At 42.5% G+C, this 57,671-nt stretch carries 53 protein-coding genes and 2 pseudogenes (2 of these 55 running past the window's edge); 15 read left to right on the forward strand and 40 right to left on the reverse strand.

The genetic code is table 11. From position 1 onward, the window contains the following. The 7 genes from C4S61_RS09405 to C4S61_RS09435 all read left to right on the forward strand — a co-directional run. Positions 1–307: the end of an ATP-binding protein gene (locus C4S61_RS09405; RefSeq protein WP_103924542.1), read on the forward strand. It extends 530 nt beyond the left edge of the window; 307 of the gene's 837 nt are visible here — the last part of the coding sequence; its start codon lies beyond the left edge, outside the window; its stop codon occupies positions 305–307. Positions 308–429: 122 nt separating this feature from the next. Beyond that, entirely contained in the window at positions 430–996 is a 567-nt protein-coding gene (locus tag C4S61_RS09410; RefSeq protein WP_103924543.1) for an NfeD family protein, read from the forward strand. A gap of 14 nt (positions 997–1,010) precedes the next feature. Then, complete coding sequence (locus tag C4S61_RS09415) at positions 1,011–2,525, forward strand: flotillin family protein (RefSeq protein WP_103924544.1); 1,515 nt, start codon at positions 1,011–1,013, stop codon at positions 2,523–2,525. Positions 2,526–2,881: 356 nt separating this feature from the next. Next, positions 2,882–4,396 carry a Gfo/Idh/MocA family protein gene (locus tag C4S61_RS09420; protein WP_103924545.1) on the forward strand — a complete coding sequence of 505 codons (1,515 nt, stop codon included), beginning with the start codon at positions 2,882–2,884 and terminating at the stop codon, positions 4,394–4,396. 88 nt (positions 4,397–4,484) lie between these two features. Next, positions 4,485–5,426: a TIM barrel protein gene (locus tag C4S61_RS09425; RefSeq protein ID WP_103924546.1), complete on the forward strand. Its 942-nt coding sequence runs from the start codon at positions 4,485–4,487 to the stop codon at positions 5,424–5,426. Between the two features lie 327 nt (positions 5,427–5,753). Beyond that, a complete protein-coding gene (locus C4S61_RS09430) occupies positions 5,754–7,040 on the forward strand; it encodes a T9SS type A sorting domain-containing protein (protein ID WP_103924547.1) in 1,287 nt (428 codons plus the stop codon). Beyond that, complete coding sequence (locus C4S61_RS09435) at positions 7,033–7,860, forward strand: hypothetical protein (protein ID WP_103924548.1); 828 nt, start codon at positions 7,033–7,035, stop codon at positions 7,858–7,860. The genes C4S61_RS09430 and C4S61_RS09435 overlap by 8 nt, the downstream gene beginning before the upstream one ends. A gap of 147 nt (positions 7,861–8,007) precedes the next feature. Here C4S61_RS09435 and metK read toward each other — a convergent pair whose 3' ends face one another. From metK to bshA, 22 genes and pseudogenes are all read right to left on the reverse strand, one after another. Continuing rightward, positions 8,008–9,261: a methionine adenosyltransferase gene (metK, locus tag C4S61_RS09440; RefSeq protein WP_103924549.1), complete on the reverse strand. Its 1,254-nt coding sequence runs from the start codon at positions 9,259–9,261 to the stop codon at positions 8,008–8,010. A 313-nt stretch (positions 9,262–9,574) separates the two neighbouring features. Then, positions 9,575–10,159, reverse strand: a complete 585-nt coding sequence (locus tag C4S61_RS09445) for a precorrin-2 dehydrogenase/sirohydrochlorin ferrochelatase family protein (RefSeq protein ID WP_103924550.1) — start codon at positions 10,157–10,159, stop codon at positions 9,575–9,577. Between the two features lie 162 nt (positions 10,160–10,321). Beyond that, entirely contained in the window at positions 10,322–11,095 is a 774-nt protein-coding gene (gene cobA / locus C4S61_RS09450; protein WP_103924551.1) for a uroporphyrinogen-III C-methyltransferase, read from the reverse strand. Further along, entirely contained in the window at positions 11,092–13,191 is a 2,100-nt protein-coding gene (locus C4S61_RS09455) for a HEPN domain-containing protein (protein WP_103924552.1), read from the reverse strand. The genes cobA and C4S61_RS09455 overlap by 4 nt, the downstream gene beginning before the upstream one ends. A gap of 360 nt (positions 13,192–13,551) precedes the next feature. Beyond that, entirely contained in the window at positions 13,552–14,811 is a 1,260-nt protein-coding gene (locus C4S61_RS09460; protein WP_103924553.1) for a sulfate adenylyltransferase subunit 1, read from the reverse strand. Positions 14,812–14,892: 81 nt separating this feature from the next. Next, positions 14,893–15,792, reverse strand: coding sequence for a sulfate adenylyltransferase subunit CysD (gene cysD / locus C4S61_RS09465; protein WP_103924554.1), 900 nt, complete (start codon positions 15,790–15,792; stop codon positions 14,893–14,895). Between the two features lie 144 nt (positions 15,793–15,936). Further along, entirely contained in the window at positions 15,937–16,641 is a 705-nt protein-coding gene (locus C4S61_RS09470; RefSeq protein WP_103924555.1) for a phosphoadenylyl-sulfate reductase, read from the reverse strand. After that, on the reverse strand, positions 16,610–16,888 hold the full coding sequence (locus C4S61_RS09475; protein ID WP_103924556.1) for a DUF2061 domain-containing protein: 279 nt from the start codon (positions 16,886–16,888) through the stop codon (positions 16,610–16,612). Before C4S61_RS09475 ends, C4S61_RS09470 begins: the two co-directional genes overlap by 32 nt. Positions 16,889–16,962: 74 nt before the next feature. Next, positions 16,963–17,379, reverse strand: a complete 417-nt coding sequence (locus C4S61_RS09480; protein WP_103924557.1) for an RrF2 family transcriptional regulator — start codon at positions 17,377–17,379, stop codon at positions 16,963–16,965. A 92-nt stretch (positions 17,380–17,471) separates the two neighbouring features. Next, a complete protein-coding gene (locus tag C4S61_RS09485; protein WP_103924558.1) occupies positions 17,472–18,551 on the reverse strand; it encodes a BF3164 family lipoprotein in 1,080 nt (359 codons plus the stop codon). A 17-nt stretch (positions 18,552–18,568) separates the two neighbouring features. Further along, positions 18,569–18,775: a hypothetical protein gene (locus C4S61_RS21665; RefSeq protein ID WP_146064371.1), complete on the reverse strand. Its 207-nt coding sequence runs from the start codon at positions 18,773–18,775 to the stop codon at positions 18,569–18,571. Between the two features lie 327 nt (positions 18,776–19,102). Continuing rightward, a pseudogene (locus C4S61_RS09490) lies at positions 19,103–19,288 on the reverse strand (molecular chaperone HtpG); the annotation flags it as partial. Positions 19,289–19,337: 49 nt separating this feature from the next. Beyond that, positions 19,338–20,495, reverse strand: a complete 1,158-nt coding sequence (locus C4S61_RS09495) for a 6-bladed beta-propeller (protein ID WP_103924560.1) — start codon at positions 20,493–20,495, stop codon at positions 19,338–19,340. 51 nt (positions 20,496–20,546) lie between these two features. Beyond that, positions 20,547–20,750 carry a hypothetical protein gene (locus tag C4S61_RS09500; protein ID WP_103924561.1) on the reverse strand — a complete coding sequence of 68 codons (204 nt, stop codon included), beginning with the start codon at positions 20,748–20,750 and terminating at the stop codon, positions 20,547–20,549. A 341-nt stretch (positions 20,751–21,091) separates the two neighbouring features. Beyond that, positions 21,092–21,328 (reverse strand): annotated as a pseudogene (locus C4S61_RS09505) (molecular chaperone HtpG); the annotation flags it as partial. 202 nt (positions 21,329–21,530) lie between these two features. Beyond that, on the reverse strand, positions 21,531–22,499 hold the full coding sequence (locus C4S61_RS09510; RefSeq protein ID WP_103924562.1) for a hypothetical protein: 969 nt from the start codon (positions 22,497–22,499) through the stop codon (positions 21,531–21,533). Between the two features lie 3 nt (positions 22,500–22,502). Further along, complete coding sequence (locus C4S61_RS21670; protein WP_146064372.1) at positions 22,503–22,685, reverse strand: hypothetical protein; 183 nt, start codon at positions 22,683–22,685, stop codon at positions 22,503–22,505. Positions 22,686–22,853: 168 nt separating this feature from the next. Beyond that, positions 22,854–23,039: a hypothetical protein gene (locus C4S61_RS09515; RefSeq protein ID WP_103924563.1), complete on the reverse strand. Its 186-nt coding sequence runs from the start codon at positions 23,037–23,039 to the stop codon at positions 22,854–22,856. Between the two features lie 327 nt (positions 23,040–23,366). Next, the gene (htpG, locus tag C4S61_RS09520; RefSeq protein ID WP_103924564.1) at positions 23,367–25,253 is read right to left on the reverse strand and encodes a molecular chaperone HtpG; all 1,887 of its coding nucleotides are present in this window, start codon (positions 25,251–25,253) and stop codon (positions 23,367–23,369) included. A 219-nt stretch (positions 25,254–25,472) separates the two neighbouring features. Then, the gene (locus C4S61_RS09525; RefSeq protein ID WP_103924565.1) at positions 25,473–26,306 is read right to left on the reverse strand and encodes an NAD(P)-binding domain-containing protein; all 834 of its coding nucleotides are present in this window, start codon (positions 26,304–26,306) and stop codon (positions 25,473–25,475) included. Positions 26,307–26,581: 275 nt separating this feature from the next. Then, the gene (locus tag C4S61_RS09530) at positions 26,582–27,208 is read right to left on the reverse strand and encodes a sterol desaturase family protein (RefSeq protein WP_103924566.1); all 627 of its coding nucleotides are present in this window, start codon (positions 27,206–27,208) and stop codon (positions 26,582–26,584) included. 120 nt (positions 27,209–27,328) lie between these two features. Next, complete coding sequence (bshA, locus tag C4S61_RS09535; RefSeq protein ID WP_103924567.1) at positions 27,329–28,465, reverse strand: N-acetyl-alpha-D-glucosaminyl L-malate synthase BshA; 1,137 nt, start codon at positions 28,463–28,465, stop codon at positions 27,329–27,331. A gap of 173 nt (positions 28,466–28,638) precedes the next feature. On the opposite strand from bshA, the gene C4S61_RS09540 reads away from it, so the two are divergent. After that, a complete protein-coding gene (locus tag C4S61_RS09540; RefSeq protein ID WP_103924568.1) occupies positions 28,639–29,973 on the forward strand; it encodes a M24 family metallopeptidase in 1,335 nt (444 codons plus the stop codon). A 281-nt stretch (positions 29,974–30,254) separates the two neighbouring features. On the opposite strand, the gene vapC is transcribed toward C4S61_RS09540, so the two are convergent. Beyond that, positions 30,255–30,641, reverse strand: a complete 387-nt coding sequence (gene vapC, locus C4S61_RS09545) for a type II toxin-antitoxin system VapC family toxin (protein ID WP_200820560.1) — start codon at positions 30,639–30,641, stop codon at positions 30,255–30,257. Then, positions 30,634–30,837, reverse strand: coding sequence for a type II toxin-antitoxin system VapB family antitoxin (locus C4S61_RS09550; RefSeq protein ID WP_103924570.1), 204 nt, complete (start codon positions 30,835–30,837; stop codon positions 30,634–30,636). The genes vapC and C4S61_RS09550 overlap by 8 nt, the downstream gene beginning before the upstream one ends. 186 nt (positions 30,838–31,023) lie before the next feature. Here C4S61_RS09550 and C4S61_RS09555 point away from each other — a divergent pair, with 186 nt between their 5' ends. Continuing rightward, the gene (locus tag C4S61_RS09555) at positions 31,024–32,187 is read left to right on the forward strand and encodes an AIR synthase related protein (RefSeq protein ID WP_103924571.1); all 1,164 of its coding nucleotides are present in this window, start codon (positions 31,024–31,026) and stop codon (positions 32,185–32,187) included. Positions 32,188–32,334: 147 nt separating this feature from the next. Next, positions 32,335–33,657, forward strand: a complete 1,323-nt coding sequence (locus C4S61_RS09560; RefSeq protein WP_103924638.1) for a neutral/alkaline non-lysosomal ceramidase N-terminal domain-containing protein — start codon at positions 32,335–32,337, stop codon at positions 33,655–33,657. On the opposite strand, the gene C4S61_RS09565 is transcribed toward C4S61_RS09560, so the two are convergent. Then, a complete protein-coding gene (locus C4S61_RS09565) occupies positions 33,658–34,251 on the reverse strand; it encodes a methyltransferase domain-containing protein (RefSeq protein ID WP_146064373.1) in 594 nt (197 codons plus the stop codon). Between the two features lie 190 nt (positions 34,252–34,441). On the opposite strand from C4S61_RS09565, the gene C4S61_RS09570 reads away from it, so the two are divergent. Then, the gene (locus C4S61_RS09570; protein WP_103924573.1) at positions 34,442–35,800 is read left to right on the forward strand and encodes an acyl-CoA dehydrogenase family protein; all 1,359 of its coding nucleotides are present in this window, start codon (positions 34,442–34,444) and stop codon (positions 35,798–35,800) included. 215 nt (positions 35,801–36,015) lie between these two features. Here C4S61_RS09570 and C4S61_RS09575 read toward each other — a convergent pair whose 3' ends face one another. Beyond that, positions 36,016–36,846 carry a UbiA prenyltransferase family protein gene (locus C4S61_RS09575; RefSeq protein ID WP_103924574.1) on the reverse strand — a complete coding sequence of 277 codons (831 nt, stop codon included), beginning with the start codon at positions 36,844–36,846 and terminating at the stop codon, positions 36,016–36,018. A gap of 153 nt (positions 36,847–36,999) precedes the next feature. Here C4S61_RS09575 and C4S61_RS09580 point away from each other — a divergent pair, with 153 nt between their 5' ends. Beyond that, entirely contained in the window at positions 37,000–37,635 is a 636-nt protein-coding gene (locus tag C4S61_RS09580; RefSeq protein WP_103924575.1) for a GDSL-type esterase/lipase family protein, read from the forward strand. Positions 37,636–37,824: 189 nt separating this feature from the next. Here the strand turns inward: C4S61_RS09580 and C4S61_RS09585 are convergent, their stop codons facing one another. The 11 genes from C4S61_RS09585 to C4S61_RS09635 all read right to left on the reverse strand — a co-directional run bounded on the left by C4S61_RS09585 (position 37,825) and on the right by C4S61_RS09635 (position 47,685). Continuing rightward, positions 37,825–38,988, reverse strand: coding sequence for a baeRF3 domain-containing protein (locus C4S61_RS09585; protein WP_103924576.1), 1,164 nt, complete (start codon positions 38,986–38,988; stop codon positions 37,825–37,827). Between the two features lie 470 nt (positions 38,989–39,458). After that, positions 39,459–40,316, reverse strand: coding sequence for a bifunctional class I SAM-dependent methyltransferase/HIT family protein (locus C4S61_RS09590; RefSeq protein ID WP_103924577.1), 858 nt, complete (start codon positions 40,314–40,316; stop codon positions 39,459–39,461). After that, on the reverse strand, positions 40,286–41,416 hold the full coding sequence (locus C4S61_RS09595; RefSeq protein ID WP_103924578.1) for an HNH endonuclease signature motif containing protein: 1,131 nt from the start codon (positions 41,414–41,416) through the stop codon (positions 40,286–40,288). The genes C4S61_RS09590 and C4S61_RS09595 overlap by 31 nt, the downstream gene beginning before the upstream one ends. Before the next feature lie 200 nt (positions 41,417–41,616). Next, positions 41,617–42,486 (reverse strand): ATP synthase F1 subunit gamma, encoded by an 870-nt coding sequence (gene atpG / locus C4S61_RS09600; RefSeq protein WP_103924579.1) that lies wholly within the window; start codon positions 42,484–42,486, stop codon positions 41,617–41,619. Positions 42,487–42,541: 55 nt separating this feature from the next. Beyond that, on the reverse strand, positions 42,542–44,119 hold the full coding sequence (atpA, locus tag C4S61_RS09605) for a F0F1 ATP synthase subunit alpha (RefSeq protein ID WP_103924580.1): 1,578 nt from the start codon (positions 44,117–44,119) through the stop codon (positions 42,542–42,544). Between the two features lie 22 nt (positions 44,120–44,141). Continuing rightward, complete coding sequence (gene atpH / locus C4S61_RS09610; protein WP_103924581.1) at positions 44,142–44,705, reverse strand: ATP synthase F1 subunit delta; 564 nt, start codon at positions 44,703–44,705, stop codon at positions 44,142–44,144. A 5-nt stretch (positions 44,706–44,710) separates the two neighbouring features. Continuing rightward, positions 44,711–45,205, reverse strand: coding sequence for a F0F1 ATP synthase subunit B (gene atpF, locus C4S61_RS09615; protein ID WP_103924582.1), 495 nt, complete (start codon positions 45,203–45,205; stop codon positions 44,711–44,713). A gap of 82 nt (positions 45,206–45,287) precedes the next feature. Continuing rightward, a complete protein-coding gene (atpE, locus tag C4S61_RS09620; protein ID WP_103924583.1) occupies positions 45,288–45,545 on the reverse strand; it encodes an ATP synthase F0 subunit C in 258 nt (85 codons plus the stop codon). 38 nt (positions 45,546–45,583) lie between these two features. Beyond that, positions 45,584–46,612, reverse strand: coding sequence for a F0F1 ATP synthase subunit A (gene atpB / locus C4S61_RS09625; RefSeq protein WP_103924584.1), 1,029 nt, complete (start codon positions 46,610–46,612; stop codon positions 45,584–45,586). 19 nt (positions 46,613–46,631) lie between these two features. Continuing rightward, complete coding sequence (locus C4S61_RS09630; protein WP_103924585.1) at positions 46,632–47,015, reverse strand: hypothetical protein; 384 nt, start codon at positions 47,013–47,015, stop codon at positions 46,632–46,634. Positions 47,016–47,451: 436 nt separating this feature from the next. Next, positions 47,452–47,685, reverse strand: a complete 234-nt coding sequence (locus C4S61_RS09635; RefSeq protein WP_103924586.1) for an AtpZ/AtpI family protein — start codon at positions 47,683–47,685, stop codon at positions 47,452–47,454. Positions 47,686–47,820: 135 nt separating this feature from the next. Between C4S61_RS09635 and porW the strand changes: the two genes are divergently transcribed. The 3 genes from porW to uvrC all read left to right on the forward strand — a co-directional run bounded on the left by porW (position 47,821) and on the right by uvrC (position 54,629). Further along, positions 47,821–50,442, forward strand: coding sequence for a type IX secretion system periplasmic lipoprotein PorW/SprE (gene porW, locus C4S61_RS09640; protein WP_103924587.1), 2,622 nt, complete (start codon positions 47,821–47,823; stop codon positions 50,440–50,442). Positions 50,443–50,449: 7 nt separating this feature from the next. Continuing rightward, positions 50,450–52,753 carry a penicillin-binding protein 1A gene (locus tag C4S61_RS09645; RefSeq protein ID WP_103924588.1) on the forward strand — a complete coding sequence of 768 codons (2,304 nt, stop codon included), beginning with the start codon at positions 50,450–50,452 and terminating at the stop codon, positions 52,751–52,753. 70 nt (positions 52,754–52,823) lie between these two features. Continuing rightward, on the forward strand, positions 52,824–54,629 hold the full coding sequence (uvrC, locus tag C4S61_RS09650; RefSeq protein WP_103924589.1) for an excinuclease ABC subunit UvrC: 1,806 nt from the start codon (positions 52,824–52,826) through the stop codon (positions 54,627–54,629). 13 nt (positions 54,630–54,642) lie between these two features. Here the strand turns inward: uvrC and porN are convergent, their stop codons facing one another. The 3 genes in view from porN to porL are tightly spaced (at most 36 nt apart) and all read right to left on the reverse strand, a layout consistent with a single transcriptional unit that may run on beyond the window. Further along, positions 54,643–55,458 carry a type IX secretion system ring subunit PorN/GldN gene (gene porN, locus C4S61_RS09655; RefSeq protein ID WP_103924590.1) on the reverse strand — a complete coding sequence of 272 codons (816 nt, stop codon included), beginning with the start codon at positions 55,456–55,458 and terminating at the stop codon, positions 54,643–54,645. A 28-nt stretch (positions 55,459–55,486) separates the two neighbouring features. Next, entirely contained in the window at positions 55,487–57,085 is a 1,599-nt protein-coding gene (gene porM, locus C4S61_RS09660; protein WP_103924591.1) for a type IX secretion system motor protein PorM/GldM, read from the reverse strand. Positions 57,086–57,121: 36 nt separating this feature from the next. Beyond that, positions 57,122–57,671 carry the 3' portion of a type IX secretion system motor protein PorL/GldL gene (gene porL, locus C4S61_RS09665; protein WP_103924592.1) on the reverse strand. The gene runs 233 nt beyond the window's last position, so only the last 550 of its 783 coding nucleotides appear in the window; its start codon lies off the right edge, out of view — the gene reads right to left on this strand; it ends in the stop codon at positions 57,122–57,124.

A 57,671-nucleotide genomic window follows, 5' to 3' on the forward strand; every position in this document is an offset into this window, starting at 1 on the left:
CCACCTTTATCGGCTATATGGCTCGATGTATCAGCAGCATATTTTCTATTATTCCGATCAGTCTCATGAATGTGATTTCGTAGTGATAAGGGAAGGTGAAAATCCATTGCCAATCCAAGTGACTTGGTCCATGGAGCAGCTGCAAACAAAAGACAGAGAAATCAAAGGTCTCCTTAAAACCTGCGCCTACACCGGAGCCAAACGGGGGCTTATCCTTACACTTGATGAATCCGCTACTTGGGAAGCACAAGGCATTCTAATCGAAATGATCCCTGTTTGGAAATGGATGCTAGAAACGAATGACTAAAAGTATATTTGGGATTTTTTTACAGGAATTTTAAAAATTGATTTTCCCGGATTATTGATTTCTGGAAAAAATAAAGATATTGTTCGTTGTAAAACTTAAACCATTTAACAGCTTCACCTCCTATGGAATTTTTAGCCGAAATGGAACCCTCGCTCCGGGCGCTTTGGTATATCGCATTGCCCGTTTCCTTTATTTTCCTGCTGCAGACCATCATGACCTTTATCGGGTCGGATTCCCCGTCTGGCATCAACGCCGACTTTGATGGAAACTTAGAGGGGGTAGATGCTCCAATGCAACTCTTTACCCTAAGAAACCTCATCAATTTTCTATTGGGCTTTAGCTGGACGGGAATCACTTTCTATTATTCCATTCCCAATTATTTCCTTTTGATCATAATCGCCACCTTGGTGGGGATTGGCTTTGTTTGGATTTTCTTTTTCATCATCAAGCAAATCCAAAAACTTGCAGAAGACAACAGCTTCAAGCTGGAACATGCCCTGCAGAAAACCGGTACAGTCTACCTTTCTATTCCGGCTCACAAAAGTGCAGCGGGCAAAATCTCCATCAGCGTCAAAGGCTCTCAAAAAGAACTAAGCGCAATCACCTCCGGTGACCGAATCGAGACCGGCGCGTCGATCAAAGTGATCGGAGTCGAAGGAGGAAACCTCTTAATTGTCGAAAAAATCTAACCTCAACTACTTTTATGGATCCTTTAATTTTAATTCTGGCGGGGGCCTTCGTTGTCTTCGTCACCATCATCGCTTTAGTTTCTCGCTACAAGCGCTGCCCTTCGGACAAAATCCTTGTCGTTTATGGTAAGACCGGCGGCACATCTGCCAAGTGTATCCACGGCGGTGGTGCATTTATCTGGCCAGTCATTCAGGACTATGCTTACCTGGATCTCAAGCCGATCTCGATCGAAGCCAATCTGACCAATGCGCTCTCCCGTCAGAATATCCGGGTGGACGTACCTTGTCGATTCACGATTGCCATTTCCACCGAATCTGACACCATGAATACTGCCGCTGAAAGACTTTTGGGTCTAGTACACGAGCAAATTCAGGAATTGGCCAAAGACATACTTTTCGGACAGCTTCGATTGGTCATTGCCACGATGACCATCGAGGAAATCAACTCGGATCGGGATAAGTTCCTGGAAAATATCTCCAAAAATGTGGATTCCGAATTGAAAAAGATCGGTTTAAAACTCATCAACGTCAACGTCACCGATATCAAGGACGAGTCAGGCTACATCGAAGCTTTGGGTAAAGAAGCTGCCGCAAAAGCAATCAACGAAGCGAAGATCTCGGTTGCCGAACAGGAAAAAATCGGTGAAACCGGTAAAGCCATAGCCGATCGGGAGAAAGACGTGCAAATCGCCGACACTCAACGGGATCGCGATGTGAAAATCGCCATCACCCTGAAAGACCGGGAAGTCAGCATCGCCGAAGCCCAAAAAGACGAAAGCATCGGTAAAGCGGAAGCTCAACGAGACACCCGAGTCAAAACCTCTGAAGCCAATGCCATCGCGATCAAAGGGGAAAACGAAGCCAAGATTTCCATTGCCCAGTCGGATGCATTGCGAAGAGAAAAAGAAGCGGAAGCCTTGAGAATCGCTTTGGCTTCCGAAAAGGTACAGCAAGCGAAAGCTTTGGAAGAAGCCTACCTCGCCGAGCAAAAAGCAGAAACAGCCCGTGCCGAGCGGGAGCGATCCACCCAAAACGCAAACATCGTTGTGCCTGCTGAAATCGCCAAACAACGGGCTATCATCGAAGCACAAGCTGAAGCTGAACGAATCCGTGAACAGGCAAAAGGGGAAGCGGATGCGATCTACGCCAAAATGGAAGCGGAAGCGAAAGGTCTCTTCGAAATCCTGACCAAACAGGCAGAAGGTTATCGCGATGTAGTCGCTGCCGCAGGTGGTGATCCGACCAAAGCCTTCCAGTTGTTGCTCATTGAGAAACTACCTGAGTTGGTGAAAACTCAGGTAGAAGCTGTCAAAAATATCAAAATCGATAAAATAACAGTTTGGGATTCCGGACAAAGCGAAAACGGCAATAACTCCACCGCCAATTTTGTCTCCGGCATGATGAAGACCGTACCGCCCCTCAATGACCTCTTCAATATGGCGGGTCTTAACCTCCCTACTTATCTCAAGGGAGAGGATGAGAAAAAAGAAGCTCCTAAAAAGCCTAAAAAGGAAGAAGGAGGCGAATGATTACGTTGAGGTGGCCAAGACTACCCGATGTAATTCTTCGTGATATTAACTCTTATAGCTTACAGAAATGAAGAGCTAGAAATTCACTTTTAACGTTAGATAGTGGTCAGTTTGAGCGGAGTCGAAAGGTCCTCGACTCCGCTCAGACTGACACATATTTTTATCCCAATTTCAATTTTTTTGATTGCCTATTGGAAAGTTCTAACAGAAAGAAGTCCATTTGGAAAGGACCTACTTTTTCCCAATGTACCAGCTATTTACTTATGAAAATTTTCAGAAAATAGTCTGGAGAAAAATTTTCTTTTGAATAACTCATCCTTTTTGTAAATTATTGACTTTCAATACGATTAACAAAAATGACCCAAACTCCAAAAATCAACAGAAGAGAATTTCTAGGTTCGGCGGCCACCATAGCTGCTTCCATTACCATAGTCCCGTCTCATGTCATTGCCGGTACAGGCCACATCCCACCTTCAGATCAGCTGGCTGTCGCCAATATCGGCTGCGGAACACAGGGATTACGGGAAATGGGAAGTTTACTCCAAAATCCAAAAGTTCGGGTTGTCGCTGTTTGCGATGCCAATAAATTCTCCACCGACTATATCGATTGGTCAGCTAACGGAATCCGAAATGACATCCGTGAAGTATTGGGTGATCCGACCTGGTGGGAAGGCAAACCGGGAATTCCCGGAGGGAGAGATATCGGACAGGAATATGTAGAAAAGTATTACGCCAAGAGCAAACCTTCCGGAAAGTACAAAGGCTGTACGAGCTACGAAGACTATCGGGAGCTTTTCGCAAAAGAGAAGGGAATCGATGCAGTCAAGATCATGACCCCTGATCATACCCATGCTTCAATTGCTTTGGCAGCAATGGATCGCAAAATACAGGTGGTGACGCATAAGCCCATATCAAACCGATTAGTGGAGGGGAGAAAAGTCATTGAAAAAGCCAAAGAAACCGGAATGATCACTCATCTTTTAGCATGGTCCGATCGGCCTGAATATCGTCAGATCAAAGCCTGGATGGATGAAGGACTAATTGGTAATTTACAGGAAATCCACAATTGGTCCTATCGCCCCGTTTGGCAACAATGGACTAAGCGACCCACAGAAGTTCAGCCGATTCCCGATGGGTTCAACTGGGAACTTTGGCTCGGACCGGTACCCGATATGCCCTATCATAAAAACTACACCCACAATGTCTTCCGTGGCTGGTATGAATTCGGCGGTGGTTCGGTGGCTGATATGGGGCATTACAGTTTGTTTCCCCTATTTGAGACACTGGGGATCAATCGATCGCCGATCTCAGCGAGAGCATTTGGCACGACTTCCCGGGAAGAAATTGATCAGGTTTATCAGTGGGTGAAAAACGACGTGGCATTTCCGGCCAGCTGTACCATCAAGTGGAAATTTCCGGAACAGGAATATCTACCGGCTTTCGAGCTTTTCTGGTATGACGGCGGAATGAAGCCTTTCGCTTGCGAAGAATTGGAAATAGACGGAAAAGACACTCCTGAGGAAGGATTGCTCATCGTAGGATCCAAAGGAAAAATCTTGGGTGGATTCCGAGGAGAAAACCCAGTTCTATTACCGGAAAGCAAAATGGCGATCCGACCAGAATCGGAAAAAATCAACTCCCGTGAAGTGGATCGGAAAACCGATCTGTGGATAGATGCCATGCTTGAGCGAAGACAAACCCCAGGAAGTTTTATCCGAGCTCAAACTATCACTGATACAATTAATCTTGGCGCAGTGGCATTACGCGCAAACAAAAAAGTGGATTTTGACCCAAATCTACTAAAGATCACCAATGATGACGAGGCAAATTCTTTCCTGACTCGTGTGTATCGAAGCGGATGGGAACTTTAGGAAGTTGACAGTCTCAGTTTGCAGTGCCCAAATCAGACAAATACTAATACCAAATAAACCAATAACTTAACTTATTAACCTTTTTCCAATGACAAACCGAAGAAACTTTATCAAATCAGCCGGCCTTGCCACCGCGGCAGTGGGCTTTGGGCTTCCCCAATTTTCATTTAACATGAAAAAGGCGGATCTATTCAAAATTTCCCTTGCCGAATGGTCACTTAATCGACCACTTTTTGCAGGAAAAATGAATCATCTGGACTTTGCCATCGAGGCTAAAAAACATGGAATCGATGCAGTAGAGTATGTGAATCAGTTTTTCAAAGACAAAGCGACTGACACGGCCTATCTCCAGGAAATGAAAACCCGTGCGGACGGCGAAGGCGTGACTTCCGTGCTCATCATGATCGATGGTGAAGGACAACTCGGGGCTGCCACCTCTGCGGAGCGAGCGGAAACCGTGGAAAAACACAAAAAGTGGGTAGAAGCTGCCAAGTTTTTAGGTTGCCATGCCATTAGAGTAAATGCCTACACTGCTGTTCCATATAGTACTGATCCCAAAGTGGAAAAGCAGGCCATCGATGTATGCAGCTCTACCTTGAGAAGAATCTGTCAGTTTGCCAATGACTTTGACATCGATGTAATCGTGGAAAACCATGGAGGATTCTCAAGCAACGGAAAGTGGCTGGCAGAATTGATCAAAGAAACAGCTCATCCAAGAGCAGGAACACTTCCGGATTTTGGAAATTTTGTCTTGCTTCGAGAAGGCGACAAAATTTCCAGCTACGATTCCTATCGGGGTGTAGATGAACTGATGCCAATGGCAAAAGGTGTGAGCTTAAAACCAAAAGTTTGGGATGATATGGGGAAAGAGCATCCTTTGGACTATGAGCGAATGATGAAAATCGTGGTTGGTCACAAGTTCAACGGCTATGTGGGAATCGAACATGGGGATCAAGATCGAGAATGGGAAAGTATCGAAGAAATCCGAGTCAATCTGGATATGATCCGACGGACACTTTCCAATGCTTAAAAATTCAAGGAGGCTCCTCAATCAGCAGGAGCCTCTGATTTTTAAGGGTTAGGATCTAGGGTCAATCTCAACTATTTAGGCCTATTCATTTTCAGAAAGACTTCCATTACTGATCCAGTTTGACACGTTCAACCAATGCCTTCATGAGCCTTATTTGAATTTTTTAAGGATTTTTCCATTTATCGATACCAATGTTTTCCCACTTTTTAAATCAGACAAATTACTCATTCCTGTGGGGATTTAGAGAAATAAAAAGCATTCAATAATAATTAGTGAATCACTTGCATTCTCAGAAGGGATATTGTAATTTGAGGAAATTTTAAAATTATGAGGAGTTTTTTTTTAATCTGCTTTTCTCTCCTGTTGGTAATTCAAGCCAATGGTCAAACATGCGGAGACAATGGTTTCTGGAAAATAGGGTCGCAATATGGTACAAAGCGACTTTCGACTAATTGCGGAGATTTTAATTGCCATGGCTTCGCAGCAGCCTACATGGAGGGAGGACTGAATTCTGTTCCTAATTGGGGTATTTCTAATCCCGGTAGCATAACTGTTGCTTCTCAATATACTCACTCTGGGGGTGGGCCTGACCAAAATTATTTTAAAAATTCAAATCAATACATTCAGGTTTGTGATCAAAGTTTATCGAACGTAGATGTAATTACCCAAGTATTCGGGGCAGATCCAGGTCCTCATTCGCTAGTAAGAGACAGGACAACGACATTTAACCCTAAATTCATTTCGAAGTATGGCACAGGTAGTCCAGTTGTTGGGCATGAATTCGATTCAACATGGTATGAATTGAACTACGCAACCAAATCAGAACCTGATAAATATTATGCGTTTATAGGAAAGCTAGCCCCTTCCGCTGTTATCCCAAAGGATCAGACTAAAACAATTTCATTGCCCTCGAAATCTGGTGTAAGTTATCAATGGAGCATTATTGGAAGTACTGGAATTGTCTCCTTTACTTCGGCTACCAATGGTGCTTCTGTAACCGTCAGAGGAGATTCCTACGGAAATGTCACTTTGAAGGTAATTTTGACAGGATGCTCGGGAGTTTCCTCCAAAACACAAACTATTACCCTATCAGTACCAAATATTACTATTTCCGGAAATTACACAACTTCTACACCATCCAATCATGTCCTTGGAAACGGCAATCAAGTCCCGACTGGAAATGTGTCCACTTACCTTTCCATGTCAGGCGTAAATAATTTTGTATGGGAAAGATATCAGGGAAATCTCACCTATTGGGCACATACCAATCAGATGCACTTCACCATGCAAGCTGGAAATATCTTGACCTTTAGGATATATGCCAGAAATGCTTCCAATGACACCTTAGCCATCAGGAATGTAACCTACTATAATTTTGGAAACATTTTATTGTATCCTAATCCAAGCAACTCCGCCTTAAGTATAAAAACTGAATATCAAGGTGCTTTGGATGTCGAAATAATTTCGCTCTCTACAGAAAGGAAAAAATCTTTTGCCCAGATTTCAGGGAATGAGATTATGGATATTACTGATTTACCCAAAGGGGAATACTTAGTAATTGTGAGGGTCAAAGGTGAAAGTGTACTGGAATCTAGATTGGTGAAAAATGAATAAATTTTTTCTATCCCTAATATTCCTCCTGATCCTCAATAAAGAAGTTTTTTCACAAGAAAAACTATTGGAAAAACTTGAATTGGGTTTATCCGGTGGATTGGCCGTTCCAGTTGGTAATTTCTCAGCAGTATCCATAGCTCCCTCTTTGGAACCAACTCCTCCCGGATCAAATCCAATAAGATTTCAGGGTTTCCTCAAAAATGAAGGAGGACAAGCAGAAATCGGCTATAGTTTGGGGATGAACCTGACTTTTCATGCAACACCATCATTGTTTGTCAGTTTCAATTACCTTCAAACGCAACATTCCATCGATACCCGTCCTCAACAAATCTTTTATGATGCCAATTTTAAAACTCAATTGGATCTGAATGGGAATGAATTTGACATTCCCGGTAGGCTAGAAAGTGATCCTTATCGTGCTAATCTATTTTATATGGGATTAGGCTATCGACTACCAATTCATCGAGTGGATGTAAGGATATCTGCCCTCGTAGGGATCAACAATCTTGAGTTCCCCTTTTACTCATGGTTTTTTCAAATCTCTGAAACTACGGAAATTTATAGAAGACCTTTTCCCGTAGATGGACCAGTACCTACTAATCTCAAGGAATTTGCCTATGGCCTCGAAGCTAAAATTGTCTATCCTATCTCACCAAAGCTAAACCTGAATCTGGCGACTAACTATCTTCGGTCTGATCATCCTCATGGATATTGGACCGATACACTTGCAGCGTCTTTATCCTATCAAATTGATGATGAAATTCGATACAGAAACTTGGCGGTACAGTTTGGTATAAGTTATCGTTTCGGTAGCAATTAACTGAAACGGGGTTTACACAAATATTTATTATTGTAAATGCTTGGACTACGTCTGTGAAATCGGATTCGCGCTGTGAACAATTAAAAAAATAGCCCCCAAGAAGTTTGATGCTTTTTGGGGGCTTTTGTATTTGAAGAACTTTGGATTTTAAATCCCGAAAGCCTCTTTTACCTGATCTACGAAATCAAGCTTTTCCCAAGTGAAAAGCTCCACTTCTTTGACGAGGGATTCACGATAGGGTGAAGTGAAGATCTTTTTCACCACTTCGTTTTTTCTACCCATGTGGCCATAGGCTGCTGTCTCCTCATAGATTGGATTTCTTAGCTTCAATCGCTGCTCGATCGCATAAGGTCGCATATCAAAGATCGCCTCCACTTTTTTGGCAATCTCTCCGTCACTCAAGCCAACCTTAGCCGTGCCGTAGGTATTGATATAGATACCCATTGGCCTGGCTACTCCGATGGCATAAGAAACCTGAACAAGGATTTCGTCAGCAACACCGGCGGCTACCATGTTTTTGGCGATGTGGCGCGTAGCATAAGCAGCTGAGCGGTCCACTTTGGATGGATCTTTTCCGGAGAAAGCCCCTCCACCATGAGCGCCTTTTCCACCGTAGGTATCCACGATGATTTTTCTTCCGGTCAAACCGGTATCGCCGTGAGGACCTCCGATTACGAATTTCCCAGTTGGATTGATGTGATATGTGATTTGGTCTGTGAAAAGCCTTTGTAACTCCGGTTTCAACTGAGCTTTCACACGAGGAATAAGAATGTTGATGATATCGAATTTGATTTTTGCAAGCATTACTTCCTCTGCGTCAAAGTCATCGTGCTGCGTAGACACGACGATCGCATCAATCCGCTGAGGAACATTGTCATCACTATACTCGATGGTCACTTGAGACTTGGAATCAGGTCTGAGGTAGGTGATATCTTTATTCTCTCTCCGAAGTGCAGCCAGTTCTTTTAGGATCATGTGAGAAAGATCCAGAGCAAGCGGCATGTAATTTTCGGTTTCGTTGGTGGCATAGCCAAACATCATTCCCTGGTCACCGGCGCCCTGCTCTTCCGGATTCTTGCGCTCCACGCCTTGATTGATGTCTGAAGACTGCTCGTGAATCGCTGAAAGTACCCCACAGGAATTGCCCTCAAACATGTATTCACTCTTGGTGTACCCAATTCGGTTGATCACGTCACGGGCAATTTTCTGCACGTCCAGATAAACGTCTGACTTCACTTCTCCTGCCAGTATTACCTGCCCTGTGGTGACGAGCGTTTCACAGGCTACTTTGGAACTGGGGTCGAAGGCCAAAAAATTGTCAATCAGCGCATCTGAGATTTGGTCAGAGATTTTGTCAGGATGACCCTCAGACACTGACTCTGAGGTGAATAAATATGCCATAAACTTAAGTTATAGATTCGTTTTTCAATAGTGCCCAAAAATACGGGAACTGGGTGAAATAAAAAATTAATGAAGTAAGACCGGTGTATAATGAGTGAATGTTGTTTTTTATTTTTCTATAAAATCACACTTTATGTGCAGAAAACGTGAAAAAAATCACATAATCCGCACATCAGCTGTGATTTTTGGGTTTTTAACTAAGTGCGGCTTCTGGAGAAGCAGCACAACAGAAAGTAACACAACTATTATCACTTTGTCTAGCCTCTAATTTCTAATGTCTTATTTCTAATGTTTTGTGTCTAATGTCTTATTTCTAATGTCTTGTTTCTTTCCTTACCAGTCCCTCCGTGATCTCATTCATCGCCTTCACCTTAAACTCAAAATCTCCTTTTAGCGTATCCCGATAAGCATTCAGATTAAGTAGCAGGTCGTCGATTTCTTCAGGAAGCACTTCTTCGAGCAGCTGCCGAAGGCGCTTGGCCGTAGTCGGGGATTTTCCATTGGTGGAAATGGCAATTTTAAGGTTGCCTTTGGTCACAATTCCTCCCAAATAAAAGTCACACAATTCAGGTGTATCGGCAATATTGACCAAAAGAAAACGTTCTTTGGCCTCATCCCGGATTTGTCTGTTGACCGCTTTATTATCTGTCGCACCAATGACGAGATGCTTTCCTCCGAGATACTTTTCATGGTACACATCTTCGATCAAGGTAACCGTCTCAGCTTTCCCGGCCACCTCGAGAAACTCCGGTCTGAATTCTTTGGAAACAACGGTCACCTGGGCCTCTGGACTGGATTTAAGCAGAAATTCCAACTTCTCAGTTGCCACAAATCCACCGCCAACCAACAGGATATTGAGTTCGTGAACTTTCAGGAAAATGGGATAGAGGTGGTTCATTTTATTAGATGCAAGAAGTTAGATACAAGAAGCAAGATTTTATTAAGAAATAAAGTAGAAATAGAGTTGAATTAAGTCCTCCTTTGTCGGACGAAATATTTCACGACCAAGCATATTTCTATCGTATTTTGCAACTGTAGGGAGCCTATTTCAATGGTATTTCTATCGTATCTCTATTTTGACAACCTCCCGATAAACCTCCGCCAATTTCACACTTTCCTTTACCACTTCTCCAATAATAATAATCGCTGGAGCTTCGGTTTGGGCTTCTTTGGCTTTTTTCCCAATATCTGAAATGTAACCTGCCACGATCTTTTCTTCGTTGGTTGTCCCACTTTGGATGATTGCAATCGGCAGATCTGATTTTCCAGCTTGCTGGTAAACCTGAACGATTTCAGCCAGCTTTTTGGTGCCCATGAGGATTACCACCGTTGCAGTGGATTGCGCAGCCAAGACCAAATCCCGGGAAAGTTCCCCCGAGGAAGTGGTACCTGTCACTACCCAAAAGCTTTCGGAAATGCCTCTTTTGGTCACGGGAATCCCTGCCGAACCAGGCACTGCAATCGCCGAGGAAATCCCAGGAATCCAGGCAGTCGGTATTCCAAAAGCCTCGATGTATTCGATTTCCTCCGCACCACGTCCAAAGACAAACGGATCGCCGCCTTTCAGTCTTACGACATGACCATGCCGTTTTGCCAAGCCGACGCAAAGTTGATTCGTTTCTTCCTGAGTAGTGGAATGCTTTCCAACCCGTTTCCCAACAAAGATCTTCAATGCAGTGGCAGGCGCATGATTCAATAAAACAGGGTCTATCAATGCATCATAAAGCACCACATCAGCAGTGTTCAATGCCAGGATTGCTTTCAGGGTAATCAACTCAGGATCTCCGGGACCAGCCCCAACGAGTGTGACTTTGGGATTAATGCTCGTTATCATGCCTCCACTTCCTCCTCACGGTAGGTTTTCAATAAGCTATACACGTCCATCGCCTGTTTAGCATAGGCTTTCGCAAATTCTTCGGTAGGTTCGTGCTGATTGATCTGATAAACTTTCTCAGCGAAAGTGCCTTCCAGATTGATTTTTCCAGTTTCAACAAATTTCTCATCGAAAAGCGAAATAATATTTGCGTAACTGTTGGTGCTGATGTCCTCGCTGAGGAGAAGTGCTTTGGCCGCATTGATCAATCCTGCATAATGATGGTAAATGCTGTCTGACCATCGACCTTGCTCCAAAGCTTCCTGGCCCTGATCCAACTTTTCCAAAGCCTCCAAAAGCAATGTCGCCACCAAGTCGATCACGACTCCGGCACATTCGCCGACACCCACAGCCACTTCATAGGCCTCATTATGTCCCCAATCCACTGAATCGGATTCCGTCACAGTTGATGCATCGCTGAGTTCTTTCAACAGCTCATAGAAGTACAGCTGCCCTTGCTTGTCATAGTAACTGAGGAAGTCTTTTCCTCCCGCATTTTTATCAAAGTCATCCAGTAAAACCCGCAATGCCTGTGGGCCACGACGACTGGGAACTTTGGTTACTTTATCTGCAAAGCGGCCATTTCCATCACCCAAATTCCCACCTCCCAAAAGCACCTGAAGTGCTGGAATGACGGTTTTTCCTGACTTCATAGACATACCCTGAAACCCGATATGCGCCATATTGTGCTGACCACAGGCATTCATGCAGCCGGAGATTTTGATGACCAAATCGCGGTTTTGAAGGTATTGAGGATATTCTTCGAGAATGACTTTCTCCAATTCAACAGCGATCCCGGTTGAGCTTGCGATTCCAAGATTACAAGTATCCGTACCCGGGCAGGCAGTGATGTCCCCAAGGGTATTGTACCCGCGCTGTGCCAGACCCATTTTCTGAAGTTCTTGATAAAAGAAAGGAACCAGATCCTCCCGCACATCCCGGATCAGGAAGTTTTGTCGGAGTGTAAAGCGAACTTCATTATTCGCATATTTTTCGACCAAATCAGCCAAAGCCCTGGCCTGATCGATGTAGAAATCACCCAAAGAAACTTTCACACCGATGGCCACATACCCTTTTTGTTTTTGAGGAAGGACGTTAGTCAGTTTCCAAAGCTCATAGTCTAATCCCAGTTCTTTTTCGAGGGTCGGATTTTCCGGATTTGGAAGCGTTTTTCCGGCCTCATAGTCCTCAAAATCAAGCGGAAAGCTTGAAAATGGCAAGGCCTTTCGCTCTTTTTCTACCAATTCCAAAAAGGCCTCAACACCAAGATCTTTGACCAAAAACTTCATTCTGGCCTTGTTTCTTCTGGCCCGTTCACCGTGACGGTCAAAGATTCGGAGTACCGCCTCTGTGAATGGTATAATCTGATCTGTGGGTACAAATTCAGAAATCATATCGGCATGGCGGGGCTGGGATCCCAAGCCTCCACCCAAGAGCACTTTGAACCCTCGAACTTCTCTCCCACCGACGATTTTCACTTTTGGAATGAAGCCCAAATCATGCAAATAACTCAAGGCAATGTCCTCATCGGATGAAGAAAAGGACATTTTAAACTTACGCCCCATCTCCTGGCAAACCGGATTTCTCAAAAAGTAACGGAATGTCGCATCTGCATAGGGCGTGACGTCAAAAGGCTCCTTAGGATCAATCCCTGCCAATTCGGATGCTGTGACATTTCGAACCGTATTTCCGCAGGCTTCGCGCAAGGTGACATCATCACGCTCCAATTCAGCCCACAATTGTGGCGTTCGGTCCAGGCTCACGTAGTGAATCTGGATATCCTGACGTGTGGTGATGTGAAGTCTACCCGTGGAATATTCCTCGGACACTTTGCAGATTCGACGCAATTGAGCCGAAGTCACGCGGCCATAAGGAAGCTTGATGCGGATCATTTGCACCCCTTGCTGTCGCTGTCCATAGACTCCACGGGCAAGCCGGAGACTGCGGAACTTTTCCTCGTCGATTTTACCCTCACGGAAAAGCGCAATTTTGCGCTCCAGTTCCAGAATATCCTTTTCTACAATGGGGTTTTCCAGTTCAGTTCGAAAGCTTTGCATGATTATTATATGTTTTTCCCGAAAGGGATAGTGATATATAGTAATTTGTTGGAAGGTTGTAAAGTTGTAAGGTTGTAAAGTTTAGACCTCTATACTTTGTCATGTCCATTCAACTGGTTCTTCTTCATCATTCGATATTCAGTGTTCGGTGTTCATTATTTTAATATTGAACCTGCCTACCGAAGGCAAGTGGAAAACATCGAATATTGAATAGCAAAGTATTATATGCGGCTGGGAGTATCTCCTATCTCACAGCATTTGGGTTATTTTGAAATACGGTATTTTTAATATCGAATGTCGAACGTCGAATGATGAACACCGAAGTTCAAATACCTGATACTTGATACTAGCATCTAGATACTACTCAATAAACCCCACCGAAAGCGTATCAAAACTCCCTTCATCAATCAGAATGAAGCTTCCGTTTGATTTGTTGTCGCGATAGGAATCGAAATGAATCGGTTTGCTGAGTCGGAAATGAACCCGCCCGATGTCATTCAACTTCAGCTGTTCGGTTTCTTCAGTTCCGGTGAAATCGGTATGAATCCGACTTTCGATCTGATCGATTTTTGCCAAAACGCGGTTGATACCATGCTGAAGAATGTACTTTTCTCCCACTTTCAGAGCCTTGCTGTTTACCTGGCAAATAGTGGCTGATATTGTCTTTTCACTTCTTGGCTCAAAACCACGCTTTACAATCATATCCCCACGGCTACAATCCACTTCTGTCGACAGGGTGATAGCTATAGATGACCCCGGCGCTGCTTCCTCCAATTCCTGATCGAAGAAATGAATACTCTTGATCCTAGATTCATTTCCCGAAGGAAGTACAGTTACCGCATCCCCAACTTTCAGGCTTCCTCCGTAGAGTTTACCAGAGAAGCCACGAAAATCATGGAAGGCTTCCGTTTTTGGCCGGATGACATACTGAATCGGGAATCTGGCAACGGTGCTTTCCTGCAAGTCGGCGGGCTCCAAGATTTCCAAATGATCCAACAGCGTATTTCCAAAATACCAAGGCATTTGCTTGGATTTTCTGGCAATGTTTTCCCCTTTCAATGCGGAAACCGGAATAAAAGTAATTTGCTCCTGATGGAAATCACTTTTCTCCACAAGGACATCAAAATCAGCCTTGATTTTAAGATAGGTGTCTTCGTCATAGCCCACTAAATCCATTTTATTAATTGCCACGATTACGTGAGAAATGCGTAAGAGATTGGCAATGAAGAAGTGTCTATAGGTCTGCTCTATGACACCCTTGCGAGCATCGATCAGAATGATTGCCACATTGGATGTCGACGCACCAGTCACCATGTTTCGGGTGTACTCCACATGACCGGGAGTATCCGCTACAATGAAATTGGTCTTTTCAGTATTGAAATAGATATGCGCCACGTCAATCGTGATTCCCTGCTCCCGCTCTGCCAACAGTCCGTCTGTCGCAAGTGAAAAATCCAGGTAATCATAGCCACGCTGTCTACTGCTTCGCTCGATTGCTTCAATCTTATCGGTAGTCAAAGACTTGGTATCGTAAAGCAATCGCCCGATAAGAGTGCTTTTCCCATCATCGACGGAGCCTGCTGTGGCGATCTTAATAAGTTTTCTGCCTTGTATGTCCATTATTTTTGAGTCAATAGTTTATAGACAATAGTCCATAGCTGTCTGAGTTGAAAAGATACTTTGTACATGGTACTTCGTACTTTAAAAATATCCAACCTTCTTCCTCGTCTCCATCGCTGCTTCGGATCGCTTGTCATCGATTCGGGCTCCGCGTTCGGAAATGGTGGATTGCCTGATCTCTGCGACCACATCATCCAAGGTCACCGCTTCGGAAAGCACGGCCGCTGTACAGGTCATATCCCCCACAGTTCTGAAGCGTACCATTTTTTCCTCTACCAATTCTGATTGGTCTCTGTAGACATGCTGATTGGCTGTCCAGATCATCCCATCACGGAAGAAAACTTCACGCTTGTGTGCAAAATAGAGGGAAGGAATCTCCAAATTTTCGGTCCGGATATACTCCCACACGTCCAATTCTGTCCAGTTGGAAATCGGGAAAACGCGGACATTTTGGCCGACATGAATTTTACCGTTGAACATATCAAACAGCTCAGGACGCTGATTCTTTTCGTCCCATTGACCGAAGTCATCCCGGACTGAAAATACGCGCTCCTTTGCTCTTGCCTTTTCCTCATCTCTTCTGGCACCACCGATACAGGCATCAAACTTGAATTCTTCGATGGCATCCAGCAACGTGGTCGTTTGTAGCGTGTTTCGACTTGCATAGCGACCCCGCTCTTCCCGCACTTTCCCCTGATCGATGGAGTCTTGTACATTTCGCACGATCAGCTCCAAGCCAAGCTCTGCAACCAACTTATCCCGAAACTCGATGGTCTCTGGGAAATTGTGTCCCGTATCTACATGGAGCAGGGGAAAAGGGATTTTGGCAGGATAAAAGGCTTTTTGAGCCAGTCTTACAAGTATGATGGAATCTTTTCCTCCCGAAAAAAGCAAAACCGGACGCTCAAACTGCGCCACCACCTCTCTCATGATGTGGATCGATTCTGCTTCTTTGGGATTAGGTATAAATAGGTTTGACATAGGAAATACGATTTTTGATTTACGATTTATGCTGCCTTCAACATTCGTTATTCAGCATTCGGTGTTCAATATTTTTAATTTCGAATATCGAATGATAAACTTCGAATATCGAATTCTTGCGTCTTGTATCTAGCGTCTTGCATCTCACTTCGAATGCAAGCCACACTCCTTTTTCGAATCCTCCCACCACCAGCGTCCTGCACGGGCATCCTCTCCCGGCATAATCGCCCGGGTACAGGGAGCGCAACCGATACTGACAAAGCCCTGGTCGTGTAGCGGATTATATGGAATTTTATATTCGTGGATATAAGCGATCATCTGGTCAAAAGTCCAGTCCATCAGCGGATTGTACTTGATAATCTGATTGGCCTCATCCCATTCGATGCGCTTCATTTCGCTACGATTGGCACTTTGCTCTGCACGCAGTCCGGTGATCCAGATGTCATTACCAGCTAAAGCCCTTTTCAGCGGTTCTACTTTCCGCACAAAACAGCAGGATTTTCGATTTTCTATAGATTCGTAAAAGCCGTTAATTCCAATATCGGAAACCAATTTCTCTACAGAGGCTGTCGTTGGGTAGTAAACTTTAATCCGAGTTTTGTATTTGGCTTCAGTTCGGCTTAGCAAATCCAATGTCGCCGGAAACAGACGTCCTGTGTCCAGGGAAAAGATCTGGATCGGAAGGTTTTGCGAAACAATCAGCTGCGTGATCACCTGATCCTCCTGGCCTAATGAAGTGGAGAAAACCACTTTCCCCGCGAAAAGCTCCGATATTAAACCAAGCCCTTCAGCTGCTGAAAGGCTCCGAAATCTTGCCTCAAGATCTGATATATTCTGCTGCTGGCTCATCGGCTTTTATTTTAGATGCATTTTCCCACACCCGCTCATGCACATAGTAGAGCAAAATTTTGGTGACGACTTCTACCGAACCGATCGATACGGCCATCACCAGCTGACCGGTGATGATGTAGGATATGACTATCGTATCGATAGTACCCACTATCCTCCAGGAAATTGACTTCAGAAGGCTCTTGGCATTGCTGTCTTTTCCGGATTTGGAGGAAAAAAGCTTTTTGGTGAATTGGTCTAAAATCATGAAGTTCTATACGACTGGAGAAAGCAAAAGTATATAAACCCTATAAAATTTATAGACAATATGTAAAAAAAATTTTATTCTTCGTCTAAAATATCCTGTAATGATTTGTTTTCCAGTATCTTAAGCGTCTCATCCCGAACTTGGATCATGACCTTATTGATACCACAATGAGCCTCATCCTTGCATTCTGCACAGGGTTCGTAATAATTCAGACTGACACAGGGAAGCAAAGCAATCGGTCCGTCTAGGAGTCTTATCACTCTGGAAAGTGGAATATCTTTGGGTTCTTTGATCAGGTAATAGCCACCGCCTTTGCCTTTTTTGCTACCGAGATAGCCGGCCTTTCGGAGTTCGAGCAGGATGTTTTCGAGAAACTTATGTGAAATCCCATGCTCCTCGGCGATGTCCTGAATCAGGACGGTCTTGTTTTCCCTATGCTTCCCGAGGTAAGTCAGGGCATGAAGGGCATACTTGGTCTTTTTGGAAAGCATGATCAAAAATACAGGATTTCTCCAAATAGCCTAGTGCAGGGGTGGGAAATAGGAAATCCAAATTCAATCCTTTTCTAGCTAAAGTGATGATGCTATTTCAAATCAAATCTGAATAGATTAGCTTTTCCATCGTCTAAATATCCAATTAGATAGTTATCATCTTCATTGACAGCTAACATATTTATTTCTTGATCTAATTCTAGCATATTAACCGGATTTCCCTCCCAATCGTAAACAAGTACTCTCATACTCTTAATCGGAAACTGGTAGTTCCAAGGTTCATCAGAATATAAAACATATATAAATTGTGCTGAGACGGCGGTACTTACATTCCCAAATTTATTATCTTCTTTTATAGCTGCGAAAAATTGGTTTGGTTCATTAGATGGTTCAAATTCAGTAGGCCAATAGTGTAAAGACTTTTTTATGATCAAGTTCCCCTCATTTTCTAATTCCATAATATCCATATTAAAGGAAAATGATGATGTACCTAGGACAAGGGGCTTAGTAGGATGTTTATACAATTTATTTTGGTACGCCAGATCTAAAATTATTGGCTCTATTCCTTCGAATTGATCCTGAAAAGGAAATTCTCCAATTGTTTGTTTTATTTGATTTCCACTTAATAAAGAATAAGGTTTTTGACCAGGCCCTGCACCTAGAAATAGATTATCGCCTACTTTAATTGCTAAACGGATTTCAGGTCCAAATTTTCCTTGAAAGGAATTACAACCAGTATTCTTATCAGTTTCAAGGAATTGTTTTATTTGGAACTCCTTATATTCTTTAGTCTGCGTTTCAAACATCCCGATCATCTCCCCATTTACCCCTGATCGAGAAGCTACACTTAGAGGTTCAATTTCGCATGGCCCTTGGCCAATTTTGCCAAATCTCCTTACCAATAGGTCTTTATTAACATCAATTACTTTGAACAAAAAATTCAAATCTTCATCCTGAACAAAAAGATTATCATCGAACAAAATAATACTACCAGCTCTAAATAATGAATCGGAAGACTTTAATTTTTGGGAAGAAACAATAATGTTTTGGTCAAATTCAATTAAAGGATCTTTTATTTCCGGAGAACCTGAACAAGCCTGCAAAAGAAAAAACAAACCTATAAAAAGCCATTTAAACAGGTAGTGTTTTCCTAAAGTTTTAAACTTTAACATTTTGTAAAATCAATATTTTATGCTTGAGGACAAGGCATTCGAATCCCTGGAACACCTTGTACAGTTGAACTGCCATCCGGTTGTACCAAAATATACGTTAAGCATACATACCCTGGAAGAACTGTGTTAAAACAACAAATATCCCTTTGAGCATAGACATTTTTATTAGACACAGAGGCTAATCCTCCAACTATAAACAGTAATAGTAAAATAATCTTTTTCATAAACTTAAAATTTAAATAATTAGAGAATAAACAAATTTGCATTGAACTTGAAGTCAATGTACCCCCACCCTTTCAAAAAGTCAAACCTTCACCTGAAAAATATTTTTTATAAAATTGTAACAAGCTGATTTTCAGTGAGATTATTTTTAATTTCTTAGTAGAATGCAATTATCAACTTGTTGATATACAATAGATTAATAAATAGTGAAATAATAGTTTCAAATATTAGATTTTTCTAAGGAGCAACAAAAAATCCCCGACCATGGCCGGGGATTGAGTAGAGTAACCCTCCAAGGGTTTTGAACCCTTGGAGGGTTATGGGAAGAATTAGATCAACTCCACACTTCTTTTTACAAAAGCAGTCAAATCTTTGCCATTCAATAGACCTTGTGAAAGTAATGCTAAGTTAAAGGACTGCTTGGCAAGCCTCGCCTTTTCTTTTTCGCTTTCTGCCTTTAGGATTTTATCGATCATTGGGTGATTTCGGTTGATGGCTACTTTATTCCTTTCAGGATTCAAAGTGTTCATAAGAATTTAACACAAAATATTAATACATATAAGACTATTTAAGATCAACTTCAACTAAAACCTGATATTCATCTTCAAAAAGTTCACCCCTATACAAATCCATAAATGAATTAATATTTGAATTTTCTATTTTAGGCAATTCTTTATCTAAAAATGGATTTTCATTAATAAAGCGTTTAGAATTTATCAAAAAAAGAAATTTATCACCATATGCAGACCAAGGTATGGCAGAGAGTTTTACATTATCTAAATCATTAATCAAATCAGAAAAATGCCTTATTAAATTAAAATTATGATCAAGTATAATTAGATGTCCATTTCCTCCTTCTTGATTTAAAGAAATAACATAATAATCATTCAAGACTAAAAACGAATTAACCTGAAAAACTAGTTTATTCTCAATTGCATGATTCATTTGTGAATTAAAATCCTCATATTTATTCCAAGCCTCTTTAGTAAAGCTATATCTACCAAATTCAAGCTTTACTATTTTTATTAATTCCCCCTTCTCATCGAAAACTGCAATCTCATTTGTGTAGGGGAGAAGAAAAAAAATCTTCCTAAGCTTACTGTTGTATATAAAACCATTTTGATCCCTAGTAAGCTTTTGGGCAAACCAATCTTCTATTTTCAGAAATCCCTTTATTTCCCCATTATTATTCACACGAATTATTCTTGATCCTATCTCCGGATCATTGTGGGAATAAATTAGCTTAAAGTTATCACCTTGGTAAAAAATTGATCTATGGTATAAGGATTTTCCTTCTTCGATAAAGTCGCCTGCAAAATTAAATTGAAGAAATTTTTTGAGTTTTGAATCATGTATTATAATCCCCTCATTGGTCACAGAGAAATCGTCCAATTCCAAATTTTCTTCAGGTCCTTCACCAGGTCTGCCGATTGATGCATAAGTACCAGTAAATTTATTATACTTATATATTTTTTTTTGAAACGAATCCTCAATAAAATATACAGAATCATTCGCCACAATTTTATAAGGAGAAACAAGAAAGTCAGAGGTATCCGTTTTCACTAAAAAATATTCCATTTTATCTATGAATTCAGAAAAATTGCCACGAAGACCGTTATCAAGTTCCAAATTAATTGTTTGATACGTTGTGGTCAAATCACTTTCCTCTGAACATGACGACATTAACAATAAGGTTAAAGCTATTGAGAAAGGTTTTAACATATTTAAGAAAATATAAAGTAAGGGCTTGAGAAATTTCAAGCCCGTTAAAGATTAACAACCAATATCATCACTGCATCCATGCCACTCATGATCAACACAATGTGATCTCGTAATGCCATCTGGGCATTTAATATTTTCTGGAGTTTTCTTTTGAGCTCCCCCGCCCTCAAAAGTTTGGGCAGTCGAAACAAATGGAACTAATGACAACGCAATCATTCCAATAAATAAAGGGATTTGTTTTAATCTGGTAATCATTTTTTTAGAATTTTTTGGTTAATAATTTGTTTATGAAGCTCGCCGCGCGTTAAACTTAAACTAAACATACCCCCCCCCTATCAAAAAGTCAAGATTTCATCGAAAAAATATTTATCAAAAAATCGTAACTAGTTGATTTTCAGTCAAATTATTTTTAATTTCTTAGTAGAATACAATTTTCAACTTGCTGGTATACAACAAGTTGATAAATAGGTTAAATTATTGTTTCAAAAATTAGATTTTTGCTAGAAATAACCACAAAAAATCCCCGACCAAGGCTGGGGATTAGGGTATTTCAACCCTCCAAGGATTCAGAACCCTTGGAGGGTTTGGGCAAAAGATCAAATCATCTCCACACTTCGCTTCACAAAGGCGGTAAGGTCTTTGCCAGTCAAAAGCCCTTGGGAAAGCAATGCCAAGTCAAAGGCCTGCTTGGCAAGCTTCAGTTGTGCTTCTTCGCCTTCGGCTTTGAGGATCTTGTCCACTACGGGATGGTTGCCGTTGATGGCGACTTTGTAGCTGTCCGGCAAGCTGCCGTAGAAACTCATCGGTCCACCTCCGGTCTGTGCCATGTCCTTCGATAGAATTCTAACTTATAGCAGTATTATATTCACGATGCTTGCAGAAATAAGTAAGGACATGTAGGGCGTACTTGGTCTTTTTGAAAACCAAATCAAAAAAAAGGATTTCTCAGAATAGTCTAAGACTTGGGTGGAGAATTAATAATCCGTTCAGGCCCCATTCAGCAGCTATATTAAGTAGCATACAATGATGAATAAGTTAATTCAATTGAATTAAAATAATAGAATCTTCATACAAAACCCCTACTTTATTATTATCTAAAGAAAACCCTTCTGTAGGAAGACGATCCAAATGCTTTGGTAGAATATAGGACTTCAAATAATCCCCATTATTGATATCATATATATCCAAGACCCGCTGTTCAGGAAAATTTCTATCAGCAACATTCGACAACATGAAAACGTGATCACCATTTCCAAAACTGTCTAAAATTATCTCTGAAGAACCGTTTAACATTATACCTCCTCCAATTGTGACAACTTCAGGCTTATCATAATCAAACAAGTAATCATAAACAGAAACCTTATTCAAGCTATAGTTATACACAAACCAAAAATCGGAAAAATAAGCAGTATGAATTATTTTCTTGTCTAAATTATATAATTTTCCCTCATAGGTTAACATAGAATATTCTTCATCCAATAGTGCATTTAGTTCTTGGACAGGTTTAAATGAAAAGTCCAACAAATTAAAAACTGAAAAATCTAACTTAAAACCCGCTCGATCAGAAACTGTAAACAAAAGTGAATCGCTTATCACAACTCCTCTATCCACTTTACTTTTGAATTTATGATAAAAATAAACAGAATCTGAGAAATCTTGTATTTTAAAAGAATGTTTCTCAGTGTCGAAAATATAAACCCTATTATCCGATCTGACTTCATAATTTCTAATTAATAAATTTTCATGTGGTGCTTCGCCCCATTTACCCAAACTATCTAAAATTTGAAAATCCAAATCATGTTTTAGTAAACTTTTATTGTAAAAATCATAAGAATAAAAATTTTGACCTTTCAAGGATACTCGTCTAATTGGAAAATCAAAGGTCAAAGTATCTAAAATTGAAATGTCTGAAAAAACTCTTTCGGAATCTTTTTTTTCTTTACATGAAGAAAATGTAACGATAATAATCAAAATTATCGTTACATTAAACCATTTTTTTTTCATAAATTATTGAACAACTACTCCTCGAATACCTCCTTCACCTTTATAAATAGTGCCAATAATTGTATCACCTGATTTCAAAATCATACATGTTTTTGAATCCCCAGAAGGGCAGGAAATAACTTGGTCTTCCGAAAAACTATTGAAGCTTATAACGAAGAAGAATAATAAGATAAATAATCTTTTCATTTTATTCAATTTTATGAATTGATTCACCAGGTCCCTTAGGCACTACAAAATCACCTATTTGAACACATCTATACTGATCCCCAGTAGGACAAGTATAACTTACGGTTTGACTCGAGGTTTCATAAAAGCTCAGCCCTACCAAAAACAAAATTAATACAATCCTTTTCATTACTTAATGATAACTTTTGCATCGCCTTCACCTTTGTATGCCTTGAAGCCTTCAGCAGTTGTGTAACATGTAAATGTATCCCCTGAAGGACAAATTATTGTGGTTTCTGAAGAAGCTGTTTGCATTCCTGAAATCAATAAACCGAAAACAAGTAACAGCCCCATTTTTTGAAAGAATTTTTTCATGAACTTTGTGTTTAAAATAATTATTGATTGATTAAAAAGCTCGCCGCGCGTTGAACTTGAACCAAACATACCCCCCAATTTCAAAAAGTCAAGACTTTAACTGAAATTTATTTTTCATGAAATCGTAACTAGTTGATTTTCAATGAAATTATTTTTAAATTCTTAGTAGAATTCAATTTTCAACTTGTTGATATACAATGGGTTGCTGAATAGTTAAATTATAGTTTCAAAAAATAGATTTTTACTAGAAATAACCACAAAAAATCCCCGACCAAGGCCGGGGATTGGGAAAAAAAGCTTTGAGGTTTTTGAAACCTCGAAGGTCAGTTAGATCATCTCCACACTTCGCTTCACAAAGGCGGTCAGGTCCTTGCCGGTCAGCAAGCCTTGAGAAAGCATCGCCAAGTCAAAGGCCTGCTTTGCAAGCTTCAGTTGGGCCTCTTCGCCTTCCGCTTTGAGGATCTTGTCCACTACGGGATGGTTTCCGTTAATGGCTACTTTGTAGCTGTCCGGCAAGCTGCCATAGAAGCTCATCGGTCCGCCACCGGTCTGTGCCATGTCCTTCATGCGACGCATCCATTCTTCCATCGTGATGGTCACGGGCATCTCTTCCGGACTCAGTCCTTCAACCTCCACCGTGTAGTTCTTATTGTTGATCGCCTTTTCGAAAATTTCCTTCACCGCTTTGCTTTGATCTTCTGTAAGGAGATTAGCATAGGTAGAATCGGTTTGGATCAGTTTCTCCACCACATCCGCATCCACACGCTTGAGTTGGGTTTTCTCCAACTTGGTCTCCAAATGCTGAATAAAGTGGCTGTCGATCGGTGAATCCAAAACCAATACATCAAAGTCCTTCTTCTCTGCCGACTGGATGAATCCATCCTGTTTATTCGGATCAGTGGAATACAAGAAAATCGTCTGGTCGTTCTTGTCGGTCTGGATTGCTTTTACCTTTTCACGGTATTCATCCAGCGTGTAGTATTCGTTTTTGGTATTTTTCAGCAGGGTAAATTCCTTCCCTTTTTCATAGAATTTATCCTCGGAGATCATGCCGTACTTCACGAAAAGACCGATATCATTCCACTTTTCCTCGTAAGCTTTTCTGTCTTTTTTGAATAGTTCAGAAAGCTTGTCAGCCACTTTTTTGGTGATGTAGTTGTTGATTTTCTTGACGTTGCTATCAGCCTGCAGAAAGCTTCGGGAGACGTTGAGTGGAATATCCGGAGAGTCAATCACCCCATGAAGCAGCATCAAGAACTCAGGAACGATGTCCTTCACCTCGTCGGTAATGAATACCTGACGGCTGAAAAGTTTGATTTTATTACGCTGTAGCTCGAATTCGTTTTTGACTTTAGGGAAATAAAGCACACCGGTCAAGTTGAACGGATAGTCTACGTTCAGGTGAATCCAGAAAAGGGGATCCTCACCCATTGGATACAGGCTTTTGTAGAAAGCCAAATAATCCTCATCCTTCAGATCGTTTGGTGACTTGGTCCAGATCGGAGAAGTGGTATTGATGATGTTGTCCACTTCGACAGACTTCCATTTTTTGTTGCCCTTGTCATCCACTCCATCTTCTACTGACTCGGATTTGGTTCCAAATTTGATCGGAACCGGGAGGAATTTGCAGTATTTGTCCAGAATTCCCTGAAGTTTCCACTTATCGAGGAATTCTTCAGAATCTTCATTGATGTAAAGAATAATATCAGTCCCACGGGTTTTCCTCTTACCCTTTTTGATTTCGAATTCTGTACTTCCGTCACAGGTCCAGATAGCCGGTTCGGCTCCTTCCTGATAGGAAAGTGTGTGGATTTCTACGTTTTTGGCCACCATGAAGGCGGAATAGAAACCCAACCCAAACTTGCCGATGATCTCATTGGCATCTTTGGCGTCTTTGAATTTCTCCACAAATTCTGTAGCTCCGGAGAAAGCAATCTGGTTGATGTACTTTTTGATCTCCTCGGCAGTCATGCCAAGGCCTTTGTCTGAGATGGTGATGGTTTTCTTTTTCTCATCAAAAGCCACTTCGACAGTCAAATCACCCAGCTCACCGGTGTACTGACCTAATGTCGCTAGTCGTTTGATTTTCTGAGTGGCGTCTACCGCGTTGGAGACGAGTTCCCGAAGGAAAATCTCATGGTCGGAATAGAGGAATTTCTTTATAATCGGGAAAATGTTCTCGGTATGGATCGAGATCGTGCCTTTTTCCTGCATGGGTATAAATCGGTTTAGTAAAACACAAAATTTGACAAGAGGGTGTTATCAATGCCTGTTCCAAGTGTAAAAAAGTGACAACATGGCATTTTAAGTCATCAGTAATCAGTCTCAGTTGTCAGATCCGGAAAGTCAGAAGGATAAAGGAAGAAAGCTAAAACTTTTGCCACTCGATAACTAACAACTCAATAACTAATTTCCCAATAACTTCTTCGTGCCTTAGTTTCTTTGTGGCTGATAAGAAAACTCCAACGGATCAGGAAATTCAAATTCAAAACCCGTCTCCATGATTTTCTTCGAATCAATCAATCGATCTATTCCTTCAGGCTCATTTTGATAACTGGATGGCGGAGCAATACCAAGTTCCAGAGCATTTTTCTCATAGATCTCCCTACGAAGTGGATGAACTGGTACAACTCCATTGAAAGTTTGATTCCAAAGCCCTTTTTCAATCACCCAAGCCAAAATTCCTACCGCATCATTTTGATGGATAAAGTTGACGCGGGTATGCCCTGCCACATTTTCTTTTCCTGAAAAATATTTCCCGGGAATCCGGTCAGCCCCCATCAAGCCTCCAAACCGGACAATTGTCAAATCAAAACTTCGCTCTTTTCCCACGAGCTGTTCTGCCCTTAGAAGGATTTTATTTCCGGTGTTTTCTAAAGTCAGCGGGAATTCCTCGGAGTATAGTTTCTCAGATGGGGCTTCAGGATAAATGCCTGTACTGGAGACAAAAATCACTTTTTTGATTGGGGAATTATCGATTAGACTTCTCAGGTATTTGAGTTGCCCGAGGTGGAAAGCACCATTTCCGGATCGGGTTCGAGGGGGAATATTAACGACCAGAATTTCGGACTGAAATAAGGCATTGAACCCGATTCCTTCAGGATGGGGATTGAGGGAAAAACGAATGGCCTTCAGTCCTTTTTTGGACAAGTGCTCAAGCTTTTCTGCAGAAGTCGTAGATCCCAAAACTTGGAAACCTTTTTCCTGAAGGTGAATTCCAAGCGGTTCTCCAATCCAGCCCAAGCCTATGATTGAAACTGTTGTCATCTATTTTAATTTGCCATGAAGACTCAAAGGCACGAAATTAAATCTTGTAAGTGGCGGGTGGTAAGTTGTGAAAAGTTATCGGGAATTATCAGCTATACCTTAAATTCTAAGTGTATTTCAAAGTCATTTTGAAATGGATATTACTTTTGCTCAATTTTAGCTTTCAAGTCTCCTGGCCTCCCAACTTCCCAACAATCTAACTCCTTAAACTTCTTCGCGTCTTGGTGACATTGTAGCAGACCATTAACAAAAAAAACTCCCAAAGGAGGCTTCTATTACTCCCGTTTAGGCATAGTGCCCAATAGATAATCCCAAAGCGGAGAACTTACCCCAAAGGAAGTATCAGGGTCTTTGTAATGATGAATTGCATGATTCACCCAAAGAACCTTCAAGAAATTCTTCGGTGGATTATATACATGAACGATATAGTGCACCCCCAAATAAGCCGTGTACCCTAATAAGAATCCGGGGAGAAAATAAAGGGAATAATCTCCCATGATCAGGTTGAAAACCAGGTAAAAGATCGCGGCATAGGCTGCACTCACAAACGGAGGCATCGCCAAGCGGTCTTTGTCCCTTGGATAGTCGTGGTGAACACCATGCACGGAATACTGCAATTTATCCTTGATTGGAGTATTGGGTTCCATGTGGAAGAAATACTTGTGCATCATGTATTCCACGAAAGTGAAAACAAAGATTCCAAGCAAAAGGACCCCTATACCCAGTCCTAGTCCTATCTCAGTAGTGGTCACCGCATAATAAAAAGACACCGATGAAATCACTAAAAATAAGGTAACCGGCACAAGAATATGTGTTCTGGAAATTCGTTCCAAAATCGGATTTGAGAACATCTGGGCTGATCCAAAATTGTCGGGTTTTTCCAATCTCCCAATCTTTTTCATAGGTATATTAATAATATGAAACCAAATGAATCAACTACCATTCATGGGCCAAACTCTGCCGTAAAGGTAAGGATTCTAAGCTTCGTGTAAATATTTTTAAAACCGAATTATCGGACAACATTAAACTGTACTTAGCGTGGCAGCAATGGTTTTTTCATAGTAAGCTACGTACATCGGAAGAATCTGAGCTATGTCAAATTCCTTTGCTCTTGCCAAAGCTCTTTCTTTAAACCCGGCAAGATTCTCATCGGCAAGGATAAATTTTGCTTTCTCGGTCATGTCTTCCACGTCTCCTATATTGCAGCAAAAACCTGTAACCCCATCCAAATTCAGCTCGGGAATTCCTCCCGCATTGGAAGACAAAACGGGTATTTCACAGGCCATTGCTTCCAATGCCGCGAGACCAAAACTCTCTTTTTCCGAAGGCATCAAAAACAAATCTGCCACTGAAAGCACCTCTTCTACCGCATCCAACTTACCCAAGAATCGGATGTCATCACATGTCCCCAAGGTGCGACAAAGCCGCTCCATTCGGTCACGCTCGGGTCCATCTCCCACCAGCAAAAGCTTGGCAGGAATTTCCTTTCTCACATTATAGAATACATAGATCACATCTTCAACTCGCTTTACCTTACGGAAGTTTGAGGTGTGAACAAGCAGCTTTTCTCCATTCGGACATATTGCCAACTTGAAATGATCTTTTCGCTGTCGCTTAAATCGATCCAAATCAAGGAAATTGGGAATCACCTCAATCTCTTTTTTGATATCAAAGTATTCGAATGTTTCCCTTCTCAAATCCTCCGATACTGCTGTGACTCCATCGGATTGATTGATGGAGAAAGTCACCACAGGCTCGTAGCTGGGATCCTTTCCCACCAGCGTAATGTCTGTTCCATGTAGTGTCGTCACTACAGGAATTTGGATTCCCTGAGTCTTCAGGATCTGCTTGGCCATGTAGGCTGCAGAGGCATGGGGGATTGCATAATGAACGTGAAGCAGATCCAGATTCTCATATTTCACCACACTGACCATTTTGCTTGCCAGTGCAAGTTCGTACGGAGCATGCTCAAACAGGGGGTAACTCTTGATGTCTACCTCATGGTAGAAGATATTTTCACTGAAAAAATCCAGCCTCATCGGCAGCTTATAAGTGATAAAGTGAACTTCATGACCGACTTTAGCCAAGCCTTTTCCAAGTTCTGTGGCTACGACACCACTCCCACCGAAGGTAGGATAACAGACAATTCCAATTTTCATTACAGCGATTTCAGCTAGCGGATTTTGACCAATAACACGACTTTGGCCTTATTTTGTTCAAATTACATTATTTTTCTACAGGCTATCCTGATTGCTAACTTGTTGCCTTGGTAGTAGGCAGGTTTCGCTGTGAAAAAATCCTGAGTATTTTCACGCCATATTTAATTTTACAAATGGAAAAATCACTGATCCTTTTTGGAATTCTCGCTTCATTATGGGCCTGTCAGCCGGCAGAACGAGTAGAAGTTGCCACAGAAAAAATCAATCCTACCACCTATTGGGGGGAGAATCCCTGGCCGGAAATCCGCAAAAAACGAATCAATCAGCTCCTTCCCGAGGCCTTGAAAAATGCAGGAATCGACGCTTGGTTGGTCATCTGTCGAGAGAACTACAATGACCCGATTGCAACCCATGTTGGGGGCGAAAATGCAAGTGGAACTGCTGCTTTTCTATTCTATACCGATTCGGCAGGTTTTCATTCTTTGGTCTTTTCGCCCGAAGGAGAAGCTACCGCATTGGATGACTTGGATATTCATGAGAAAGTCGAGCGAGTCCCAAGAGGGGAATCTGCCGTAGCAAAAGCCGTAGAATTCATCAAAGAAAACGGTTTTTCCAAAGTAGCTATCAATTCCTCAGAAAGCAATGAGATGGCCGATGGCTTAACCCACAGCCAATATTTGGACTTGGCTAAGCTGATGGGAAGTGATGTCAATAAGCTGATTTCTTCGGATGAATTAGTCTATGAATGGCTTTCAATCAAACTTCCCGAGGAGGTAGAAATTCTGAAAAAAGCTGCGCAGCTAGCCTCGGATTTTCAATATGAAGCTTATGCGATGATCGAACCCGGAAAAACAACCGATGCGGACGTGGCCAAATTCCTGAAAGCCAAAATGGCTGAATACGGTGTCACAGACGCTTGGCATCCCGACCAAAATCCCAATGTAAACTCAGGTCCAGATCGCGGACATTCCCACGCTACGGATAAAGTCATCCTGCCCGGAGATGTGATTCAGACGGATTTTGGGGTGAAACTGTATGGGATTTGGGTTTCGGATATCCAGCGTTTTGCCTATGTGCTGAAAGATGGAGAAACGGCAGCTCCTGCCGATATTCAGCAATACTGGGAAAACGGAAAGGCTGGTAGCCGGATCGCATTGGCAGCCATGAGACCCGGCATAAAAGGCGAGGATGTAGATCGTGCCCAGCGCGACCTAATGGACGCCAACGGTTCGCGCTATGTTCCCTGGAGCACTGGTCACCCGGTCGGCTATGTGGCGCATGACGTAGGGCCAAATCTCGGCGGTGCGAGAATCCCAACTCCAAGACCCGCTGCCCAGAAATTGCTGAAAAAAGGGATGACATTTGCCTTTGACGGATTTCACTGCTGGAAACAGGCTGACGGGACCGAAAAAACAATTTCTGTAGAGGAAATGGCCGTGGTCACGGATAATGGAGCAGAATATTTGATTTCTCCTCAGGAAGACTTGATATTGGTAGGAAAAAAGTAGGAAAACTAGAGATCGAAGACAGAAGAAGGCTAGGAAACTAGCCTTTTCTTATTAAAGATGCTTCGACTACGCTCAGCACACGTTTTGGATTTTCGATTGACTGCCTAAAATGGAGTGCAATCGACTAGATTTTTTATAAGAATGAGGATTTGAAAAAATTTGACCATACTACCCTTCCATCGAACTTAGCCTTTTTCTTGAATCCATTTTTTGCAAAAAAATCTGTGAAAATCTGTGTCTTTTCCTGCGAAAATCTACGGGAAACTGGACTAGCTTAAACCTTAAAAAATCGACTTTAAGCCCAAATGCTCCACAAATGGCTCGTAATTCTTATCGGAATGAAGGAGAGCTATGTCTTTTTCGATGCAAAAAGTAGCGATATAAGAATTGATAGTTTTGCGAATTGTAATTCCTTTTTTACGGAGAAAACGATAATTCTGTGCTGATTTAAGAGCAAGCTCTTGACTACCTAGAATTGCAAAAGGAAACTCATCCAGAAAGCTTTTCACGTCATTAAAAACTGCATCATCGCGGTATCCCTGAAGAATCTCGAAAAAGATCAAGTCTGTCATCAGAATATTTTCCACTCCAATAAACCGGCTAAGGAACTCTGCTTCTTTCGTGTTTTTACCATTCAAATAAGAAATCCAAACTGAGCTGTCAACCAAGATCACGATTTTCTCTCATTTCGTCAAGATCTCCTTCCCAGAGATATTTTCCTCTAATCTGCTTAATCTTTTCCTGCTTCTTCAGGGAAACCAAATGCGCAAGAGCCTTTTCGACAACTCCTTTTTTCGTCTTGATTCCGGTCAACTTCATCGCCTCCTTGATCAGCTCCTCATCAATGTCAATATTTGTTCTCATGTGTACATTTTTTATAAATATACACATTCTCCTATGTGAAGGTTCTCTGATTCAAAAGTTTGATACCTGTTTTCTTTAAAAAGCATGTTTAAACTTACCTGCTGTCCATGTCTACAATTTTCAAATTTTTCAACCTTTCAATTTTTCATTTGGCTACCTTTGCCCTAACCAAAACTTTACCCTGTCATGAACGAGCGCTATATGCAGCGCGGAGTTTCCGCATCCAAAGAAGACGTTCACAACGCCATTTCCAAGCTCGACAAAGGTCTTTTTCCTCAAGCCTTTTGCAAAATCGTAGAAGATTCCCTCGGTAACGATCCGGAGTTCTGCAACATCATGCATGCCGACGGAGCAGGTACCAAGTCTTCCTTGGCTTACCTCTATTGGAAAGAAACCGGGGATCTCGGCGTGTGGAAAGGCATTGCACAGGACGCCATCATCATGAATATCGACGACCTGCTCTGCGTAGGCGCGATCAACAACATTTTGGTGTCTTCCACAATAGGTAGGAATAAGAATCTGATTCCCGGCGAAGTCATCTCCGCAATCATCCAAGGGACCGAAGAAGTCCTGCAGATGCTCCGTGATAATGGTGTAAATGTGATTCTGACCGGTGGCGAAACCGCCGATGTGGGAGACTTAGTCCGTACCATCATTGTGGACAGCACGGTGACCTGTCGAATGCGCCGTGATGAAGTCATTTCCAATGACAAAATTCAGGTTGGTGATGTGATCGTCGGACTCGCTTCTTTTGGCCAAGCCAACTATGAAAGAGAATACAACGGGGGAATGGGCAGCAATGGACTGACTTCTGCCCGCCATGATGTGTTCAACAAACTGCTGAAAACCAAATACCCAGAAAGCTTCGATCCGGCAATACCTTCGGAGTTGGTGTACTCCGGAAAATACAACCTGACCGATCCTGCTCCAGGCGCTCCGGTGAATATGGGCAAGCTGGTGCTTTCTCCTACCCGAACCTATGCTCCCGTTATGGTGGATGTGATCAACTATCTTCGTCCACACATTCATGGATTGGTGCACTGTAGCGGTGGTGCGCAAACCAAGATCCTGCATTTTGTGGATAAATTACATGTGATTAAAGACAATCTGTTTGAAATTCCTCCGCTGTTCCGAGTGATCCAAGAAGAAAGCGGAACGGATTGGAAAGAAATGTATAAAGTCTTCAACATGGGTCACCGAATGGAGATTTACCTTGACGAACGCTACGCAGAGGAAATTATCGATATCGCTGAATCCTATGGGGTAGAAGCTCAAATTATCGGTCGTGTAGAGCCTCATGAAAGCAAAAAAGTCACGATTCAGAGCCAGTATGGGACGTTTGAATATTAGTTATTTGGGTTAAGAATTGAATGTTAAAAGTTAATAGTTAATTGGAATCTTCGAGATTCGTCTTTCAACATTCGATATTCGAAATTAGGAATACTTTGAAACTTGAAAATTGGTAATTGGTAATTGGTAATTGAATTCAACCGTCCCTTGTCTCGCTTTTTAAAAATTCTCTCTTGGACTTTTGCAGTTCTTCTCCTCATCGCGCTTGCGACGATCACCACGGTTGATCGTTCCCCAATTGAAAAGCAGAATTTTTACCAAGAAACTTTTGAAAGACTAGAAAAAACACCTTGGCAAGGTTCAGAGGGAGATTTTTGGTTGGCAGGCTGGGGAAAAGCCAACGTCACACCGGACAAACCCGTCCCTTTGGTTGGTTACGCACCACGGGGTCCTTACGAGTTTGTTCAGGATAGCAGTTTTGTCAAAGCCATCACTTTATCCAATGGCAAAACCCAAATCGCATGGCTCAATTTTGAGCTTTTGATTGTCCATCCCGTCTTGGCAAAGGCAATCGAAGAAGGTATCGCCAACTCAGGTGTAAAGGCCGATCAATTGATTTTTACTGCAACCCATACGCATTCCGGAATGGGGGGATATATGCCTGGTGTCTTGGGTAATTTGGCTTTCGGTGGCTATGATCAAAAAACCGTCGACCACCTGGTCAACAAAAGTATCGAAGCGCTTCAAACTGCAATTTCGTCCCAGGACACTGCCTCCCTAAGCTACCGGAAAGTAGACGCAGGGAAATACGTCGCAAACCGATTTATCAAAGATGCGCCCTACGATCCCTTTGTCCGTCAGCTGATTTTCACCAAAAAATCAGGAGAAAAAGCGGTTTTTTTCACCTATTCAGCACATGCTACCTGTTTGAGTTCGAAGTTTATGGGTTTGTCGGGCGATTACCCCAAGTATCTCAATCAAGCTTTGGAGGCCCGTGACTATGATTTTGCTTTATTTGCAGCCGGAACGGTCGGCAGCCACAGGCCAATAGCTCCGGGAAATACACCGGAAAAAGTTCAGGAGTACGCTGCAGGCCTTGACTCTGCAATTTGGCTTCGAATGACCCAATTTGCTACGCTCAAAAATCCCAGAATCCAACATTCCAAATTGGACATAAGTCTTCGCGAACCGCACCTTCGCATTTCGGATAACCTTCGAATCAGGCCTTGGCTATTTAATTACCTACTCGGTGATACCAACCCGCATTTTGATTTCACCCAACTCGGAAACTTGCTGTTGATCACTTCTAGCGGTGAACTTTCAGGCGTTTTCTATGAAGAATGGGATAGACTTGCCAAGGAAAACGGGCTCAATTTGATCGTTACTACTTTTAATGGTGGCTACATCGGCTACATTACTCCCGATGAATTATATGACGAACATTACCACGAAGTCAGGGAAACCAACTGGTATGGACCGGGAAATGGCCACTATTTCGATCAACTCATCCGTAAAACCATAGAAAGATGACTACATCACCCTCCAAACCTGCGCTCGGATCCAGCCTTTTCTCCAACATTTCTCCCGAATTAGCTCAAACCCTTCCAGTTGAAGGATAGCATGGATATCGGGTAGATTTTTCCTCCGGTGGCTTGCCATAACTTTAAAAAATGCAATCATTGCCCGTTGAGTCATTTTTTGCCAAAAATCACCCGGTTCAAAAAAGTCAGAGATGATCACCTCCCCATGATTGGGAAGACAGATTTTCAGTTGACGGATGAGCTGAGCAATTTCTTCATCCGGCATCGTATCCAATACAAAAGGCAAATAAACCCGACCAAATTCCCCCGTACCTTTCCAAGCACCGACCCACAGGGTCAATCCGGAATCTTTGAGGCTATTGGTGGCCAATTGAATCATCCTGGGCGACAAATCCCAGAACTCCCCCTCCAAATTCTTCCCAAAATGCCGGTAAGCCTCCCCATCTCCTCCACCAATGATCAATATCTTTTTTCCGGTATTCCCTTCCAAAAAGGCCTGGTTTGCGTAGATTAAGTCTCTTCCGAATACCAATCTTGAAAGGGGCTGGTAAATCGGGGCAAGGAAACCATAGGCGTCAGACATGAGTAAAAGGAAGAAGCAAATATTAAGAAGCTTGATAAAAGTATTAAGATCAAAAGCAAGAACCGAGAGGCGAGAATTTTCAATTACCAATAAACAACGATCAATTTTCAAGGTAGAACCAAGAGTTCGGATCCTGCCTTGTCTAGGCTCTTGTTTCTAGCTTCTTGTATCTAAAACGAAAACAACAAGTATGAAAAACATCCTCAAAAAAATCTCCGGCTTCCGCACGCTTCTCCAAAGTATTGACTTGGACCAAATCTCCAAGCTTTCCCAAAAAGTAGATTTGCCAAAAATGGTAGGACTAGTCTCACAAATGAGTGAATCCGATCTATCTAAAATGATGGGAATGCTCAAAGGAGGTGCAAAACCCAAAGAAATTCCGGCTGTAAACGGAGATTTTTATGAGTTGGGAAAAACCTTAAACCCCAAAGAAAGAGAAATCCAGCTAAAAGTCCGGGAGTTTATGGAGCGTGAGATCAAGCCTATCGCCAATGACTATTGGAATCGGGCAGAATTCCCCATGCACATTATCCCAAAAATGGCCGAACTCAATATCGCCGGCCTGACCTATCATGGCTACGACTGTCCCGGACATTCTGCACTGCTGGAAGGCTTTATCGCCATGGAAATGGCTCGGGTGGACACTTCGATTTCTACTTTTTTCGGAGTCCAAAGTGGCTTATCGATGGGATCCATCTATCTCTGTGGATCAGAGGAGCAAAAGCAAACGTGGCTGCCCAAAATGCAGAAGCTGGAGAAAATCGGAGCCTTCGGATTGACCGAACCGGAAGTAGGTTCGGGTGTGGCCGGAGGATTGACTACTACCTGCAAGCGAGAAGGGGATGTTTGGAAAATCAACGGACAAAAGAAATGGATCGGAAACGCAACTTTTTCGGATATTACTATCATTTGGGCTAGAGACATGGACGACAATCAAGTCAAAGGGTTCATCGTCAGAAAGGAAAACCCAGGTTATCAGGCAGAAAAAATGCAGGATAAAATGGCCCTCCGGACGGTACAAAATGCCCTGATTACTTTGACGAATTGTGAAGTGCCGGAATCAGACCGGCTTCAGGAAGCCAATTCATTTCGTGATACAGCCAAAGTCCTTCGAATGACCCGGGCCGGAGTGGCTTGGCAGGCAGTAGGCTGTGCCAGGGGAGCTTATGAATTAGCCTTAGCATACACAAATGAACGGAACCAGTTTGGACGCCCAATTGCGTCATTTCAGCTAGTTCAGGACCTTCTTGTGACGATGCTTGGAGACCTCACAGCGATGCAGACGATGGTATTCCGTCTTTCCGAAATGCAGGATCAGGGAGAATTATTGGATGAACATGCCTCCTTGGCCAAGGTTTTTTGTACCCTTCGGATGCGATCAATAGTGGACCATGCGCGGGAGCTTTTCGGGGGAAACGGAATCTTGCTGGAGCATAGCATCGCACGCTTTGTGGCTGATGCCGAGGCCGTCTATTCTTATGAAGGGACCAAAGAAATCAACTCTCTGATCGTCGGCAGAGCGATTACCGGGCACAGTGCTTTTGTTTAATGGAAAAGATTGTACCGCAAGGAGAGCACCCAGCGCAAGGGTTTAACCCAAGAAAAGCTTCAGCTTTTCTCCTCTGCGACCTTGAAGAGGGTCAAAAATAAATTTAATGATTGAGGTTCAAGACAAGATCTAAATCCAAAAAACAACTTTCTCTTTTAACTCCGGGGTAAAAAATCTTTGCGATCCTTCGTGTTCTTGGCGGTAAAAAGTTTCAATTAAACAAACAGAAGCAGTGCGGGCAACATAAAACCAGCCTCCATCCGTATTCTTTTTTGCTCGGGAGACAATCCTATCTGGAAAAAAGTCAGGTAATGAATCAAGGCCACCAATAGCAAAATGCAGGCAAATGGCCTGTAAATGGATGTCAATAGAATAAATCCGCCGAGAGAAATTGAGATAATTGCGAATGCCAGCCTTCGAATCCAGTGAATCAGTAGGAGCGGATGCAAAGACGATAAAGCTGAAAAAAAACCACTCTGTTGATCTTCCTCCTGATCCAAAAAAGAAAGCATCAGTAAATTCAAAAAAGCCAAACTGACATACAAGGGTAAAAAACCCAAATGCTGCCAAACCAAATCGGCCGAATCAGTTCTAAGCAATGGAAGCCAGGCAATCCCAATCACATAGAATATGGCAATTGACAGCTCTTTCATCCAGCCTGAACCTGCCTTTCTAATTAGCAGTTTACTGCCCAAAATCATTCCTGCCAGGCCTAGAGTCAATTGGAGTTCTTTCCCCCAGCCAAACCACCAAAACGCTCCGATCAAACCCAAAACCCCTGCTATGAAAAGGAAAAAAATCAGAATCTTCCAATTTTTAAGATGGAATGTTCTGCGATCAGAAAAAGGGGTAGTTTTTTTTCTGATGTCCAACAAATGATCCAAGGTGTAAATACTCCAAACTGCCAAAGCCAAAAGCGCATAGGCAGGCCAATGTAGACTCACACGAAACAACTTCTCAAAAAACAGCATCCCTGCCATTGCTCCCAAAACAACATCGATCGATAGCCAGGAAAGATAGCGAAGGAGATTTTGGAGCAAATTCATGGCTAAAATTAAAAGTTAAACCTTATCCATAAAATCAAAATCTTTCACACCATTAACCTTCCCTAAAAAAAATCCGCACTCATCAGCGTGTTTTTTCAGCGTAAATCTGCGGGAAACAACTAGTTTTAGGACATCAAAATCTATCCAAAAACCATGAAAACCCGCTATTTCTTATTCGCAGCAATGCTTTTTTCCTCTCTTTCTTTTGCGCAAGGTCCAATTAAAGTCGCTTTTATTGGCAACTCCATCACCCAGGGTCCCGGCCGTGACAATCCTGACAGCTATCCGCTGCTGGTAGGCGCCCTGCTTGGAGAGGCGTATGAAGTAAGAAACTTTGGGGTCAGTGGCCGAACTCTCCTTCGCAAAGGCGATTTCCCTATTTGGAACGAGCCTCAGTTTCAGGAGGCCAAAGACTTCGCTCCCGATGTCCTTGTAATCAAACTGGGAACTAACGATTCCAAACCTCAAAATTGGGCACATAAGGCTGATTTTGTAAAAGATTACCTTGACCTCATCGCCGAATTTCGGGATGTCATGCCAGCTGACGGTAAGTTCTACATTGTAATTCCAGTCCCCGTCACCCGTGAAAACTTTGGAATCAATCCCGATGTCATGGACAACGAACAGCGCCTGATGCTGTACGAAATCATTCAAAAATCCGGTGCAGAGATGATTGACCTCTACACTCCATTGATGGATAAATCAGAACTGCTACCTGATGGCGTTCATCCAAACAAAGAAGGACTAACCATCTTGGCTGAGGTCGTGGCCAGGAGGATTAGGCTTTAAAGTTGAATTGTGAATTCGGTTAATTGTTTAACTGATCGTAGGCCTCAGTGAGTGTCCTCGCCCCTGCTAAGCCCATCGGCAGGGAGAGTTTCTTCACTCAAGATTCATTACTATAACCTTATTCATCAGTATAAAAAAAGGCCTCAAATCATCTGAAGCCCTTTTTTTTACTTATTTTAAATTCAAAAATCAATACCTGAAGATCGCTGCTACGCCGGATTCGGAGGGCATTTGTTCTTTGGTAAGTACCGTTACAGTTCCTCCCATTCGCATTGCCAATTCGCTCATATCATCCAGCAAATCATCCACTCGCGGGTTGTCAATATCCTTGTTTTGAATATTCCCTGTCACCAGATTGGTAATGCGGCTGGCAATAATCCGGTCAGCCTCGATGATCAGGGTATCTACCCTTCCTTCTACCAAAGCCACTGCCACTTCTTTGATTTCCTCACTACCCAAGCCATTGGCCTTGGATTGGTTATATCTGCCGATGAGCTGTTCTTGCTTTCGCAAAAACTCCGGTTTGATGACTTCCCAAGCCAATTCTGCCAACTTTTCGGATGTTAGCGTACTTGGATTTACTTTGATTCCTTCTTCTACCAGTAATGGGTTCTTACTTACTTTTTGAAAAAGGTGATGATATTCAGGTAATGCCGCCAGCAAAAGCGGTAATCCGGAAGGTTTTGAATAGTGCAGTGCTATGGATTCTGCGACGTCCCGAAAGTAATGTTCAGAATCGATATCCACTTCATCCTTTTTGCTTCCATGACCATGATGCATGGATGAAGCAGTTCCTACATTTGAGGCTACAGTTAGGTGCTCATCGGCATTTTCCTCTCCCAAGGCATCGGTCATCGTGGCCGTAACTTCCTCATGAAGGTCGATTTCTACCAACGAATGTCGATTCCCCTCGAAAAGTTGGATCTCATGTCGGTTTAGTGCCAATACGTGAAATCGCTCCGTAGACTGCAAATAATATTGAATCGGTTTGGTGTGAAAGCTGTCGGCGACCATCGCGATTTCTTTGGGCGCTTCGGCCAGCTTCACAGCTTTAATAAATCCCGGGGCACTGAAAATCGCCAGGCCCACAGCCGCACGATTCCAGAAATCAACTTCACTCGTGAGTTCGATCAAAGGTGCCAAATGCGCCTTGGTCTCGTCGTTGGAATACTTCCGAAGCAAGGATTCTTCCAGTTCCTTCATCAGATTCTTAAATCGAACAGGATCCTGAAGATTTTCCGGGTGACTGCGGTGAGTCGGCATGTAGAGCGAAAGACAAGGCGAGTCACTGACTGCCAATAGTTCCTGAAGAAGGGCTTTATCTAAGGAATGGGTGTTTTTGTTGGGTTGCATAAGTTTTTTAAATGGTTAAGAATGAAACAAATCGGGTTCTGAAAGCAGCATTCACTCGGAAATGGGATAAAGAATCGGGATTTCTTATTGGGCCAAATGACAGGAAATCCTCAGAAACAATTTCTGAGGTCAAAAACAAAAAGAAATCAACAACTATGAATTGAATACTGATTTAAAAAAGGGTGGAAATAAACCAGCAAAACGAATGGGGTGTTAGATTCCAATCATTTCATTCAAAAGATTAATGGAAGAACTCGATGAAAAGGAAGTCAGTAAAATGTTGAGCGGTCTACCCAAAGTTGACTGTCCTTAGGCTAACGGCTGTGGGAATTCAAAGTTGTGAAGATCGGGTCTTGTACTGCATATAAGGAGTTTATCTTCGAATGGTCAATTCACTTTTGGCAAATTACTTTTGGTGAATTACAGAGATCTTGTTCGAAAGATGGATTCAGGGGACTTATTGAGAAAAATTAATACAACTCTTTTCCTTTAATCACCCCTCTTACCCCTCCTCTCGGATTTTCGACATCCCCTGCATACCTTGGAATTAAGTGGATATGAACATGAAAAACAGTCTGTCCAGCCTTTTCTCCAACATTTATCCCCACGTTAAATCCATCTGGATTAAAGTGCTTTTGAATTTCCATTTTCACTTCATTAAGCAAAAAAATACAGGAGGATTGTTCCTTGAAGCTTAACTCAAAATAGTCTGCGACATGCCTTTTGGGAATAATCAATGCGTGTCCGGGATTGACTGGAAACTTATCCAAAATGGAATAGGTCTGAGCAGATTCTAAGATCAATTCGGCCTTTGAATCAGGATTACAAAATGGGCAACCGGTGTGGTTTTTTTGTGCCTGATTGTAATGCTGGTATTCGTAAATCTCGCAATTGTCATTTTTGTAGATGGAATTAAAAGGAAGAATCACATTGGTTTGAAAAGTACGTTTTTGATGGATTTTGTGCGTTCTGAAACCTTCATAAGTAATATCTCGCCTGACTGCAAAATATGCTTTTCCCGTAGGTTTTAGCAAAGCTGAAATCTCCATCAAGACTTTAGACTGCTCCTCTGGAAGGAGAACATTCAGCACATAAAAACAAATTATGGTATCAAACTTCTTTGTCGGATATTCGGGGAAATAGTGTCTATCATAACCACTGATCTGAAAACCTTGAGTTCTGAGAATCTCAACATCTTTCCCAAATCCGCAACCAAAGTCCAAAACATCACCAACCAATAGGCCTCTTTCCTTTACAATCCTAGCTGGAAAGGAAAGTGACTCACGCTCTTTGGCTGTTAGGTGACTGAATTCATTTCTGGTTCCCATGGGCTAAATCCTCTTTTTTCAATTAAAAAATTACAAGATTCCTTCATTTGATCAATGGCTAAATGTCTCCAGTTTTTGCTGTCATTATTTCCCAAAAGACTGATTTTTATTTCGGATTGAAATCTGGTATTGTAGCTTTCATCCAACATTTCCCAATAATGCAGAATTATCTTTTTCTGACTTTCAATCAATCGTGGAGTAGGTATTTTATCCCTTTTATTGTTGTTGATTTTAGGAACTGCAGGAAGTAAATTCCAGAGATCATTATTTTTCCATATGGCAAATGGGATAACATGATCAACTTGAATTTTTTCAGTTTTGACACCTGTCCAAACACATTCCGTCTCTGCCTTTTGCTTAAGGAGTTTTTCAAAAAGTCCTTTAGAGATTAATGCATCTCTTTCTGTAACCGGAGACTCTAGAAGATTACCAAGAACTTTTTCAATGGGAAGCTTTTTGCCAGAGGCGTTAACAGAGAATTCCGCCCATTTATAAAATATTGAATCTTGACCACTTATAAAACTTCCTAAGACTTGAAAAGCTTCATAGTATTCAAAAGGAATAGAAAATGTTCCAAAATTTGAAACAAGATAATCCGTGTCAACTCTTGCTACCCTAATTGATTTTTTTGGTTTTTCAGGTCTATAAATTGAATGAAAATCAAAGGAAATTGATCTTCCAATATAGTACATCGGCATTCTTCTAAGTGTTGAATTGAGCCGATTAGCCAAACTTACTACAACATTTGAAATCTCATCAGGTACTCCCTTTCTTTTCAAATCATTGTAGAAAACCGACAACCCTCCTTTTCCATTATAATACTCAGCAACAGTGATAAGCTCACTTTCAAAAGACAACTTTGCATTTCCATGAATCTGTGGAATCCTATTTTTCGAGTCAAAAATAGGATAATAGTAAATCATCCATTTTTCAATTAATAATCCCATCGGGAAATGAACCCTATCCTCTTTGAATTCCAAAAAAGGACTGTTCTCTTGAATCAAATCAATAGTTCCTCTTAAAAGAGCAAACTTATAGGTAGTCGCTTTACTGTCCCGTTCAATGATCTTACTTATATTTGAAAAAATCTCCCTATTCATAGATTTTAAAAGCTCTTTAAACTAAGATAGCCTAAGTTATCTAATCCTCAAAAATTAAAATTTTTTAGAATTCTTCTTCGACTTTTATCTGCGTAAATCTGTGGCTTTTTCTGCGGAAATCTGCGGGAACTCTTATCCTTAAACACAAAAAAACCACAACCCTTACGAGCTGTGGTTCCATTTTGGGAGCTATTGTTTGATTACTTTCCGCCTAGGGCGTTGGCACCTGCCACGATCTCGAGGATTTCGTTGGTGATAGCCGCCTGACGGGTTCTGTTGTACATCAGTTTCAGTTCTTTCAGCAGGTCACCGGCATTTTCGGTTGCCTTATCCATCGCTGTCATTCGGGCGCCATGCTCAGAAGCATTGCTTTCCAGAATGGCTTTGAGGAATTGTGTCCGCAAGGCTTTTGGCACCAACTCCTCGATGATAAACTCACGGGAAGGCTCCAGAATATAATCCGTATCTACTTTTACCTCTTCAGTGGCTACTGCTTCCATTGGAAGAAATTGCTCGGTACGGACAAATTGAGTGGCTACGTTTTTGAATTCGTTGAAGATCAAAAACACCTGATCGAATTCTCCTGCTGCAAAGGCATCCATGGCATAGTTGGCAGCTGCTCGGATATTGTCAGAAGACAAATCCAGGAAAAGTGTGGAGAAGCCCTCGATTCTTGGGTAGTTCGTCTTTTTAAAATATTCCAAAGACTTCTTGCCAATGGGCATGATGGTAATATCAGCACCTGCGAAGTGCTCACGAATGGCAAGATTGGTCGCCTTCATCACGTTGGAATTAAAGGCTCCGCAAAGCCCCTTGTCCGAAGTGATGGGGATCAAAAGCACCTTTTTCACCTCTCGCTTCTGTGCGTAGACCAAGTCTGTAGCACCCTCGGATGCCGCAGAGACATTGTTCAGAATAGCGGTCAACTTCTGAGAGAATGGACGCATCTGAATGATTTTGTCCTGTGCTCTTCTCAGCTTGGCGGCGGACACCATTTTCATGGCCTTGGTGATCTGCTGTGTGGAGATGACCGAGGTGATTCGCTGCTTTACTTCCTTAAGATTAGCCATCAGTGAGTTGTAATTCTATCAATCCGGCGAGGTCATCCCCACCGGGAATTTTCAATTATTTAGCGTATTTGGGTGCCAATTCGGCAGCTGCTTTGGCAAGAATGTTTCCTGCACCATCCACGTCACCTTTGAGGATCATTTGCAATGCCTCAGGGTAAGTAGAGTCAAGCAATACATAGAATTCCTTTTCGAATGCCCTGGCTTTCTCCACAGGAACACTATCCATCAAACCCTTGGTAGAAGCATAGATGATCGCTACCTGATGTGCTATGGATACCGGTTCATATTGAGGCTGCTTTAGGATTTCCTGGTTACGACGACCTCTTTCGATGGTTCGTTTGGTCGTAGCGTCCAAGTCAGAACCGAATTTGGAGAAAGCCTCCAATTCACGGAACTGCGCCTGATCCAACTTCAAGGTACCGGCTACCTTCTTCATCGATTTGATCTGCGCGTTACCACCCACGCGGGATACGGAGATACCCACGTTGATCGCAGGACGGATACCGGAGTTGAAAAGGTTGGTCTCCAAGAAGATCTGACCGTCAGTAATTGAGATTACGTTAGTCGGGATGTAAGCAGAAACGTCACCTGCCTGAGTTTCAATAATCGGAAGAGCGGTCAACGATCCTCCACCTTTCACCAGTGGCTTCAGGGATTCAGGAAGGTCATTCATTTGCCTTGCGATCTCGTCAGACTTGTTGATTTTCGCAGCTCTTTCCAGCAATCTTGAGTGAAGGTAGAATACGTCACCCGGATACGCTTCACGTCCCGGAGGTCTTCTCAATAGGAGTGAAACCTCGCGGTAGGCTACTGCCTGCTTGGAAAGGTCATCATAGACCACCAAAGCCGGACGACCGGTATCCCTGAAAAATTCTCCGATCGCAGCACCTGCGAATGGAGCAAAGAACTGCATCGGTGCAGGGTCTGAAGCTGCTGCGGCTACAATCACCGTATAAGGAAGCGCACCACCCTTTTCCAAAGCAGCTACAATACCTGCTACTGTAGATGCTTTCTGTCCGATCGCAACATAAATACAGAATACAGGCTCCCCTTTTTCGTAAAATTCTTTTTGGTTGAGGATCGCATCGACCACCACAGCGGTCTTACCCGTCTGACGGTCACCGATCACCAATTCCCGCTGACCACGGCCAATCGGAATCATCGCATCGATAGACTTGATACCGGTTTGAAGTGGTTCGTTTACCGGCTGACGGTAGATAACCCCGGGAGCTTTACGCTCAAGTGGCATTTCGTAGAGAGCTCCTGTGATAGGGCCTTTTCCGTCGATTGGGTTACCCAGCGTATCGACTACACGTCCCAGCATGCCTTCCCCTACTTGAATGGAAGCAATTTTCTTGGTTCTCTTTACAGTATCGCCTTCTTTGATCTCTTTGGAATCACCAAACAATACGGCACCTACGTTGTCCTCTTCGAGGTTTAGGACCATCGCCTTCATTCCGTTGTCGAATTCTAGCAATTCTCCGGATTGAGCTTTGGAAAGTCCGTAGATTCGGGCTACCCCATCCCCTACTTGGAGGACTGTACCTACTTCTTCGAGTTCGGCTGCAGTTCTGACACCCGCGAGTTGTTCTCTTAGGATTGCCGAAACTTCATCAGGTCTTACATGTGCCATGTTATCGTCTATTAATGCTTTTTTAGATTTTACTTTCGTAATGATTTACGGAAAACTCAGCTTTCAATTCTCTGAGTTTGCTGCTTAGGGACTCATCCAGCTGACGGTCATTTACCCGAAGGATGAATCCACCGATCAAGTCAGGATTGATTTTTTCGACCAGTTTCACTGTCTTCATTCCGGATATTTCCAAAACGATCTTGGTAAACTCGGCGCGAAGGGCATCATCGAGTGGAAAAGTAGTGGTTACTTCTGCTACTTGAATGGAATTATGGAGTTGGTACTGCGCCTGGAATTCCTTTGCAATTTCAGTGATCACGTCTATCCGGTTTTTTCTGCAAAGAATCTCAAAGAAAGCCATGGTTGCTTCTGTGGTTCCTCTTTTTTCAAAAAGCGCCTTCAGAACCTTTAGCTTCTTGTCTGCACTTACGATTGGATTTCGCATCGCAAGTTCCAGGTCTCTGTTTGATTTGGACAATTCCGCTAAATGCTGAAAATCCCGGTACACCTCTTCCAACTGTCCTCTTTCGATGGCCAATTCCATCAGAGACTTGGCATAAGCGTATGCAACTCTATGGTTAGACATGAGGGTTAATTAAGCTTTATATCTTTTATAAATTCGTCAACGAGTGCTTTTTGAGCCTTTTCATCAGTCAGATTTCTTCTCAATAGTTTCTCGGTCACTTCCAAAGTCAAAATAGCTACTTGGTTTTTCACTTCAGTGAGTGCAGCTTTTTTCTCAGTTTCGATTACAGCCTTGGCATTTTCGATTTGCAGCGCAGCAACTTTTGAAGCTTCATTTTTGGCCTCTTCGATCATTTTGACAGAAGCTTCCTGTGCTTTTTTCAAAATGACGTCACGCTCCAAACGGGCTTCGGCAAGCAATTTTTCATTGTCTGCTTTCAGATTTGCCATTTCGTTTCGGGCTGATTCAGCAGCTTTAAGTGCGTTTTGGATACTGCTTTCCCGTTCTTCCAGGGCTGCAAGCATCGGCTTCCAGGCAAATTTGATCAGGATGAAAAGCAAACCTAGGAAGCCAAACAGCTGCCAGAAAATAAGACCGGAACCTGGGTTTATTAAATCCATGGATAGTTGTGATTTATTTCAGATTGTTCAATAGAAAACAAAGAAGAGGAAAAGGCCTAGCACCAATTCCTCCTCAATTTTTTTAGCTGATGCCCGCGATGTTAAGCGCGATCAACAAGCAAATTACTGCTGCAAACAGGGAAACCACCTCGATCAAGGCAGCAATGATCAACATTGCACCTTGGATCTTACCAGCAGCCTCAGGCTGACGAGCAATAGATTCCATTGCTTGGCCACCAATACGACCGATACCAAGTCCTGCGCCAATCGCAACAATACCAGCACCGATACCAGCTCCCATAAGAGCAAAACCAGCGGACAACAAGATAGACATTAACATAAGTGTAGATTTATATAATTGAACAAAGAAATTCCTACTTAATGATGATCGTCATGCGCGTGTTCGGCCACCGCAGAACCAATATACATCGCTGAAAACAGCGTAAATACATAAGCCTGAATCGTGGCTACGAGCAATTCAATGATATTGATGAAGGTCACCATTACCGTACTGACAACACCGATGGTAATGGATTCGAAAATGAATGCAAGCGCGATGAAGCCCAAAATCACGATGTGACCTGCGGTGATAGCGACGAAAAGTCGTACCATCAATGCGAAAGGCTTGGTAAACAAACCGATGATCTCCACCGGCACAATGATGAGTAACATAAGCGGAGGAACTCCGGGAGTCATGAAGACGTGTTTCCAGTACTCCTTATTTCCGTTGACATTGGTAATGATGAAGGTCAACACAGCCAATACCATCGTCACCGCAATATTTCCGGTCAAATTAGCGGCACCGGGAAGCAAGCCGAGCAAATTACCAAACCATACAAAAAGGAAAAGTGTGATCAAGTAAGGAACGAATTTTTTGTATTTCGGACCGATGGATTTCTGAGCGATTTCGTCACGGACGAAAATCACGATCGGTTCAAGGATTGCAGCTGCACCTTTAGGCGCTACAGCTCCATTCTTCTTGTAGTAATTTGCGGCGGAAAGCGCCAGATAAGCCACCAAAAACATGACGATAAACATCATAACCACATTCTTGGTGATCGATAATTCGATGAAGCTGGCTCCGTCTACCCGACCAAGGCGATCGTGATCATCGATGAAGTAACCTTCATGCGCATACTCTTTTCCAAACTTATGTGTGTCGTGATTTTGAAAATCTGAAGACTTGAAAAATTCCAATCCACGGTCTGCAGAATAGACAATCACCGGAAGGGGTAGCGTCACATGCGTTTGACCAATAGTAGCAAAGTGCCACTCATGGGAATCCACTACGTGATGCATGATAAAGCTTGTTTTGTCTTCTTCTGAATCTGACGCAAAGGTCGGATTGGCAAAACCCAGCATGAAAGCTGACAATAAAAGACTAAAGGTCAATAATTTACGCGTCATCAACTCTTTTTTTTGAGGGCTACTTCGAAATCGGGCGCAAGTTAGACAGAAAGGCGTAGATATCAAAAATCAAGTAGAACAAAAAAACTATAAAGAAATCAGCGATAAACAGAATAATATTTGGAATTCCGGGCCAAACCTCCAGTCCAATGAACACAAGTGAGGCAATGAATCTAAGAATCATTGCCAAAACCATGATTTGGAAAAAATTCTCTCCGAAATTTTTCAGCAAAAAGGCATTCAACAAGCTGATCAAAAAAGAGGTAATGGCCATAAATCCGACAATTTCCCAAATTTTGGTATGCACCACCACCGGCAGAATGATTTGTAAGATCAAAATCAAACTCACCAAGACAACCGTGGCAAGTAGAAATCTGAGGGGTATGTTTTTGGGAAGTGCCATTTCAATTTTTCTGGCAAAAATAGCCCAATTTTTTTTAAGCTAATTCGGAATAACAATCCCCGTATATCAGTGCTCTTTTTCCGCGAAAATCAGCGGAAATATTCTTTCACATCTTCTGTCTTAAATCTTGATGCTCTTGAAATGATAAATTATCAAACTCAATGACCAATTTTCAAGGGATTCCACTAAATATCTTCAGTCTCCGGTATCCGCTCTTTTGACATCGGTCATCCGACACCCGTCACAAGACTCTCCTAGCCGTCTTTCCTCTTACAGCTAACTACTCACATTTTTTTGGTATCCCGCCTCCCATCTTCTTATCCTGCGTCCTGCTGCTTACCCCACATCGGACATCCTACATTCGTCTTTCAACCTATGCTTTAAATCTAAAATCTTGTGTCTGGATTCTTGTGTCTGGATATTAAAATCTAGCCTCTCACTTATCCTGCTTCATCTGCATCCAAAGCTGATAAAAAGCCACAAAGACGGAGGTAAAACAGCAGACTAAAATCCAAACCGGGAATTTAATCCCGGATCGTTGGTCCAACCACCATCCTAAAAATGTACCCGCACCGATGATCCCGAACAGCTGGAAAGCTAGTCCGATGTACTTCACATAGACAGGTGTCCCACCATTTGCACTTTTCTTTTTATCCTGATTTTTTTCCATCAACTAGTGAAAGTATCTAAAAAATTTAGAAAATGCGGGGTCAACTGAAGGTTCTGGTACGATTTGGGCTCTGCCATCGTTCGGTAAGTGAGGTAAATAGTCTATTTTGGTATTTCAATTGGGTTGAATCAGAAAATGAAAAGATTTTCCGGACTGGCAGTAGTCTTATTTATTTTTATCGGAGCTTGTTCATCTGAGCGCAACACCTTTACCAACCGGGCTTTTCATAACCTGACGGCTCACTTCAATGCATATTACCTTGCAGATGTCAAAATCAAGGATGTCGAAAATCAGGTTTTCAAAAATTACAAAGAGGATTTCACCCAGGTTTTGCCGGTCTTTATCCCAATAGACTCTGCGACTATTCAACAAAATAAAGAAAAGCTGGATTCGGCTCGCGAACTTTCCTCCAAGGCTATCGATTGGCACCGGATTTCAAAGTGGGTGGATGACAGTTATTACCTTTTAGGCAAAATTGATTACCTCCAAGCTCAGCAAGACGATGCGCTGAACGCCTTTAAATATGTCAATAGCAACAGCAAAGACAAAGCCCTTCGTCACCAAGCCTTGATCAGCCTCCTGCGCCTGTACATAGATCGGTTGGAATATGAAAATGCAAACTTCACCATAGATTACCTCTCAAAGGAAACTGAAATCAGCGACGAGAACCGGTTTGAGCTCTTCAAAACCCTGGCATACTATTACGAAAGCAGAGCAGACCAAAATGGCGTAATAGGCGCACTTGATCGGGCTGTAGCCTTCGCTCCGGATAAGAAAGAAGAATCACGAATCAACTTTATTTTAGCACAGCGCTATCAGCGGGAAGGTCTGGATGCTTTGGCTTATGATTATTATAGAAAGGCACTTGATGGAAATCCGCCATACGAACGGAGCTTTTTTGCCACACTTTATGCACAGCAAGTCGCTGAACTGAATGCTTCAAAAGATCTACGGAAAGTCCGAAACTACTACGACGGGCTTTACAAAGACCCCAAAAACAAAGATCTCAAAGACGTCGTGATCTATGAGCGCGCACTTTTTGAAGAAAAACAAGGTGACATCCCACTCACGATTGACTTGCTCCATCAGGCCGCAAAGGAACCCGGAAGCAATCCCAGGCTAAAAGGCTACATCTATCAAAAATTGGCTGAAATCAACCTTCAAGAATTCAAGGATTTTCGGGCCACTAAATATTACCTGGACAGTGCCCTTACCTATATCCGAGAGACTGACCCAGTGGCAATCGCCATCAGGGAACAGAAAACCAAACTCGATCAATACGTTTTCCATGTGGAGCGTATTCAGCTCAATGACAGTCTTACAATTATTGCAGGACTGAGCCCTGAGGAGCAAGAGGCAATTGCCCAAAACTTCATCCAAGCTGAAGCGGAGCGACTGATCGCTGAGGCCCGGGCTCAGGAAGTACCGAAAAACTCGAATATTTTCAACAACCTGTTGGCCTTTAGCGGTAAAGACCCCGGGGCAAGTTTTTACTTTGACAATGGGGTTGCAATTCAGCAAGGCGCCCTTGAGTTTGGCAGAGTGTGGGGCAATCGCCCCCTACAGGATAATTGGAGAAGAAGGTCTGCCATATTCCAGACCACTACGCAACCGGAGCAGAATGTAGGTTCTGGTGACTCGCTGGCTTCAGTAGAAAACCCCATTTTGGCAGGATTACCTACCCTCGAAGGCCTCCTGTCCAATACTCCCAATACTCCAGAGCAGCTTTCTAAGTTGAATTCTGAGTTGGAAGAGTCCTATTTCGAGCTGGGAAAGCTATTATATTTTGACTTTAAGGAAATCGAACCAAGTATTGATAATCTGGAAACCCTGATCCGCACCTACCCAAATACCATCCGAAAACCTGAAGCTTATTATTTGCTTTATTTAGCGCAACGGGACTCAAATGGCAACTTCGAACAATACGTTGGGCGATTAAACAGGGAATTTCCCGAGTCGCAGTATACCTTCTCCGTCAATAATCCCGATGCCGCCTCAGGCAATTTGGCAGCATTGGAATCCTCCAAAGGATACGAACAAGCCTACAATGCCTACTATTCCGGACAGTACCAACAGGCGCGGCAAGTTGTAAAAACTACCTTGGGAGAATATCCCTTGACAAGAAATACCGAAAAGCTGCTCTTGCTTGACATTATGGTCACCGGAAAGCTGGAAAGCAGGGAAAGATTTAAAGGAAGATTGGAATCGTACATTGAAAATACGAAAGATGAAGCCTTGGTCAAGTTGGCAAGAAATATGCTCAAACCTCTGCTGAGCAGCGAAGAACTTGCCGCGTTGACCCCCGTGGATAGCGTAGCTACGGATTCCACCCAACTTGCTTCAAATAAAGAAGCTGAAAATCAAGGGAAGAAAGTTCCGGCTGAATCTCCTTATAAACTGAATGAATCCCAAACTCATATCTTTGTCATTACATTATCCAGAAGTGAATCCGAAGCGGCAAAAAATTTGCTTGGAGACCTCGAAAATTTCCATGCCAACAATTTTCCCAATGCAAGGCTCCGCACCGGAAATATGAATTTGAACCCAGAGAATGCGATTTATATTATAAGTCCATTTTCCAACGCTGAAAAAGCAAAAGAATACTACCTGAAATTTTCAGAAGATTTTAAATCAGAGGGCTTCCCGGAAAGTTCACAAACAAACTCCTTCTTTATTTCTATTGAAAACTTTCAGACTCTAAACAAAACCAAAAACACGGAGGAATACTTAGACTTCTTCCGGACTATCTATCAGTAAAAGTCCCATGTCAAAAAACACCAAACCAACTATTCCTGTTTGGGCCGATAAAACCATAAAATACCTCTGGATCGCATTTATCGGAGGGGTGATTTTCTTTATCCTGTTCGTATGGATGGTCAGCGTCAATTTTCTTGGCTTGTTTGGTTCCTTACCCGATTTCAAAGCCCTGGAGAATCCTGAAAGTGAACTGGCTTCCGAATTGTACTCTGCCGATGGTTTTCTGCTAGGCACCTATGCCAGAGAAAACCGAAGTCCGGTAAAGTACGAGGAGTTATCTCCAAATCTGGTTCAGGCATTGATCGCTACTGAAGATGTGCGATTTGAGGAACATTCGGGTATTGATATGACCGCAATGATCCGGGTTTTTGTGAAATCCATCCTACTCGGTCAGGACGCAGGTGGTGGGTCCACGCTAAGTCAGCAGACCGCTAAAAACCTTTTTAAAACGCGGACAGATGCTACTCAGGGAATTTTGAGCTCTGTTCCGGGCCTGCGAATGCTGATCATTAAAACGAAAGAATGGATCGTGGCTACCCAGCTGGAAAAAGCCTATACCAAGGATGAAATTCTGACCTTGTATCTGAATACTTCTGAATTTGGATCGAATGCCTACGGAATCAAAACTGCGGCTGGTACATTTTTCAATAAACTGCCCTCAGAGTTGGCGGTGCAGGAAGCCGCAGTATTGGTTGGTCTATTTAAAGCTCCCACCTATTACAGTCCGGTATTCAATCCTGATAATTCGCTCAGAAGAAGAAATACTGTTCTAGGCCAAATGGTCAAAAATGGCACGCTCGGTCAATCAGAATTTGATTCTATTTCAAAGCTTCCCATAGAACTTGATTATCGGGTCCGAAATCAAAATCATGGGCTTGCCACTTATTTCCGTGAGATAGTGAAAGCCGATTTGATCAAATGGACCAAAGAAAATCTAAAGTCTGATGGTTCGTCCTATGACCTCTTTGGAGATGGGCTGAAAATCTATGTCACCCTAGACAGCAGAATGCAGCGTTATGCTGAAGAGGCCGTCCAAGAGCACATGTCTGTCCTCCAAGAGGCATTTTATAAAGAAATGGGATCCAGAGATCCTTGGATAGATGAAAACTGGCAGGTGATTCCCAATTTCATCGAAAATGCGGTAAAGCGAACAGAGGCCTATCGCCTGCTCAAAGTCCGGTATGGCAATAACACAGATTCCATAGATTTCAAGCTGAATGAAAAGAAAAAGATGCGGGTCTTTTCCTGGGATGGTGAGATTGACACCCTGATGAGTACGATGGATTCCATGCGGTATTACAAGAAATTCCTTCAGGCCGGCTTTATGAGTATGGATCCTGAGACGGGTCACATCAAGGCCTGGGTAGGTGGAATCGACCACAAATACTTCAAGTTTGACCACGTCAAGCAAGCCAAACGTCAGCCTGGATCCACATTCAAGCCTTTCGTCTATGCTGCGGCAATTGAGAATGGCTACAGCCCATGCTACTCGGTAGTAGATCAGCCGGTAGAAGTCTACATCCCGGGACAGCCAGCTTGGAGTCCATCCAATGCAGATGGAAAATTCAGCTACCAAAAGATGACCATCAGACAAGCAATGGCCGAATCGGTAAATTCGGTTACTGCCTATATGATGAAAAAACTTAGCCCTCGGATCGTCATCGAAACCGCAAGAAGGTTGGGAATTACGAGTGATTTGGAGGAAGTGCCTTCGCTGGCCTTAGGCGTAAATGATGTTTCGGTATTTGAAATGGCGGGAGCTTTTGGCACATTTGTCAACAAAGGCGAACATACCACACCATACTATATTGACCGAATAGAAGACAAAAACGGAAATGTTATTCAGCAGTTTACTCCTCGAAAAAAACCCGCGATGAGCGAAGAACACGCTTATTTAATGTTGTATATGCTTCGAGGTGGATTTGAAGAGCGAGGAGGAACGAGCCAGGGTGTACCTTATACTCTTCGTGAGGGAAATGAGCTAGGTGGAAAGACCGGAACCACACAAAACGCATCTGATGGATGGTACATGGGCGTCAGCAAAGATTTGGTTTCAGGAACCTGGGTGGGTGGTGATGACCGGGCGATCCACTTCAGAAGCTGGACAGCAGGACAAGGCTCAAGAACCGCAAGACCTATTTGGGTGAAGTTCATGTCCAAAGTATACGATGACGAGAGCCTTGGCTACACCAAAGGTCCATTCCCCAGACCGGATCGCCCACTCAGCATTGAGATTAACTGCGACCGATACGAGCAGGAAAGTCAGCGATTTGCGGACTTTGATTATGATGCCAAAAAGAACGATTTCTGATTTGTGACAGTTTAGATTTTACGCAAAGAAAAACAGCCTGAATCAAGGGCTGTTTTTTTAATTTTAGGCCATGCAGTCTTCCTCATTTCTCCCAGAAGAACATTTACAATTACCCGACCATCCCGGGGTATATAAGTATTTCAATGAGGCCGATGAATTGATCTATGTAGGCAAAGCCAAAAGTCTAAAAAAAAGGGTAAGCAGCTATTTCAATAAAAATACCGGAGAAAATCTCAAGACCAGAAGAATGGTCAAGGAAATCCGACGCATCGAAATCACACTGGTAGATAGTGAATTGGACGCACTCCTGCTGGAAAACAACCTAATCAAAAAAATCCAGCCCCGATATAATATCCTGCTCCGGGATGATAAGACATATCCCTATTTATTGATCACCAAAGAGCACTTTCCCAGAATCTTTCAGACCAGGAAACATATTCCAAAACGGGGGACCTACTTTGGTCCCTTTGCAAGCGTAAAGGCCATGAACAATGTTTTGGATCTTATCCGGGATCTCTTTACCATCAGAACCTGTAAACTTGATCTTTCTCCATACAAAATAGACGAAGGGAAATATAAAGTCTGCCTTGAATTTCATATTGGCAACTGTCAGGGGCCTTGTGTCGGACTGCAGAAAGAAACACAATACCTCAAAGATCTCGAACAGGCTAAGCACATTCTAAAAGGGAACCTTGGTGTTCCCAAAGCCTATTTCAGACAGGAAATGCAATCCTTGGCAGAAAATCTGGAGTTTGAAAAAGCCCAGAAAATGAAAAATAAACTGGATCTACTGGAGAAATATCAATCGAAGTCATTGATTACCAGCCCCAGCATTCAGAATCTGGATGTGTGTACTTTGGTGTCTGATGAAAAATACGCTTATGTGAACTACATGCGAGTCATTAATGGGGCCATGATTACTTCCAAAAATGTGGAGTTGAAGAAGAAACTTGATGAAAGCAGTGAAGAATTGCTCATCACCGCACTCGTAAGACTTCAAGATCAGTTTCAAAGTGATGCCGAAGAAATCCTCGTAAACATCGAGCCGGAGAATCCAATTGAAGGTCTAAATCTGACCGTTCCTAAAATCGGAGATAAACGGAAGTTGATAGAGCTTTCCTTGAAAAATGCATTATTTTACAAAAAGGAAAAAGCACTGCTTCAGGGCCTGAATCAAGACAAAAAAGACCGGGTCATTCGTCAACTCCAACAGGATCTCAGTCTCCCCGATATCCCGGATCATATCGAGTGCTTTGATAACTCGAACATTCAAGGAACAAACCCTGTGGCCAGTATGGTGTGTTTCCTCGGAGGCAAACCAGCTGTAAAAGAGTATCGCCACTACCATATCAAAACAGTGGATGGGCCAAACGATTTTGCAAGTATGAAAGAGATCGTTGGAAGACGCTACAAGCGATTAATCGAAGAGGGGAAGCCCTTACCAAAGCTCATTGTAATTGATGGCGGCAAAGGACAATTATCCTCAGCCGTTGAAGCACTTCAGGAGTTGGGAATTTATGGGAAGATGCCGATAATCGGTATTGCAAAGCGTCTGGAAGAAATCTACTTTCCGGGAGATTCCTATCCCATTCACATTGAAAAAAAATCAGAAAGCTTAAAATTACTCCAGCGAATCCGCGATGAAGCTCACAGGTTTGCGATAACTTTTCACCGAAATGTCCGAAGCAAAAATGCCTTCAACACCCAATTGACAGAGATTCCGGGAATCGGAGAAAATACTGTTGACAAACTGCTGAAACATTTCAAATCGGTAAAAAATATAAAATCTGCAACAGAAGCAGAGTTAACAGAACTTGTTGGAAAGAGTCGGACCAATTCACTTTTAGACTGGATTGAAAAAAATAAAGGGGCCTAAGCCCCTTTTAATTTTACCATTCCCAGAGGGAATTTTCGAATTCCAATAGTTTGTACTCAAATTCCAAAGAATTAAGATAGGCCTGCATTTCAGGATTTGGATGCTCGGAGCTGACCAAATCAGCAATCAAAGCATCATCCGGGTTGGTAAACCTTCTCACCACAGATCTAAATAATCTAGATTCAAACGCTTCATCATAAGTCAGGCTTTTGGAAAGGTTTTGGAAATTAATCCATCTAGCAGTTGGATGATTCTTGAAATAATTGATGAAATCTTTATATCGGATATAACCAATCGTTTTTTGACCTGCATTTGCATTCGTAGGAGAAGGCATTACTAATTCAATGTATTTGATGTCAAATACAAGATCTGAATGGTGTCTGTCAAACACAAAGTCTTCCTTAAAATCGATGTAATACAGTTGCTTGGTAAAAATGGAATCTCCATTGGCAGAAATCCAGAAATTATCCTGAAACTCAGCAATAGAAAGCGGTTGGGTCAATTCATCATCAGCAAACACCTCCAGTGCATTTTCATCCACCACGGCTTTGTAAATATGGCTAACGATGCCGTTTGCTTTATTATCTCCAGATCCGTAAAGCGAAAGGTTATATTTTTCTCTCAAGTCTACCCTTCTCCAGACAGAGATTTGATACATCTTATCATCGTCCCGGATTCGTTTAGCGGAATTGATGGTATCCATTGAGAATTGGCGATCACCAAATCCTGATGGATTGACACTAGTGGCTACTTGGGCATTGACGCTACCAGGTAGCAAGCCAACCACAACCAATACTGCCAGAAAGATGTGTTGCAAAAATCGTTTCATAATTTTCTTTGTTTACTTCGAAAACCGATTACTTAACAGCAAGTCGGAAAATTGTTCTGAGTTCAGAGTTGATTTTATTTCCTCTGAAATTGGTACGTGTTACTTGGGTAACCCGGATTACGATGTCGTCACCAGGTCTAGCACTTTCGAGAAGTGTTCTCATACTTCCACCAATTGGGACTGAACCTCTTGGAACCTCACTTCTTAGAAGTATAATTTCTCCACCGGATACTTCAAAATTGGAATCTTTGGCCATGGTCCGAGCAAATGTTGGTTCAGCAACTGCTGCCACTTTCATCCCGCTGAAAACATTGACTGCATGAGCTACAGATGCGTCCATTTCAGAACCATTTGATGCCAACGCTTTTATAGTAGGTAAGGGAACCGGCTTGATATCAAACGCTACATCTCCGATTTTATTTCCACCACTGCTTACACCGATAGTCACTTTGCCGGAAGCACCTGGAATTACAGTTAGCTGACCCGGTTGATTCCCTTTGATAGATTGACCATTACTTACACTAAAGTCGGGAGAATACGTATTCCCCAATGCAGGGACTTCAATTAACAATTCGTTGGCACAATCGGCATATAATTGCTGAACTACTTCAGAAGAAACCTTAATTACCGGTTGAGCAACAAAGTATTCGTATTCCACTGGAATCACCTGATCTTCACCACCTACGTTGGTGATAATCTCACCAGTAAGCACTTGACGGGACAGCCCTCTGTCATCATAGCTGCTAGCAGGAGGAACGGTGAATTCAACCTTTCCAAATCCATTTTCAACCGGAACAGGTTGACCTCTGAGTGTCATTGTAGGAGCTGCTGAAGAAGAAGCTGATGCTATAAACATATCTCCTTGGAACTTGGTACCAGCCGCTACCACGTTTGATACTGCTGCAATTTTACCCTCCAGGATATCTGCTTTAAAATAGAATGTACCGATTGATTTGGCGATTTCGCTCAATGCATCGCTCTCTATGTTCAAAACTTCATTTTGATACTGTGAGATCAATGCCAAAACTGCTCCAACGGGTGATTTCACGAAAGTCAGGTTAACAAAGCTTTTGTTTCTTGCTTCTCTGTCATTTGCGAAAAGGTCGATGTCTTTAGCGTCTCTGGCTATCGGCTGAAAAGTCATCCCTGTAATTCCAATACCACTTAGGATAGAAGATACTTGTGTAGGATAGGCATTTAGCTTCTCTTTAAGCTCTTCACCCTTACCGCTATTAGCGAATAAATTACCGGGGACTTCAGTGTTTTTCAATGCTGAATTGACAAAGTTCCCCTCTTCGTCCTTCGCATTGGCCTGAGTAATCAATTGCTGCTTTAGATCTTCCAGGTAAGAAAAAATCTCTTTTGTCGCCTCTCGCACCTGCTGGGAAGCGGCGACTTTAGGGACATCTTTCGGATTATTTCCTTGTTCCTCTACTGCTCCTCTAATGTTTGCAACCGAAGACTCATTTTTTGAAATATAGTTTCTGGAAGTTCGCTCCATTCCATCATTGATGAGGACGAACTTCTGGAGTATCTGATTACTTACTTGGAGAGCCAATAAGGCTGTCAATACCAAGTACATCATTCCGATCATCCGCTGTCTAGGTGTCTCTTTAGCTCCTGCCATCTTTTTAGATTTCTATTTTTTCGATGTTGGAATTGATTAACCCTTCATAGCGGAAAGCATTCCACCATAGATTTTATTAAGCGAGCTAACGTTTTGATTCAATTTTGCCAATTCATTTTTAAATGCTTCAGTTTCTTTTCCTGCCTCGGTCAAACCTTGCATTGCTGCAGTCATGTTACTGTAGAATTTATTCAATGTCTTCACATGGCTATTTGCATCCTGCAATTCCATTTCATAAACAGAGTTCAAAGCAGTAAGATTTTTAGTCACGTTTACAATTTGAGCGTGGTATGCTTTGGCATCTTGGGAAGCAGCAGACATTTCTGTAAGTGCAGCAGCAGTTTTTCCATAGGAGGCATTCATGTCCACTAGGGTTTTTGCCGCAGATTTCACATTAATTGCATACTCGTTGGTAGCTACAGCAGCATCTGATAGGTTACCCATTTTTTCAGCAGAAGTTGCCAAATTTTGCATTCCCTTGCCCAAACTTTCGATCAATTCAGGTCCAATTTTAGCTTTGGAAAGCATATCATCCAATTTAGCAGAAATATCATCCCCCTTAGATTTTTTTGAGGTACCATCTGCC

Origin of the sequence: Algoriphagus boritolerans DSM 17298 = JCM 18970 (assembly GCF_900108085.1) — a bacterium.
In the GTDB taxonomy this organism is placed as follows: domain Bacteria; phylum Bacteroidota; class Bacteroidia; order Cytophagales; family Cyclobacteriaceae; genus Algoriphagus; species Algoriphagus boritolerans.

What these genes read in the sequence shown, in the direction of transcription:
- C4S61_RS09410 (WP_103924543.1), top strand. Translation starts at nt 430, where the DNA reads ATGGAATTTTTAGCCGAAATGGAACCCTCGCTCCGGGCGCTTTGGTAT.
- C4S61_RS09415 (WP_103924544.1), top strand. Translation starts at nt 1,011, where the DNA reads ATGGATCCTTTAATTTTAATTCTGGCGGGGGCCTTCGTTGTCTTCGTC.
- C4S61_RS09420 (WP_103924545.1), top strand. Translation starts at nt 2,882, where the DNA reads ATGACCCAAACTCCAAAAATCAACAGAAGAGAATTTCTAGGTTCGGCG.
- C4S61_RS09425 (WP_103924546.1), top strand. Translation starts at nt 4,485, where the DNA reads ATGACAAACCGAAGAAACTTTATCAAATCAGCCGGCCTTGCCACCGCG.
- C4S61_RS09430 (WP_103924547.1), top strand. Translation starts at nt 5,754, where the DNA reads ATGAGGAGTTTTTTTTTAATCTGCTTTTCTCTCCTGTTGGTAATTCAA.
- C4S61_RS09435 (WP_103924548.1), top strand. Translation starts at nt 7,033, where the DNA reads ATGAATAAATTTTTTCTATCCCTAATATTCCTCCTGATCCTCAATAAA.
- metK (WP_103924549.1), bottom strand. Translation starts at nt 9,261, where the DNA reads ATGGCATATTTATTCACCTCAGAGTCAGTGTCTGAGGGTCATCCTGAC.
- C4S61_RS09445 (WP_103924550.1), bottom strand. Translation starts at nt 10,159, where the DNA reads ATGAACCACCTCTATCCCATTTTCCTGAAAGTTCACGAACTCAATATC.
- cobA (WP_103924551.1), bottom strand. Translation starts at nt 11,095, where the DNA reads ATGATAACGAGCATTAATCCCAAAGTCACACTCGTTGGGGCTGGTCCC.
- C4S61_RS09455 (WP_103924552.1), bottom strand. Translation starts at nt 13,191, where the DNA reads ATGCAAAGCTTTCGAACTGAACTGGAAAACCCCATTGTAGAAAAGGAT.
- C4S61_RS09460 (WP_103924553.1), bottom strand. Translation starts at nt 14,811, where the DNA reads ATGGACATACAAGGCAGAAAACTTATTAAGATCGCCACAGCAGGCTCC.
- cysD (WP_103924554.1), bottom strand. Translation starts at nt 15,792, where the DNA reads ATGTCAAACCTATTTATACCTAATCCCAAAGAAGCAGAATCGATCCAC.
- C4S61_RS09470 (WP_103924555.1), bottom strand. Translation starts at nt 16,641, where the DNA reads ATGAGCCAGCAGCAGAATATATCAGATCTTGAGGCAAGATTTCGGAGC.
- C4S61_RS09475 (WP_103924556.1), bottom strand. Translation starts at nt 16,888, where the DNA reads ATGATTTTAGACCAATTCACCAAAAAGCTTTTTTCCTCCAAATCCGGA.
- C4S61_RS09480 (WP_103924557.1), bottom strand. Translation starts at nt 17,379, where the DNA reads ATGCTTTCCAAAAAGACCAAGTATGCCCTTCATGCCCTGACTTACCTC.
- C4S61_RS09485 (WP_103924558.1), bottom strand. Translation starts at nt 18,551, where the DNA reads ATGTTAAAGTTTAAAACTTTAGGAAAACACTACCTGTTTAAATGGCTT.
- C4S61_RS21665 (WP_146064371.1), bottom strand. Translation starts at nt 18,775, where the DNA reads ATGAAAAAGATTATTTTACTATTACTGTTTATAGTTGGAGGATTAGCC.
- C4S61_RS09495 (WP_103924560.1), bottom strand. Translation starts at nt 20,495, where the DNA reads ATGTTAAAACCTTTCTCAATAGCTTTAACCTTATTGTTAATGTCGTCA.
- C4S61_RS09500 (WP_103924561.1), bottom strand. Translation starts at nt 20,750, where the DNA reads ATGATTACCAGATTAAAACAAATCCCTTTATTTATTGGAATGATTGCG.
- C4S61_RS09510 (WP_103924562.1), bottom strand. Translation starts at nt 22,499, where the DNA reads ATGAAAAAAAAATGGTTTAATGTAACGATAATTTTGATTATTATCGTT.
- C4S61_RS21670 (WP_146064372.1), bottom strand. Translation starts at nt 22,685, where the DNA reads ATGAAAAGATTATTTATCTTATTATTCTTCTTCGTTATAAGCTTCAAT.
- C4S61_RS09515 (WP_103924563.1), bottom strand. Translation starts at nt 23,039, where the DNA reads ATGAAAAAATTCTTTCAAAAAATGGGGCTGTTACTTGTTTTCGGTTTA.
- htpG (WP_103924564.1), bottom strand. Translation starts at nt 25,253, where the DNA reads ATGCAGGAAAAAGGCACGATCTCGATCCATACCGAGAACATTTTCCCG.
- C4S61_RS09525 (WP_103924565.1), bottom strand. Translation starts at nt 26,306, where the DNA reads ATGACAACAGTTTCAATCATAGGCTTGGGCTGGATTGGAGAACCGCTT.
- C4S61_RS09530 (WP_103924566.1), bottom strand. Translation starts at nt 27,208, where the DNA reads ATGAAAAAGATTGGGAGATTGGAAAAACCCGACAATTTTGGATCAGCC.
- bshA (WP_103924567.1), bottom strand. Translation starts at nt 28,465, where the DNA reads ATGAAAATTGGAATTGTCTGTTATCCTACCTTCGGTGGGAGTGGTGTC.
- C4S61_RS09540 (WP_103924568.1), top strand. Translation starts at nt 28,639, where the DNA reads ATGGAAAAATCACTGATCCTTTTTGGAATTCTCGCTTCATTATGGGCC.
- C4S61_RS09550 (WP_103924570.1), bottom strand. Translation starts at nt 30,837, where the DNA reads ATGAGAACAAATATTGACATTGATGAGGAGCTGATCAAGGAGGCGATG.
- C4S61_RS09555 (WP_103924571.1), top strand. Translation starts at nt 31,024, where the DNA reads ATGAACGAGCGCTATATGCAGCGCGGAGTTTCCGCATCCAAAGAAGAC.
- C4S61_RS09565 (WP_146064373.1), bottom strand. Translation starts at nt 34,251, where the DNA reads ATGTCTGACGCCTATGGTTTCCTTGCCCCGATTTACCAGCCCCTTTCA.
- C4S61_RS09570 (WP_103924573.1), top strand. Translation starts at nt 34,442, where the DNA reads ATGAAAAACATCCTCAAAAAAATCTCCGGCTTCCGCACGCTTCTCCAA.
- C4S61_RS09575 (WP_103924574.1), bottom strand. Translation starts at nt 36,846, where the DNA reads ATGAATTTGCTCCAAAATCTCCTTCGCTATCTTTCCTGGCTATCGATC.
- C4S61_RS09580 (WP_103924575.1), top strand. Translation starts at nt 37,000, where the DNA reads ATGAAAACCCGCTATTTCTTATTCGCAGCAATGCTTTTTTCCTCTCTT.
- C4S61_RS09585 (WP_103924576.1), bottom strand. Translation starts at nt 38,988, where the DNA reads ATGCAACCCAACAAAAACACCCATTCCTTAGATAAAGCCCTTCTTCAG.
- C4S61_RS09590 (WP_103924577.1), bottom strand. Translation starts at nt 40,316, where the DNA reads ATGGGAACCAGAAATGAATTCAGTCACCTAACAGCCAAAGAGCGTGAG.
- C4S61_RS09595 (WP_103924578.1), bottom strand. Translation starts at nt 41,416, where the DNA reads ATGAATAGGGAGATTTTTTCAAATATAAGTAAGATCATTGAACGGGAC.
- atpG (WP_103924579.1), bottom strand. Translation starts at nt 42,486, where the DNA reads ATGGCTAATCTTAAGGAAGTAAAGCAGCGAATCACCTCGGTCATCTCC.
- atpA (WP_103924580.1), bottom strand. Translation starts at nt 44,119, where the DNA reads ATGGCACATGTAAGACCTGATGAAGTTTCGGCAATCCTAAGAGAACAA.
- atpH (WP_103924581.1), bottom strand. Translation starts at nt 44,705, where the DNA reads ATGTCTAACCATAGAGTTGCATACGCTTATGCCAAGTCTCTGATGGAA.
- atpF (WP_103924582.1), bottom strand. Translation starts at nt 45,205, where the DNA reads ATGGATTTAATAAACCCAGGTTCCGGTCTTATTTTCTGGCAGCTGTTT.
- atpE (WP_103924583.1), bottom strand. Translation starts at nt 45,545, where the DNA reads ATGTTAATGTCTATCTTGTTGTCCGCTGGTTTTGCTCTTATGGGAGCT.
- atpB (WP_103924584.1), bottom strand. Translation starts at nt 46,612, where the DNA reads ATGACGCGTAAATTATTGACCTTTAGTCTTTTATTGTCAGCTTTCATG.
- C4S61_RS09630 (WP_103924585.1), bottom strand. Translation starts at nt 47,015, where the DNA reads ATGGCACTTCCCAAAAACATACCCCTCAGATTTCTACTTGCCACGGTT.
- C4S61_RS09635 (WP_103924586.1), bottom strand. Translation starts at nt 47,685, where the DNA reads ATGGAAAAAAATCAGGATAAAAAGAAAAGTGCAAATGGTGGGACACCT.
- porW (WP_103924587.1), top strand. Translation starts at nt 47,821, where the DNA reads ATGAAAAGATTTTCCGGACTGGCAGTAGTCTTATTTATTTTTATCGGA.
- C4S61_RS09645 (WP_103924588.1), top strand. Translation starts at nt 50,450, where the DNA reads ATGTCAAAAAACACCAAACCAACTATTCCTGTTTGGGCCGATAAAACC.
- uvrC (WP_103924589.1), top strand. Translation starts at nt 52,824, where the DNA reads ATGCAGTCTTCCTCATTTCTCCCAGAAGAACATTTACAATTACCCGAC.
- porN (WP_103924590.1), bottom strand. Translation starts at nt 55,458, where the DNA reads ATGAAACGATTTTTGCAACACATCTTTCTGGCAGTATTGGTTGTGGTT.
- porM (WP_103924591.1), bottom strand. Translation starts at nt 57,085, where the DNA reads ATGGCAGGAGCTAAAGAGACACCTAGACAGCGGATGATCGGAATGATG.